This window comes from Afipia felis ATCC 53690, assembly GCF_000314735.2.
GTDB lineage: Bacteria > Pseudomonadota > Alphaproteobacteria > Rhizobiales > Xanthobacteraceae > Afipia > Afipia felis.
Genome location: NZ_KB375270.1, coordinates 776,767 through 834,437 on the forward strand (window position 1 = coordinate 776,767; position 57,671 = coordinate 834,437).

The 57,671-nt window shown below is 57.2% G+C and carries 47 protein-coding genes (2 of these 47 only partly in view); 23 read left to right on the forward strand and 24 right to left on the reverse strand.

Features of this window, described 5'->3' with window-relative positions; translation table 11 throughout:
• The 5 genes from HMPREF9697_RS20790 to HMPREF9697_RS03890 all read right to left on the reverse strand — a co-directional run.
• Positions 1-75 carry the 5' portion of a hypothetical protein gene (locus tag HMPREF9697_RS20790; RefSeq protein ID WP_002715844.1) on the reverse strand. It extends 120 nt beyond the left edge of the window, so only the first 75 of its 195 coding nucleotides appear in the window; it begins with the start codon at positions 73-75; the stop codon falls past the left edge of the window.
• Positions 72-1,019: a GAF domain-containing protein gene (locus tag HMPREF9697_RS20795; protein WP_157223240.1), complete on the reverse strand. Its 948-nt coding sequence runs from the start codon at positions 1,017-1,019 to the stop codon at positions 72-74. Before HMPREF9697_RS20795 ends, HMPREF9697_RS20790 begins: the two co-directional genes overlap by 4 nt.
• A 32-nt stretch (positions 1,020-1,051) precedes the next feature.
• The gene (locus HMPREF9697_RS20285; RefSeq protein ID WP_002715846.1) at positions 1,052-1,258 is read right to left on the reverse strand and encodes a hypothetical protein; all 207 of its coding nucleotides are present in this window, start codon (positions 1,256-1,258) and stop codon (positions 1,052-1,054) included.
• An 84-nt stretch (positions 1,259-1,342) separates the two neighbouring features.
• The gene (locus HMPREF9697_RS03885; RefSeq protein ID WP_002715847.1) at positions 1,343-2,068 is read right to left on the reverse strand and encodes a hypothetical protein; all 726 of its coding nucleotides are present in this window, start codon (positions 2,066-2,068) and stop codon (positions 1,343-1,345) included.
• A gap of 253 nt (positions 2,069-2,321) precedes the next feature.
• A complete protein-coding gene (locus HMPREF9697_RS03890; protein WP_002715848.1) occupies positions 2,322-2,852 on the reverse strand; it encodes a DUF2478 domain-containing protein in 531 nt (176 codons plus the stop codon).
• A gap of 236 nt (positions 2,853-3,088) precedes the next feature.
• Between HMPREF9697_RS03890 and HMPREF9697_RS03895 the strand changes: the two genes are divergently transcribed.
• From HMPREF9697_RS03895 to HMPREF9697_RS03925, 7 genes are all read left to right on the forward strand, one after another.
• Entirely contained in the window at positions 3,089-3,913 is an 825-nt protein-coding gene (locus HMPREF9697_RS03895) for a septal ring lytic transglycosylase RlpA family protein (protein ID WP_051053900.1), read from the forward strand.
• 119 nt (positions 3,914-4,032) lie between these two features.
• Positions 4,033-5,259 carry a D-alanyl-D-alanine carboxypeptidase family protein gene (locus HMPREF9697_RS03900; protein WP_002715850.1) on the forward strand — a complete coding sequence of 409 codons (1,227 nt, stop codon included), beginning with the start codon at positions 4,033-4,035 and terminating at the stop codon, positions 5,257-5,259.
• A 3-nt stretch (positions 5,260-5,262) separates the two neighbouring features.
• The gene (gene tmk, locus HMPREF9697_RS03905) at positions 5,263-5,961 is read left to right on the forward strand and encodes a dTMP kinase (RefSeq protein ID WP_002715851.1); all 699 of its coding nucleotides are present in this window, start codon (positions 5,263-5,265) and stop codon (positions 5,959-5,961) included.
• Positions 5,958-7,001 (forward strand): DNA polymerase III subunit delta', encoded by a 1,044-nt coding sequence (locus tag HMPREF9697_RS03910; protein WP_002715852.1) that lies wholly within the window; start codon positions 5,958-5,960, stop codon positions 6,999-7,001. The genes tmk and HMPREF9697_RS03910 overlap by 4 nt, the downstream gene beginning before the upstream one ends.
• A gap of 47 nt (positions 7,002-7,048) precedes the next feature.
• A complete protein-coding gene (metG, locus tag HMPREF9697_RS03915; RefSeq protein ID WP_002715853.1) occupies positions 7,049-8,620 on the forward strand; it encodes a methionine--tRNA ligase in 1,572 nt (523 codons plus the stop codon).
• Positions 8,620-9,414, forward strand: a complete 795-nt coding sequence (locus tag HMPREF9697_RS03920; protein ID WP_002715854.1) for a TatD family hydrolase — start codon at positions 8,620-8,622, stop codon at positions 9,412-9,414. Before metG ends, HMPREF9697_RS03920 begins: the two co-directional genes overlap by 1 nt.
• Positions 9,411-10,211 carry an MBL fold metallo-hydrolase gene (locus tag HMPREF9697_RS03925; protein ID WP_002715855.1) on the forward strand — a complete coding sequence of 267 codons (801 nt, stop codon included), beginning with the start codon at positions 9,411-9,413 and terminating at the stop codon, positions 10,209-10,211. The genes HMPREF9697_RS03920 and HMPREF9697_RS03925 overlap by 4 nt, the downstream gene beginning before the upstream one ends.
• Before the next feature lie 12 nt (positions 10,212-10,223).
• On the opposite strand, the gene HMPREF9697_RS03930 is transcribed toward HMPREF9697_RS03925, so the two are convergent.
• The 8 genes from HMPREF9697_RS03930 to HMPREF9697_RS03965 form a co-directional block, all read right to left on the reverse strand.
• Positions 10,224-11,570 (reverse strand): MATE family efflux transporter, encoded by a 1,347-nt coding sequence (locus tag HMPREF9697_RS03930; protein ID WP_002715856.1) that lies wholly within the window; start codon positions 11,568-11,570, stop codon positions 10,224-10,226.
• Entirely contained in the window at positions 11,563-12,369 is an 807-nt protein-coding gene (locus tag HMPREF9697_RS03935; RefSeq protein WP_002715857.1) for a nucleoside/nucleotide kinase family protein, read from the reverse strand. Before HMPREF9697_RS03935 ends, HMPREF9697_RS03930 begins: the two co-directional genes overlap by 8 nt.
• A gap of 20 nt (positions 12,370-12,389) precedes the next feature.
• Complete coding sequence (locus HMPREF9697_RS03940; protein WP_002715858.1) at positions 12,390-13,922, reverse strand: nucleoside/nucleotide kinase family protein; 1,533 nt, start codon at positions 13,920-13,922, stop codon at positions 12,390-12,392.
• A 74-nt stretch (positions 13,923-13,996) separates the two neighbouring features.
• Positions 13,997-15,928 (reverse strand): polysaccharide biosynthesis tyrosine autokinase, encoded by a 1,932-nt coding sequence (locus tag HMPREF9697_RS03945; protein ID WP_002715859.1) that lies wholly within the window; start codon positions 15,926-15,928, stop codon positions 13,997-13,999.
• Positions 15,925-17,931 (reverse strand): asparagine synthase (glutamine-hydrolyzing), encoded by a 2,007-nt coding sequence (gene asnB, locus HMPREF9697_RS03950; protein WP_002715860.1) that lies wholly within the window; start codon positions 17,929-17,931, stop codon positions 15,925-15,927. Before asnB ends, HMPREF9697_RS03945 begins: the two co-directional genes overlap by 4 nt.
• A gap of 1 nt (position 17,932) precedes the next feature.
• Positions 17,933-19,231: an O-antigen ligase family protein gene (locus HMPREF9697_RS03955; protein WP_002715861.1), complete on the reverse strand. Its 1,299-nt coding sequence runs from the start codon at positions 19,229-19,231 to the stop codon at positions 17,933-17,935.
• A complete protein-coding gene (locus HMPREF9697_RS03960) occupies positions 19,228-20,553 on the reverse strand; it encodes a glycosyltransferase family 4 protein (RefSeq protein WP_002715862.1) in 1,326 nt (441 codons plus the stop codon). The genes HMPREF9697_RS03955 and HMPREF9697_RS03960 overlap by 4 nt, the downstream gene beginning before the upstream one ends.
• Positions 20,554-20,881: 328 nt before the next feature.
• Positions 20,882-21,532 (reverse strand): response regulator transcription factor, encoded by a 651-nt coding sequence (locus HMPREF9697_RS03965; RefSeq protein ID WP_002715863.1) that lies wholly within the window; start codon positions 21,530-21,532, stop codon positions 20,882-20,884.
• 499 nt (positions 21,533-22,031) lie between these two features.
• Here HMPREF9697_RS03965 and HMPREF9697_RS03970 point away from each other — a divergent pair, with 499 nt between their 5' ends.
• The 4 genes from HMPREF9697_RS03970 to HMPREF9697_RS20095 all read left to right on the forward strand — a co-directional run bounded on the left by HMPREF9697_RS03970 (position 22,032) and on the right by HMPREF9697_RS20095 (position 25,930).
• Positions 22,032-22,823 (forward strand): LuxR C-terminal-related transcriptional regulator, encoded by a 792-nt coding sequence (locus HMPREF9697_RS03970; RefSeq protein ID WP_002715864.1) that lies wholly within the window; start codon positions 22,032-22,034, stop codon positions 22,821-22,823.
• Between the two features lie 122 nt (positions 22,824-22,945).
• The gene (locus HMPREF9697_RS03975; protein ID WP_002715865.1) at positions 22,946-24,214 is read left to right on the forward strand and encodes a YncE family protein; all 1,269 of its coding nucleotides are present in this window, start codon (positions 22,946-22,948) and stop codon (positions 24,212-24,214) included.
• A gap of 22 nt (positions 24,215-24,236) precedes the next feature.
• Positions 24,237-25,535 carry a polysaccharide biosynthesis/export family protein gene (locus HMPREF9697_RS03980; protein ID WP_002715866.1) on the forward strand — a complete coding sequence of 433 codons (1,299 nt, stop codon included), beginning with the start codon at positions 24,237-24,239 and terminating at the stop codon, positions 25,533-25,535.
• Between the two features lie 47 nt (positions 25,536-25,582).
• Entirely contained in the window at positions 25,583-25,930 is a 348-nt protein-coding gene (locus tag HMPREF9697_RS20095; RefSeq protein ID WP_157223241.1) for a VanZ family protein, read from the forward strand.
• A 33-nt stretch (positions 25,931-25,963) separates the two neighbouring features.
• On the opposite strand, the gene HMPREF9697_RS03990 is transcribed toward HMPREF9697_RS20095, so the two are convergent.
• The 10 genes from HMPREF9697_RS03990 to HMPREF9697_RS04035 all read right to left on the reverse strand — a co-directional run bounded on the left by HMPREF9697_RS03990 (position 25,964) and on the right by HMPREF9697_RS04035 (position 42,975).
• A complete protein-coding gene (locus HMPREF9697_RS03990) occupies positions 25,964-27,403 on the reverse strand; it encodes an HlyD family type I secretion periplasmic adaptor subunit (protein WP_347329431.1) in 1,440 nt (479 codons plus the stop codon).
• A complete protein-coding gene (locus HMPREF9697_RS03995) occupies positions 27,294-29,492 on the reverse strand; it encodes a type I secretion system permease/ATPase (protein WP_002715869.1) in 2,199 nt (732 codons plus the stop codon). The genes HMPREF9697_RS03990 and HMPREF9697_RS03995 overlap by 110 nt, the downstream gene beginning before the upstream one ends.
• A gap of 85 nt (positions 29,493-29,577) precedes the next feature.
• Complete coding sequence (locus HMPREF9697_RS04000) at positions 29,578-33,708, reverse strand: beta strand repeat-containing protein (protein ID WP_002715870.1); 4,131 nt, start codon at positions 33,706-33,708, stop codon at positions 29,578-29,580.
• Between the two features lie 67 nt (positions 33,709-33,775).
• Positions 33,776-34,498 carry a sugar transferase gene (locus HMPREF9697_RS04005; RefSeq protein WP_002715871.1) on the reverse strand — a complete coding sequence of 241 codons (723 nt, stop codon included), beginning with the start codon at positions 34,496-34,498 and terminating at the stop codon, positions 33,776-33,778.
• A gap of 6 nt (positions 34,499-34,504) precedes the next feature.
• Positions 34,505-35,746, reverse strand: coding sequence for a DegT/DnrJ/EryC1/StrS family aminotransferase (locus tag HMPREF9697_RS04010; protein ID WP_002715872.1), 1,242 nt, complete (start codon positions 35,744-35,746; stop codon positions 34,505-34,507).
• 11 nt (positions 35,747-35,757) lie between these two features.
• Positions 35,758-37,332 (reverse strand): NAD-dependent epimerase/dehydratase family protein, encoded by a 1,575-nt coding sequence (locus HMPREF9697_RS04015; protein WP_002715873.1) that lies wholly within the window; start codon positions 37,330-37,332, stop codon positions 35,758-35,760.
• Between the two features lie 1,207 nt (positions 37,333-38,539).
• Complete coding sequence (locus HMPREF9697_RS04020) at positions 38,540-39,859, reverse strand: UDP-glucose dehydrogenase family protein (protein WP_002715874.1); 1,320 nt, start codon at positions 39,857-39,859, stop codon at positions 38,540-38,542.
• A 51-nt stretch (positions 39,860-39,910) separates the two neighbouring features.
• Complete coding sequence (locus HMPREF9697_RS04025) at positions 39,911-40,717, reverse strand: FkbM family methyltransferase (protein WP_002715875.1); 807 nt, start codon at positions 40,715-40,717, stop codon at positions 39,911-39,913.
• A 20-nt stretch (positions 40,718-40,737) separates the two neighbouring features.
• Positions 40,738-42,171, reverse strand: coding sequence for a mannose-1-phosphate guanylyltransferase/mannose-6-phosphate isomerase (locus HMPREF9697_RS04030; protein ID WP_002715876.1), 1,434 nt, complete (start codon positions 42,169-42,171; stop codon positions 40,738-40,740).
• A 45-nt stretch (positions 42,172-42,216) separates the two neighbouring features.
• Positions 42,217-42,975, reverse strand: a complete 759-nt coding sequence (locus tag HMPREF9697_RS04035; protein WP_002715877.1) for a sugar transferase — start codon at positions 42,973-42,975, stop codon at positions 42,217-42,219.
• 429 nt (positions 42,976-43,404) lie between these two features.
• Between HMPREF9697_RS04035 and HMPREF9697_RS04040 the strand changes: the two genes are divergently transcribed.
• The 9 genes from HMPREF9697_RS04040 (at position 43,405) to HMPREF9697_RS04080 (ending at position 54,049) form a co-directional block, all read left to right on the forward strand.
• Positions 43,405-43,608 carry a hypothetical protein gene (locus tag HMPREF9697_RS04040; RefSeq protein WP_244597863.1) on the forward strand — a complete coding sequence of 68 codons (204 nt, stop codon included), beginning with the start codon at positions 43,405-43,407 and terminating at the stop codon, positions 43,606-43,608.
• Positions 43,609-43,665: 57 nt separating this feature from the next.
• Positions 43,666-44,403 (forward strand): metallophosphoesterase family protein, encoded by a 738-nt coding sequence (locus HMPREF9697_RS04045; protein WP_040308111.1) that lies wholly within the window; start codon positions 43,666-43,668, stop codon positions 44,401-44,403.
• Between the two features lie 83 nt (positions 44,404-44,486).
• Entirely contained in the window at positions 44,487-45,059 is a 573-nt protein-coding gene (locus HMPREF9697_RS04050; RefSeq protein WP_002715882.1) for a polysaccharide biosynthesis/export family protein, read from the forward strand.
• 518 nt (positions 45,060-45,577) lie between these two features.
• Positions 45,578-46,729, forward strand: a complete 1,152-nt coding sequence (locus tag HMPREF9697_RS04055; protein ID WP_244598001.1) for an outer membrane beta-barrel protein — start codon at positions 45,578-45,580, stop codon at positions 46,727-46,729.
• 34 nt (positions 46,730-46,763) lie between these two features.
• Positions 46,764-49,031: a polysaccharide biosynthesis tyrosine autokinase gene (locus HMPREF9697_RS04060; protein ID WP_002715884.1), complete on the forward strand. Its 2,268-nt coding sequence runs from the start codon at positions 46,764-46,766 to the stop codon at positions 49,029-49,031.
• A 20-nt stretch (positions 49,032-49,051) separates the two neighbouring features.
• Positions 49,052-50,431 (forward strand): VpsF family polysaccharide biosynthesis protein, encoded by a 1,380-nt coding sequence (locus HMPREF9697_RS04065; RefSeq protein WP_430642232.1) that lies wholly within the window; start codon positions 49,052-49,054, stop codon positions 50,429-50,431.
• Positions 50,432-50,441: 10 nt separating this feature from the next.
• Positions 50,442-51,527 (forward strand): glycosyltransferase, encoded by a 1,086-nt coding sequence (locus HMPREF9697_RS04070; protein WP_002715886.1) that lies wholly within the window; start codon positions 50,442-50,444, stop codon positions 51,525-51,527.
• 114 nt (positions 51,528-51,641) lie between these two features.
• Positions 51,642-52,604, forward strand: coding sequence for an acyltransferase family protein (locus HMPREF9697_RS04075; protein WP_002715887.1), 963 nt, complete (start codon positions 51,642-51,644; stop codon positions 52,602-52,604).
• Between the two features lie 2 nt (positions 52,605-52,606).
• Entirely contained in the window at positions 52,607-54,049 is a 1,443-nt protein-coding gene (locus HMPREF9697_RS04080) for a lipopolysaccharide biosynthesis protein (protein ID WP_002715888.1), read from the forward strand.
• On the opposite strand, the gene HMPREF9697_RS04085 is transcribed toward HMPREF9697_RS04080, so the two are convergent.
• Positions 54,050-55,150 carry an endo-1,4-beta-xylanase gene (locus HMPREF9697_RS04085; RefSeq protein WP_002715889.1) on the reverse strand — a complete coding sequence of 367 codons (1,101 nt, stop codon included), beginning with the start codon at positions 55,148-55,150 and terminating at the stop codon, positions 54,050-54,052.
• A 183-nt stretch (positions 55,151-55,333) separates the two neighbouring features.
• Here HMPREF9697_RS04085 and HMPREF9697_RS04090 point away from each other — a divergent pair, with 183 nt between their 5' ends.
• The 3 genes in view from HMPREF9697_RS04090 to HMPREF9697_RS04100 are tightly spaced (at most 17 nt apart) and all read left to right on the forward strand, a layout consistent with a single transcriptional unit that may run on beyond the window.
• Positions 55,334-56,131, forward strand: coding sequence for a WecB/TagA/CpsF family glycosyltransferase (locus HMPREF9697_RS04090; protein WP_002715890.1), 798 nt, complete (start codon positions 55,334-55,336; stop codon positions 56,129-56,131).
• The gene (locus HMPREF9697_RS04095; RefSeq protein ID WP_002715891.1) at positions 56,128-57,387 is read left to right on the forward strand and encodes a glycosyltransferase family 4 protein; all 1,260 of its coding nucleotides are present in this window, start codon (positions 56,128-56,130) and stop codon (positions 57,385-57,387) included. Before HMPREF9697_RS04090 ends, HMPREF9697_RS04095 begins: the two co-directional genes overlap by 4 nt.
• Positions 57,388-57,404: 17 nt before the next feature.
• Positions 57,405-57,671 carry the beginning of a glycosyltransferase family 4 protein gene (locus HMPREF9697_RS04100; protein WP_002715892.1) on the forward strand. It continues 957 nt past the right edge of the window, so only the first 267 of its 1,224 coding nucleotides appear in the window; the start codon lies at positions 57,405-57,407; its stop codon lies off the right edge, out of view.

Here is a 57,671-nt window from a genome sequence, read left to right on the forward strand (position 1 = left end):
ACTAACAATATCCGGTTCTCGCTCTTCTGCATCCTGGCTGGATAATTGCTTGTTGACGGATGAACGTTTGTTCATGACCCAATCCTCATGCAGGGGGCCTCTTTTTCGACGAGTAACGCAAGAACGCTCGTAAAAGGCATAAGTTGCGCTGTGATCACGTCGCCAACGGGACCAGTGAACTCGTATGGGCGCGAGCTGTCAATTGTAACAACGCCGCAACATTCCGTGCTGGCGTTCCGATGGACGATCGGTATCAGAAGAATGCTTCTATATTTCAATGTCTTCTGGGATAGTCCTGTTTGCGCAAAATGCTTCTGTGCCTTCATGTCGTCGACAACGAAGGATGTGCCAGACTTAGCGACGTAGTATGCGATCGTCTCACGCGAATCGATGGGTATGTTGGTGGCACGGTTCGCTTTTGCGCGAGCAATCACCTTTATCGAGTCACAGTTCTCATTTCCAAAGGTCAGTAAGCTTACTTGGAAATAATCACCACCGCTGCTGAGCGTGTGAAACTTCGCAATGTAAAGCATGCATGCGAGAATCTTCTCGCATAACTGAACTCTCGATGGAAATGGGAGAGATAATTTGGACGGCAGCGCTTCAAAGAGCTCGCGATTTATTACTTGATGCCGTGTTGCGCATTGCTCCATTAGATCTCGTTGATGGGATCTCAGCTGCCGATCTGATCCGAAAACATCAAATAGATGTTTGGCGACCAATAAGCCAGCGACAACCAAGCTCATCCATCCGGCCTTCGGAGCATCCACCTCTCCTTTGGTCCACCAATCAACCCAGTATGGCGTGAGAGCAACTGCAGTAACCAAGAGGATGCGCGCAATTGTTCTGAGAAAACTCAGGGTATCTGAGAATGCTCCGAAGACTCTCGGCAAGTCGTGATAAAAAACGCGCCAAGCAAAACGCTTGAAACTGCGCCATCTGGTAGGCGATGATGTTACCCATGACAATCGACGAGCATACGACTCATCAGTCGGCGAATCTGCCGTTGGTTTAGACACCGCGTCCCCCATGTCTTACTTTGCGGTGCCGTCTACGGCTTGCGTCGATTATATGGTGATTGGTTGGTGGGCTTCAGTGAGATGTTTTCCGTTTGCGCCTTGGCTCGGATAGCCGCTTCCGTTCGCCCGTGCGTCAGACCGATGACGCGAGTCGGCATGTTGCCTTTCGCTTCCTTTCGAAGTTGTTGCACTTCAGCAGGAGTCCATGGTTTGCCGGTATTGCGGGTTGATTTCGCCATCTGCCTCGTCCCCTGTTTCCCTAGGGCAATCTACCGCTGGTTGCGGTGCACTGGGAACTATCTTTTTGACTTAGCGCTGCCGCATCATCTGCTGTCAGTCGCATCGGGATGCGAGGACGTACCGGACCTCCGGTCGCGCCACCAAAGAAAGACGAATGCAATCCAGAGCAACATAGACAAACTGGCGGAGATCGCGAAGATCATCCGATTACGCCGCTCATTCTCTTTAGCTCTGACGAGAACCTCGAGCATATGTTGTGGCGTAACGTCTGGCTGCAAATTCTGTGTAGGAGGCAAAATGCGGCGCGTAACCAGTATGTTTTCAATTGTGTCGTTCTGATCGGCCATTCGGACTCGAGCCAGGAACATTAACTCCAGATCGGGTGTAAATTGTTCGTACTTGCCATCAGTCACTCCAGCCAAGATTGCTTTCACCGTCCGCGTCTGGCCAGGAGGAATTGTCCCCAAGGATGAGAGGCTAATCGTTGCGCTGAGCTTATCGATGCCTTTGGAGTCGTAGCCGAGGTAGAGCGATCCGGCCTCGAACGAGTGGAGGGCGGTGAAGTCGAGAGGAGTGATGTTCACAACGCCACGGTTTGAAATTGAGACGGTAATCGACTGAGTGCTCACCCCGATAGATCGGAGCTGAACATCGACCGCCGGCTTTTTGTCCTCAAGCTGCTGTTCATATTGCGTGACGCCGAGGTTAAAGGCTTGCTGTGCCGTGCAATAACTGAGAACCGAAACACCCAGCGCTAGTACCGATACAATCCCTGCGTAGTGGGCTGAGACGAGCCGATTCAGTTGCATTTGCGCTCTATCGGGTTGGCACCGAAATTGGCACCCAACTCATTTGAACGAGTTGTTATCAACGAGTACTGCGTGTGGGACGGAAGCTCAAAATACCAATAGAATAGGGCGTTCTGGTGCCAAGCGGGACTATCCGCATGGCCATTACTGTATTTCAAGACCGGTTCCTTAAACCACTCGGACACCTCTCCAGAATATCCCGCAGGAACGGCGTCTGTTTAGGGCACCTTCCAAGGCGGCGTCAACGCGCGGCTCAGGCTACCGCGGGATTGCCTGCCTGCAGGCTGGCCCACCATGCGCGAATGGCGGCTGGATTGTCGGGGATCATGGTCGTGCCGCCGGTAAATTCCGCCCATGCGTCCCGATGTTTCTCCGACACTGTGGTCAGGATTGGTTTTCCGGCGGAAGCCGCGGCCTCAAAAGCGGGACGCAGCCCGCGGCCCATGCCCTCCAGCTTGCCGAACTTGCTCAGCACGACGACATCGCTTGCCTCGATCTGCCCCAGCAGTGCCATACAGGCGGCATCGACGCCGCTGCCGTCAAGGTGGCACGAGGTGTCGCTTGGCGGCGTTTCCAGATACATCGAAAATCGCGCTTCGCTCGCAAGGTCGCGCAGAAAGCCGGCAGCGCAACTCCGGTCGGGCAGGGCATGCGCCTCGCCAATCAGCCCGACGACATTCACGCCTTCGCTGCGCCATTCCTTGACTTGCGCCTTGAACAACGACTGGATGGCCTGACTGTCAGAGCCGATTACAGTGGCGATGGATGCGGAGAGAGGCGTCATGGTCATGGCTCGCAAGGCTAGTGCCCCAGCATGCGTCATGGCTTGACATGGCTCAAGAGCCCATGGCGACGGGAATAGATTCGGCCGATTGCAAGCCGGATTTGGCAAGGATCGGTTTACCACACGCCATGGCCTCGATTTGGCCCCCATTTCGCTTGAGGCTGCTATGGTTTATGCTGCGTTGCAGCCGATGGTGCCGGGTGGGGGCGCCGCAGGATTTACGGACGTCTATGGGGATGATCAATCAACACGCGGCACGCCGTGCCTGCCAGCTTTTGCTGGGTGCCTGTGCTTGCCTGCTGCTCGCCAATTGCGCGCCCGGCAAATTCGCCAATCGATTCGATCCCAAATACGGCGTTTCCTCCAGCCCGCGCGTGGTCGATTTTGACAAGCCGGTGCCGAAGGGCGGTGGAACCTACCGCATCGGCAAGCCCTATCAGGTCGCGGGCCGGACCTATGTGCCCGAAGAAAACACCCGTTACCGCGCCGAAGGGCTGGCCTCCTGGTATGGGGACGATTTCCACGGACGCCTCACGGCCAATGGCGAAGTGTTCGATATGACCTCGATCACCGCGGCGCATCCGACCCTGCCGATGCCGTGCTATGTCCGCGTCACCAATACCGCCAACGGCAAGTCGCTGATCGTGCGCGTCAACGATCGCGGCCCATATCACGGCAACCGGATCATTGACGTTTCCCACCGGGCCGCGACACTGCTCGGTTTCCGCGGCAATGGCGTTGCGCGGGTGAGGGTGGAATATGTCGGCCGAGCCCCGCTTGAGGGCTCGGACGATGCGCTTCTCGTCGCGACGCTGCGGACCAACGAACCGGCGCCTGCGCCGTCCAGCATCATGGTGGCGTCGGCGGCGCCGTTTGTGCCGCAGATGCCCGCCGCACCGCAGGGGGGCATCCGATCGGATGTACCGCTCCCTGCCGAGCGGCCATATACCCTTGGCGCTACCGATGTTGCCGACAGCGCCGAATTGCGGTCGAGCTATCAGGCGGCAGGTTATGCAACGGCCGCGAATAGCGATCCCGGGGCCGGACGCGGGCTCTATTGATACCTTCCTGAGTATCCGGCTGGGGGAACAGACCGTAGCCTCCGTTGTTTGGCTCCGTCTCACCTGATACAAGCCGGGCCATGGCCTTTCGATCCGAAATTGCGGGAATCACAGGACAAATGAGCCGTTTTGCGGCTTGGGGAGCGCGCGTTGCCGCGGCCGTCCTGCTGACCGCCGGCCTTGTCCTTGCGCCGGTTCATGCGGCCAATCACAGCGTTCAGGGCGCGGTGAAAAAGGAAGAGGGGGGCATCGACACCGAGGCACCCACCGCGATCCTGATCGAAGCCAAGACCGGCAGCGTCTTGTTTGAGAAGAACGCCGACGAGTTGCGCGCACCCTCGAGCATGATGAAACTGATGACGGCGGAGGTCATCTTTCATGCGCTTGCGAAGGGCGAGATCAAGCTGACCGACGAGTATCGCATCAGCGAGAATGCGTGGCGCAAGGGCGGTGCGCCGTCGGGCTCGTCGACAATGTTTGCCGCGATCCACAGCCAGGTCAGCATCGACAATCTGCTGCATGGCCTCGCCATCCAGAGCGGCAACGATTCCTGCATCGCGCTTGCGGAAGGCTATGCCGGCAGTGAGGATGCGTTCGTCAACAGGATGCAGGCGCGCGCGAGAGAGCTCGGTCTTACGCGCTCTACCTTCGGCAACACCAATGGCCTGCCCAACCCGGACAACAAGATGTCGGTGCGCGAGCTTGCCCAACTGTCGCGCCATATCATCCTGACCTATCCGGAATTCTATAAGCTGTTCGGCGAGCGCGAATTCACCTGGAACAAGATCCGTCAGATGAATCGCAATCCGTTGCTGGGTTCACTCGACGGCGCGGACGGCTTGAAGACCGGCTACACCAAAGAGGGTGGCTACGGCATGGTGGGTTCCGCCATGCAGAATGGCACGCGGCTCGTCGTTGTGGTCAACGGCCTCGAGGATTCCGCCGATCGAGCTACAGCAGCCAAGAAGCTTCTGGAGTGGGGTTTCAAGAATTTCGAATCACGCACGCTGTTCGATGCAGGGCAGACGATCGCTTACGGCAAGGTGTTCGGCGGCGAGACCGGCTCGGTCGAGCTTCATGCCGACGAGCCCGTGAGCGTGATGGTGCAGAAGAACGGCAACGACAAGCTGATCGCCCGTATCGTCTATACCGGTCCAATCCGTGCGCCAGTGCAAAGCGGCCAGCGGGTCGGCATGTTCCGGCTCTGGCGTAACGGCAATCTCGCACTGGAGGTGCCGGTGCATGCCGGTCAATCCATCAGCACCGGTTCGATGACAAGCCGCGCGCTCGATGGCGTGAGCGAGCTCGCGATCGGCCTGTTTCGCTCCGGCATCCAGAAGCTGTGACGCATGGCGAAACGCGCCAAAAAATCCGCACCTCGCAAAGGGCACGTCATCGGCCGCTTCATCACATTTGAAGGTGGCGAAGGCTCTGGCAAGTCTACCCAGATCCAGATGCTGGCGGACCACTTGAAATCCGAAGGCATCGAAACTCTCGTGACGCGCGAACCGGGCGGGTCGCCGGGCGCGGAGATCATCCGTCATCTTCTACTGTCGGGCGTCGGTAAATTGCTTGGCGCGGATGCCGAGACGTTGCTGTTTGCGGCTGCGCGTGACGATCACGTGCATCAGGTCATCAAGCCCGCGCTGGAAAAGGGCGCGTGGGTGCTGTGCGACCGATTCACCGATTCCACGGCGGCTTATCAGGGAGCGGCCGGGAAGGTCGATGCCGCCTTCATCCGGGCGCTGACGCATGCCACCATCGGCAAATTGGAGCCCGATCTGACGTTCATTCTGGACGTGCCCGTCGCCGTGGGCTTACAGCGGGCGATTAAGCGGCGCGGCAGAGCGGTGGCCGACAGGTTTGAGGGAGAGAGCCTCTCTTTCCACGAGAGCTTGCGTGACGCTTATCGAAAGATTGCGGAGGAAAATTCCGCGCGCTGCGTTGTGATCGACGCCAACAATGAGCCGGCCGAAGTGGCGGAGCGCATCTGGCGGGCGCTGCAAGACCGGCTTCCGACCTGTGTATCGGTTGGAGCAGGCGCATGAGCACGCGAGCTTCGCAGGCAGACGTGCTTTCCGTTCCGCATCCGCGCGAGACGACATCTTTGCACGGTCATGTGGCGGCGGAGGCTGCGCTGCTGACCGCCTACAAGAGCGGTCAGATTCCGCATGCCTGGCTGATCGGTGGTGGGCAGGGCATCGGTAAGGCGACGCTGGCCTATCGCATGGCGCGCTTTGTACTCGCGCATCCAGATCCGTCGTCGCAGGATGTGCAGCAGGTGGCCAATCTGCAGGTCGACACCCCGCACCCAGTTGCGCGGCAGGTTGCGGCAGGTAGTCATGGAGGCCTACTGACGCTAGAGCGCAGCACGAATGACAAGGGTGTGATGCGCAGCGTCATCACGGTTGATGAATCGCGCGAGACGATTTCGTTTTTCGGTTCGACGGCGGCAGTAGCCGGATGGCGCGTCTGCGTCGTGGACACTGTCGACGAGTTGAACGCCAACGCCTCCAACGCACTCCTCAAGATTCTGGAAGAGCCACCGTCTCGTTCGCTATTTCTGCTCGTCAGCAACATGCCCTCGCGTGTGCTGGCGACGATCCAGTCGCGTTGCCGCAAGCTGGTGCTGCGGCCACTGGCCGTGGAGGAGGTTGTCGCCGCAGCGGCGGAAGCGCTGCGGCTCGACGTGACCGATCCGCAATTGCGTGAAGCGGCGGAGGCCGCCGACGGCAGCGTGGCGCATACGCTGACACTGATGGGCGGCGAGGCACTGGGATTGCAGCAGCGCACCTCGGCCCTGCTCGATACGCTGCCACGGCTCGATCACCGCGCGCTGCATGCACTTGGGGACGCGCTGCCGCTGAACGACCGTGTGGCGCTGCGAACTTTCGTGGAAACGGTCGAAAGATGGTTGTCGGAGCGGCTGCGCGCAGACGAATTACAGTCGAATTTACCGCGCCTTGCACGGTTTGCCGAGGTATGGGAAAAGATAGGCAAGGCCGCCCGCGAAACGGAATCATTCAATCTGGAACGAAAACCGCTGGTGTTTTCTGTGTTTGGATGGCTCGCCGAAGCGTCCGCATGAACCCGCCGGATCATCCCGACCGCACTTAATGAAAGGCCTTCGCACGCATGGCGAATGCAGAGACTTCATCCCGCTCTCGCTTCTACATCACGACCGCGATTGCCTATCCGAACGGCGCTCCGCACATCGGCCATGCCTATGAGGCGATTGCGACCGATGCACTTGCGCGCTTCCAGCGGCTCGATGGCAAGGATGTGTTCTTCCTGACCGGCACCGACGAGCACGGGCTGAAGATGATTCAGACCGCGCAGAAGGAAGGCATGACGCCGGCCGAACTCGCCACACGCAATGCGGAGCGGTTCAAGGAGATGGACCAGCGGCTGAACATCTCCTTCGACCGTTTCATCCGCACATCCGAACCAGCGCACCATACCTCGACGCAGGAAATCTGGCGGAGAATGGCGGCGAACGGCGACATCTATATCGACAGCTACGCGGGTTGGTACTCGGTGCGCGATGAGGCCTATTACGCCGAGGACGAAACCGTCGTCGGCGAAGACAAGGTGCGCCGCGGGCCGCAGGGCACACCGGTGGAGTGGGTGGAAGAGAAAAGTTACTTCTTCAAGCTCTCCGCCTATCAGGACAAGCTCTTGAAACTCTACGAAAGCCAGCCCGATTTCATCGGGCCGGACTCGCGTCGCAACGAGATCGTCAGCTTCGTCAAAGGCGGGCTGAAGGATCTGTCGATTTCGCGCACTACCTTCGATTGGGGCGTCAAGGTACCGAACGATCCCGAGCACGTGATGTATGTGTGGGTCGATGCGCTGACCAACTACATCACTGGCATCGGCTTTCCCGATGAGAACGACGCCAACTGGAAATACTGGCCGGCCGACGTGCACGTCATTGGCAAGGATATCATCCGCTTCCATGCGGTATACTGGCCTGCGTTCCTGATGGCGGCGGGCATTCCGGTGCCGAAGCGCGTGTATGCTCACGGCTTCCTGTTCAACCGCGGCGAGAAGATGTCGAAGTCCGTCGGCAACGTCGTCGATCCGTTCGTGCTGGCGGATCAATACGGCGTCGACCAGATGCGCTATTTCTTCCTGCGTGAGGTACCGTTTGGGCAGGATGGCAATTACAATCACGAAGCCATCGTCGCACGCACCAATGCCGACCTCGCCAACGATCTCGGAAATCTCGCGCAGCGCTCGCTGTCGATGATCGGCAAGCAGCATGGCGGCATCGTGCCGGAGCCGGGCGCGTTCAGCGATAATGACAAGACCATCATGGGGCAGGCCGACGCCATGCTCGCGCAGGCGCGCGAGGCAATGGTGACGCAGCAAATTCATGTCGCGCTGAATGCGATCTGGGCCGTGGTGGCCGAGGCCAACCGCTACTTCGCGGGCGAAGCGCCTTGGGCTCTGGCCAAGACCGATCCGGCGCGGCAGAAAACGGTGCTTTACGTGACCGCCGAAGTCGTGCGCCAGATAGCCATTCTGGCTCAACCCGTGATGCCAGGTGCGATGGCGAAGATGCTCGATATCCTTGCTGTTCCGACCGATGCCCGCGATTTCGCGGCGCTTGCAAATCGCCTTACACCTGGCACGCAACTTCCGCCGCCTGCGCCGGTTTTCCCTCGGTACATTGAACCCACCGATCCCGCGGCCAAAAGCTGATGCTCGTCGACAGTCACTGCCACCTCGATTTCCCCGATTATGCCAATGAGCTCGATGCCGTGGTGGCGCGCGCGGAGTCGGCCGACGTCAAGCGTATCATTACCATCTCGACACGGGTGAAGCGCGTCGATGGGTTGCGCGCGATCGCCGAGCGCTATCCGAGCGTCTATTTTTCGGTCGGCACTCATCCGCATCAGGCTGACGAGGAAGATGGGATACCGGCCGAGGAATTAATCGCGCTGTCGCATCATCCCAAGGCTGTGGCATTCGGTGAGGCGGGGCTCGATTATTTCTACAAGAACTCATCGCCCGAAGCGCAGGCGCGCGGCTTCCGCACCCATATCGCGGCGGCGCGCGCAACCGGCTTGCCGCTCGTGATTCACACCCGCGAGGCCGACGAGGACTGCGGCCGTATTCTCGACGAGGAAATGGAGAAGGGGGCCTTCCGCGCCGTTCTTCATTGCTACACGGGCGGATTGGCGCTGGCGCAAAAGGCTGTTGCTCACGGCCTCTACGTCTCGTTCACCGGTATTCTCACCTTCAAGAACTCACAGAATGTGCGCGACGTCGCGGCGGAAATCCCACTCGACCGCATCATGATTGAGACCGACGCGCCCTTCCTTGCGCCGGGAAAATATCGCGGAAAGCGCAATGAGCCATCTTTCGTCACGGAGACGGCAAAGGCGCTGGCTGAATTGCGGGGTCTGTCGTTTGATGAAATCTCCCGCCAGACCACGGAAAACTTTTTTCGGTTCTTCAATAAAGTTCCGCGCTTGGATAACGCCACCGCATGAGCCTCATCTTCACCATTCTTGGCTGCGGATCGTCGGCCGGTGTGCCGCGTCCTGCGCTTGGCTGGGGCGCGTGCGATCCTTTGAATCCGAAGAACCGCCGTCGCCGCTGTTCGGCGATGGTCGAGCGTGTCAGCGCGGACGGCCTCACGCGTGTGGTGATCGACACGTCGCCTGATCTGCGTGAGCAGCTCATCGACGCCAATGTCGATCATATCGACGCCGTGTTCCTGACCCATGAGCATGCCGACCAGACCCACGGCATCGACGATTTGCGCTCCGTCGTGCTGCACCAGAAACGGCGCATTCCGACCTACTTCAATCAGTCCACTGCCAAGGACATCGACCAGAGATTCTCCTATTGTTTCCAGTCGCCGCCCGGCAGCGACTATCCGCCGATCCTGGATCGCTGCTCAATCGAGGCCGGCGAAAGCCATATGATCCACGGAAAGGGCGGTCCGATCACCCTGACCGCTTTCTGGGTCGAGCACGGCAATATTCCGGCGCTGGGCTATCGCATTGGCAACACCGCCTACACACCCGACCTCAACGGCATCCCGCCCGATAGTTTTGCCGCGCTCGAGAACCTCGATCTGTGGGTTGTCGACGGCCTGCGCTACACACCGCATCCTAGCCATTTCTGTATCGACGATGCGCTGCACTGGATCGAGCGATTCAAGCCGCGGCGCGCCGTTATCACCAATATGCACGCAGACGTCGATTACGAGGCCGTGTGGGCCAGACTGCCGGCCGGTGTGGTGCCGGGCTATGACGGGATGCGGCTTGAGCTCGGGTTGTAAACAGCGGCAGCATCATGCTGGTGCTCCTTTCGCCCTGAAGGCGGATTGAAGCATGAAGATAGGACTCGGCAGAAGTCCCAGGCGGCGCCAGATAAAGGCTGCCATTGCGATATTCCAGATCACGAGTGTGATCGTTGCTGAGATCGCTGCGCCGATGAGCCCTAGCTGGCTGACAAGAGCTGCGCTCAGAAGAAGATTGAAGAGGGCACTCAGGATCAGAAGGAGGGCTGCGATCCGCTCGCATCCGGTCATGGTCAGGATCGATAACTGCGATCCACAACTCGCGGCGAGGACTTGACCCAGGAGAAGAATATGTAATGCAGGTACGCCCGCGTCATAGGCTCGACCGAACCAGGCTAGAAGCGGCTCTGCAATAACGGAAAGCGCAAGCGCGCTGAGAGCAGCGCCGCAGAGCGTCCATAAGGCGATCCTGGCAGTCAGGACTTGCAGCGCATGATGCTGCTTTCTGACAAAGAGGTCGGAAATCGTAGGTGCGAGCAAAGTGTTGGCTGCAGTTCGTGGCAGAGCGACTAGGAACGAAATGCTGAACGCGATCGCGTAGATGCCGGCCTCCTTGGTCAGGCCGACCCAGCCGAGCACAAGCACACCGCAACGGTTCAGCATCGCTTCGGTGGCTGCAATCGCCACGAGCGGCAGGATGGTTTTTCGCCAGATCGGGATATCGTAGCTTGGCGCGATCCCATCGATCTCTTGCGGATGTAGCCGCCGGACCGCGAGGCTTGCAAGGATGAGGGCCGCCGTTGTGCTGGCAAGAGTCGCCATCATGATGAGGGGGGCATCAAGGTGCCATTTTAACACCTGGCTCAAGAGCACGACGATACAGATCAGTGCGCCGTCGCGTATCATGCGATCCGGCACCACGGCCGATAGGACGCCGCCGAATGCGCGTACGATCGAGCTTCGAATCCATAAAAGCGCCCAGATCGGAACAAGAATGAATCCCGCAAGAAAGGTGTCTCTCAGTTCTGGAGATATCTCGCCGCTCGGAATCATGACCGCGATCGCGCCGACCAAAACGATGAGCGTGCCAGCAACCGCCATGCGTTGTTCCGAATATCGGATAACACCGCGTAGCAGGCTCCATGCCTGATTGGCACGATAAGCGGACACGAAGCGCAAGAGTGCGATGTCAAAGCCAAGCGCGGAGAAGTAGGCCAGCACAGTGACCCAAGCGAGAACGTAAGCGTAGACACCAAAGGTCTCAGCGCCGACGATCCGCGCGATCAGGAGTTGTGAGCATGCGGTCAGCCCGGCGCCTGCGACGTAGACCGTAAGTGCGGCGATGCCGCCAAGGGTCACGCGCCGGATCGATCCGCTGCCAAGCACCTTGTCAAACATGCGGGAGGCTTTCGCTTGAGAGGTTTCCCCAAAGTGCATGGGGTGTTTGATATGGCGCGTGGGCTTTGATTCTGATCTGTTCGGCAATCTTTCTCACCGCATCGTCAAGCGAGCGCGGATCTGATGAATTAACGCAAGTGACTGCCTGACCTCGCTTTCGAATAAGGCTGAGGAGCTGCTCAAAAACCGGATTCTCTTCGGTGTTCGTGTCCGGGTCGACCTCGAGCATGCGCTCAATGAGACCCTGGAAGCGTTGCCGATTGTGCAGCCGTGCGGCCAAAATATCGGGAGATGCATCGAGTTTGATAAGCAGATCAGGTTTCGGAATCTCGTCGAGTGCGCGTGCAATCAGCGTTTCATCAGCCGAAGGGTGAGACAGTGCAAGCGAGCATACGGCTTGGATGAAAGCCTGATCAAACAATGTGATGTGGTTAGATCGAGAAGCCATGTGCCAGGAATGGGACAGACGAAGAATGTATTGGCTCAGTCTGATTGACGAAAAAAAATTTTTGGGTGGCAGCGCCTTTAACAGACTCGATGCCGTGCTAAGATCGTTACGATAGGCGAGCGGATGAAACGTCATTGTCAGAAGTTCTATGACAGGCCTCGCCAGGCGGATCGCGACGGCCGCAGTTGGCGCGAATATCGGATGCTTGTGGGAATTCGGCGGTAGTCGCTCAGCCGGCCGGTAACTGAGAACAAGATCTACCGTCTGATGCTGGTTCTGAAGTTCAGCGGCAAGTGCGCGGGCAAAGGTTGTTTTGCCAACGCCTTGTGGGCCAAAGATCTCGACAATCATGCGCGATCTCCGTGAAAGGCCTACAGTAGATCCCATATCTCGGACTTGATCCGACGTATGACGTCGGGTAGCGGCCGCTCGGCGTCGATGGTCACGACATGCCTTGCCTCGAAGGTAAGGTGTCGCAACGTCTCGATGCGATCCCGAACAATCGACGGGTCCATATCCGGCTCGCGTGATAGCGCCGTTTCGGGCGTGACCTGCAGCTTGATGACGAGATCCGGTGGTAGGCGTCGCGCGAGAAAATACGCGGATGCTTCAAGGCGGCGTAGCCAGCGTGGTGCGCGAGGAATGCGATTGAGAAGAGGGCCATCGTTGTAGCTGAGCGTTTGGCTTTGGGGGTAGCGGTCTGTCAGAACGACCAGCCCACGGTCGGCCCCGCGCCGTGCGGACATCAGCTTATTTCGCTTCTCCCTTGCGACAACCAGCGCCCAGACTGTGAGAAACGTAGCATAGAAAAGGCCAGGCCTCTGGTTTGATATCTTGCCGTGGGAGGCCCCCTTCGGCCGCGTTTTGAGGGCACCTACGATGAGCGGCAGCATCATCTTGAATGGACGTAGAAGAAGCGATGGTCGGCCATCTCCCGTGCCGAAATACATCGGAATGGTGTCGATTTCCGATCCTAGCCATTCATGGATCTTGGCCACAACGGTCGATTTTCCGCTGCCATCGACGCCGACGATGGCGACGATAATGCCTCCGCCCGGCGCACGACGATTCCATGGCCGAGGCAGATAAAGAAAGTTCTTGTTAAGGCCACCGATAGTCCAATGAGCTGCCCGGATGGCTGTCCGCAGACGGGCCTCGATCGCACTGTACATCCGATAAGGCGTCAGGAATTTCTCAAGATGGCGTCCCAGTACTCGTTGATTCTCGAGTGGCGCCTTATCGTGAAACGCTTCGACGAGTTCGCCTGCAAGGCGTTCGTTCGTAAGGCTGATGGCAAGGTTGCAAAGTGCGTCGTTGTCGAGGCGGGAAGCAAGAGCGGCTCGGTCCAGGGAGAATTTCTGCGTCGTGGAGGCCCAGTGCCGCCACGTGACCGGATCGCGACGTCGTAACTCCAGGCAACCACGGACGATCAGCAAGAACGCTTCGCTGGCGGGATCGAGTATCCTGATGGGGAAAGCCGAGTGCTGGATCGAGCGTGCAAGGATCACGTCCTCCCAAGGAAGGCGATAATTCTTGAGGAGCCGCTCGCCTGATACCAGACGGAAATGCAGGTGAACGTGCATCAGTCGCCCGATGGCGTTATCGTGGCCAAGGAAACTGAGAATGGCGGGGTCATCCCGACCGGGAACCGACGGAAAGAGCTTCAGGCCGCATTCGAGCAGGATAGCTTCGCAGCGGTGCTGATCTTTACGCGCGACAAGAAGATCGAGGTCACCTTCGCCGGTCAAAACGGAATAAATGCTTCTGCTGCTTTTCCAGAAACAGTAGGAGATACTGGCTTTCTGAAAACACTCGAGGACCGCCAGAAAGACAAGGGAGATTGCGCCATCCGCGGGCGGTTGCGCCGTCAATTCAAGTTCTCTCTGGATGTTGATCAGCCTCATGATGAAATCGCTCCGATTTCAAGAGCATTACTGATGGTGACTGGTTTCGCCGCAAAACGTGCCTTTTGTTGCGATCATGATTGAGCCGAGCGTGAGTAATAGTTTTCGTATGTCACCAGCGCCTCGCCTGCGTCGCCATAGCGATAAGTCGCGTGCATTTTTAGATCGACCTGCGTCAGCAGGGCGAGAGGAATGTCGATTCCATCACCGCGACGATTGGGGGCTCGCAGCAAGCTGATCGCATTCTGTGCGACCTCGCGTCGTGTACTTCCCCATTTGACGACAAAGACGACTTTGTCGGCCATCGGTGCAAGCAGTCGCGATTCGATAATTCCGAGAAGGGGGGGGCCGTCGATGATAATGCTATCGTAAGTCTTGCTCAGTTCGTTCAGCAGAAGCGGAAGACGCTGGTCGGACAGAATCGGCAAGGCATCCAACGGAGACGTTGGCATCGCAAGATAGTCGATTCCGAGATCAGGAATATGCGTGGTGATGTCCGCCGCAGATTGATTGCGCAGGAGAACATCGAAGATTTCTCCGGCAGTGCTGTTGCCAAGCTCGCGCGAGACGGACGGTCGCTTGAAGTCAAGGTCGATCATCAGTACCCGTCGGCCAAGCGATGCGGCGCAGACGGCAATACTGACGGCTGCCGTTGTCTTTCCTTCTCCAGGAACGCTTGAGCTGATTAAAACGGTTCGCGGTGCACGTTGCGGCGTTGTGAGCCACAATTCGCCGACAACCGAGCGGATGGATTCAGTGTAGGCGGAGAAAGGTTCGGTCAGCATATGCTGATGTGGTTTCACATTTCGAATATCGGACAATCTGGGGATGAAGCCGACGCAAGGGATTCCAAGTGTATCCTTGACGTCTTGCTCGCTGCGCAAACCTCTGTCGCTTTGCTCCTTGATAACGGCAATGAAACTTCCGCCTATGAGAAGGATGATCAAGGTTGGGAGGATGAACAAAATCGGATTGTGAGAACTAGGCTGGTTCGGCGGAGTGGCGAGAGAAACAATTCTAGCGATCGATCCGATGTCCCCTCGCTGGTCGAGAATTTCCCTCTCTCGCCTCCGTAAGTTGGAGTATATCAATGCGCTTGCGGCTGCTTCACGTTCAAGTTCGCGGATTCGCGTGTTGGAATCCTGCGCTGCCTGGCTGCTTTGATCCTGCGAAGCCGTGGTCGGCCCCCGGGCTTCTTTCTGGACAGCTGTCGCACTCTGCGTAGCAGCGTTACGTGCTTCAGCAATTCGATCACGAAGTAGCGCGAGTTCACGCGATGTATACTTCGATTTCTGGTCGTTCTGACTGTCGATGTATAATTGCACAGCCTTATTGACGACGATTGCCGATTCCTCAGGGCTTCGGGACGTATAGCGAACAACAATGATTCGAGAGCGGTCTTCCTGCGCGACCCGCAGATACCGCTCAAGATCTTCGATATCGATGATCGCTCCGTGGCGATCTCTAAAGAGGGTTCCGATCCAGATGTGAAGGCGGCGATTGAGTTCGCCAACCCACGACGTTTCTGCCTCGATCACTGGTGACGCAGGAGGTGGTTTCATGACCGCGGGGGCGACGGCCGCGCCGGACCGTTTCGCGACCGCGATGAATTCCGGATCAGCCAGCAAACTCTTAACGACACGCTGAAGATGGTCGTGCGATGTCAGGAGCTTGACGTGCGTATCGATGGCCGAATCATCCGAGGCGGGCGAAGAAGAGGGGCTATTGGCTCCCTGAGTAGGTTCGACAATGATCTGGGCCGCGGCTGTATACTTCGGTGCGATCATCAACGCCGCTGCTGATGCCAGAAGGGTTCCGCAGAACGCGACGGTGAGGATAAGCCTTCGGCGCCGTCGTAACGTGTCGAGTAGTTCAATCAGGTAAGGCCCGGGAGCGGCTTGCGCGTCGCCGGGCTGGCCGTATTTGGCGTTATAAATGTTGCGGATCGGTTGAATGTCAGAGGCGATCCTGTAGGCAATATCCCTATCGATATGCGTCCAGTTCATGACTCAGCCTCCACATGACATTTCAACTCAGGTGGATCCACCACAGGCAGTGACGGACACGCATAGCGGTTCGCATCAAGCCAGGATTGAACCATGAGGACAGACCATAGATAGCGCGAGCGGTCGCGTTGACCGGTCAGGTGCTCTTGCCAGGATGCCTGGACGCTTCTGGAATCGATGAAGCCATCGTCACGGATGCGGCGTATATCGAGCAATCCTTGAGCCCAGTCGCGCAGAGGTCCACGGAGCCACAGGCCGATTGGCACGTTGAAGCCCTGTTTGGGTCGTTCGAAGAGATATTCTGGCAGGTAGCGACGCAGGGCCTGTCGTAACAGCCACTTGCCTTGCCCGTTACGAATCTTCATGGCGGTCGGCAGCCGCCACGCGAATTCGACCACGCGGTGATCGAGGAACGGGCTACGTGCCTCAAGACTCGCTGCCATGGTTGCTCTGTCGAGCTTCACAAGAACATCGCCGACGAGATAACTGGCTGTATCGCAGTACATGATACGTGATGCTGCGTCAGGCAGATTCGGGATGTCTTCATTCTCAATTAGTCCAAATGGCGTTATTTGACTTGCGCGGGAGAAACTCATGAGCCGGTGATAGAGTTCGCGACTATCCGTGACATTGAGTACCTGCGCGAGCTTTTCCAGATTTTCCTCGACGAGAAGCTCATGCATGTCCTCTGAGACAGGCAGTTTTCCTAGCCATCTTTCCCATTTCTCGGGCCTCTGTATGTGAAACGCTGAAGCCGCCATGTGGCGCAGTTTTGCTGGAATTTTGAAGAGAAGCGCCAGACGTGCCATCGCGATATGGCGGGAGTACCCACCAAAGCATTCATCCCCGCCGTCGCCCGATAGTGCGACCGTGACGTGCTGCCTTGCCAATCGGGACAGAAGTAATGTCGGTATTTGCGATTCGTCCGCGAATGGTTCGTCCCACACTTGTGGAATGTCCGGAATGACGGCGAGGGCTTCGCTTGGTGTGACCCTGAATTCAGTGTGCTCCGTGCCGAAATGCCGTGCCACCATCGCGGCGTGGTGTGCTTCGTCGTAGCTGGATTCAGAAAATCCGATCGTGAATGAACGAATAGGCTGCTGCGATTGTGCCTGCATCAGCGCAGCAATCATCGAGCTGTCGATCCCGCCGGATAGAAATACACCGAACGGAACGTCCGCTTTCATGCGTTGCTGAACAGCCTCGCGCAGCAATTGATCGAGTTCGGACTCAAGATCCGCCAGACTTGCGGTAAGGAGGTTCTGCTGACCTTCCTCCGCCATTGTAGCGAGTTGCCACCAGCGCCGGACTTGGTGACGCAGATGGGACACGGAGCCGTTCTTCAGGTCGTCGGCGGTTACCGAGAGGATAGAGCCGGGGGGAAGCTTGAAAACCCCTTCCCAGATGCAACTATGATCGGGGATGAAGCCGTGTCGCAGAACCATGGCAATCGCATTGCGATCGATTCTCGGGTTAAATCCGGGGTAGGATCGGATGGCCTTGAGTTCGGACGCAAATACAATGCCGCCTGGGACGATGGCAACGTACAGAGGCTTCTTTCCCATGCGATCGCGCGTGAGGTGCAGAGTACGAGCTCGCCGATCCCAGACACCAAGGGCAAACATTCCGGAAAATTGCGGCAGAGACGCTTCAATGCCGAAGCTCTCGAACGCCGCCAGCATCACTTCGCTGTCGCTGTGGCCTCGGAAACGATGCCCGGTCGCCTCCAATTTTCGTCGCAACTCCTCGAAGTTGTAGACCTCGCCGTTAAAGCTCATGACGAGATTCTTGCTACTAGACAGCATCGGCTGCTTTCCGGCCTCCGAAAGATCCACGATCGAGAGCCGTCGATGGCCCAGGGCGATGCCGCCTTCTGTATCGATCCAGGTGCCGCTAGCGTCGGGGCCCCGATGCTGCAGAGTTGCAGTCATCTGCGCGATCACTCCGAGTTTGCGCGGGTCGGCTTTTTGGGAATGAAGGAAGATGCCGGCAACTCCACACATGTCATTCGCTCCGGTTGAACAGGAGAGACGAAGCGCGGGAATCTGCGCCAGCCATCAGTGCAAAGGCCATCGCAAACCAGAATAACGGTTGGCGAATAATAAGGTGGAACATGCTGAGGACAATGATGCTCCACACTACAGCCGTTAATGCATCGAGATGCGTGTGATAGGCTGATTTGAAGGCCGTTCCCACAAGCCAGGTGAACGACAGAACTGCGATCAGACCACCCTGCGTGAAAAGATCCAGAAACGTATTATGTGCTTCGAAGTTTGGCGTACCATTGACCTGAGGGTGCTCAATATATTTTGGCTCGGTATCTTCCCGTCTCGCGGCAACGAGGACAGGCGGGATCTCGATATGAGGTCCAGGTCCCAGTCCCAGCATGCTGGATTCGATTCCGCGATCGATCGCGCTGCTCCATGCATTCAAACGTATATTCGCCGTTTGCGATGTCTCCTGGCGCGTGCCCTTTGCCATTTTCATCATGAGGTCGAATGTTTCGGCCTCGACCAGATTGGCAAACAGGAACGCCGTGGCTGCGATGATCGGAAGTGAGATAATGGCGATACCCGCGAATGCTCTTCCGACCGAGGCTTTCTGCATCATCAGCGACGTCCTGAGCTTTAACAGCGCAAAAAGCAGAATCCCGGTAACCAGGATGACTGCGTACGTATCGCTCTTGGTAAGCCGTCCGACATAGATAGAGAGCGCGGTGCATATGGCGGCGACGACTTTTCTACCGAACCCTGCGATGTGCTCGATAAAATGAATCGAGAGAAACGTGATGATCGCGCAGAAGATGGCGAGCTGGTTCGGATTGTCTGATAAGCCGCGGAATCGTTCCCAGTACCAGGGATCCGTATGCGGGATAGTGATAAGGCCCCAAGCGGGAAGAAGTTGAACGCCCAGGAATGCGGTGCTGAACAGTGTCAAAAGCCATGCGACACGATGAATGTGGCAACCTGCATCCGGCCCGACGGCGCAGAGAAGGCTTACAGCGAGGAGGATCGCGTATGCGAGAATATCGTGGATGAACAGGTTCGGGTCATGAATGTCGCTAATCACGAACGCCGTTGCCGAGCCAAGACATAACGAAATGACGAAGAGCATCCAGAATACGAGCATTCGGGAGAGTGCAGGCGTCATCTTTGAATGCAGGAGATTTCTCATGCTGCCAAGCATGAGAACGACCCAGATGACCAGGCTGACTTCGCCCGGCCCGACCGGTAGCCCCGCGGGCCGCAACTGCGATGCAGTTGTCAGCATCAGACCAAGAGCGAGCAAGGCATCACGGATCATGGGCCAACCTGCTGCAATGAAATTCCGCTTTCGCCGTTTCGGCTCCTGTACACAGGCGCCTGATTTATCGTCGCAACGTATGCTTCGGCGTATCGATCGGCCGTGAGCTGAAGACCAAACTCTCGTCGCACCAACTGCCCGGCGCGCGCGGCCATCACACGCGCAATCTCTCGCCCCCGCAACATCTCCAGGATTCGTTCGGCGAGTGCGCGCGGATCTCGTGGCGGCACCAGAAATCCGCTCCATCGATCCATGACCACATCGGTGCATCCCGGCATCGTTGTCGTAACGATGGGCAGGTTTGCGAGTGCCGCCTCAAGCAGGACGCGCGGGACGCCTTCGCGATACTCTGTCGGGAATGCGAAAACGTCGGATAGCCGGAGCAGGGCGGGAATGTCCGATCTCTGGCCGGTTGAGATCACATAAGGTATGTGGCGATCGAGGTCGGCCTGTGTGATGGCCGACGATCCCTCGCTGGCGCGGGGGCCGACAAGCAGGAAACGGACGCTGGGACGCTCTTTGTTCACCAATGCCGCGGCAGCAAGAAGGGTGGGGATTCCCTTTTGACGAGTCATTCGGGAAACTGTGATGACGATCTCAGATCGATCCAGCTTCAGTTGCCGACGAATCTTGGCTGATGATGGGCTGTCGAGAAGAGCCCCATCGAAAGCCTCGACATCGACGCCTGATCCCGGAATCAGCCGGCGTTGACCTTGCCCGATCATGCGATGTCTTTCGAAGAAAGCTTGGTCGTCTCGATTCTGAAATATCGTCATCGCGGTGAAGCGCGCCGCGATACGATGCAGCATTGGAAATACCTGGCGGAGCGTCAGGGCCGTCGCAGAGCGCGACGAATATATTTGGCCAAGTCCGTTGATCGTGCGGATGGCGTGAACGTCCGGCAGATTGCGGACTGCGATGGGCACCAGAAGGTTTGGCTTTGTGTCGAAGCTTTGAGCAATATCTGGCTTAACCTCCGCGATGAGCTTTGACAGCGCATGGATCGCAGATCTGTCGGCGAGCGGATTGATAAACCTGTCGAACCGAAATGGATGAAAATCGATCTCATGTTTGGCGAAGGGAGTAGGGTCGCCGGTCCCTGCCGCAGTGACAGCAAAACCTCGGTCCCGGAGCGCGAGCAGGAATGGAATGCGCAAATTGTGATCTTCGCCTCCGATGCAGAGGAGGTGTGGCTTTGTGTATCGGCGGCTGGAAGATCGGGCGTTATCTTTTTTGCAATTCGTCGCTTTCAAATGGATGTTCGGCCGGTACGTATGGTCACGGGCCTGGCTCTCGGTATAAGAGGAAAATCCATCGGTCATCGGAGCGCACCTGCAACGCGTGGCTACATCTCGCTGTCGCTACAGCCTTCGCTTCATCCGTATATGGCGGGGTTGCCGATCAGATAAATGACTGCTGTTAGATAGAGATGGGACAATGCTATCAGCAGGAGGGTATGCCGATCTGGTGCATTACGGAGTACCTATATCGGGGTATGCAATGCAGCTTCGACTGTGTGTTGATCGCAGGGTTTGCAGCGACACTTGCTATTCGCGCGATGCTTGCTTTCGCAAGCAAAAGATCGCCAGTCTGGCGCTGGTGACTCGGGTGCCAGATCTGGAATTCAGTGTGTGTCGTTCTGGATTCGTATCAAACCAAGAGCCAAGCGGGTCCGGAATAAGTGACTGCCATTGCTACGAGCTCGGCGCGGTTCTTGATGGAAAGCTTGTGGTAGATGTGGTGAAGGTGAAGCTTGATGGTACCTTCAGAAACGTTCAACCGGCGAGCGGCTTCCTTGTTCGAAATCCCTGCGGATATCTGATGCATGATCTCGCGTTCGCGCTCGGTCAGACACGCGTGGGGCTGGTTTGGGGTGTCGACAGGCGCTGCCTTGCTTTGATGTCGCAATGGAGGCTTGTGGTGCGATGTGGAATTCGCTGGCTCATGACTACCGGCGATCTGTGCCAGGCATCGCGCCAATGTTGATCCCTTGAGGGGTAAGTCGTAAGTGGCGTTGACGGATGTGTCGTCCGGCTCGGATAATGCCGCGAGGAAGACTACACGTGTGAAGGAGCAGGCTGAGGCGATCTTCGCTAGAATGTCGTGCCCCGGAATTTTGCTGTACGTCAGGCGTTCGATGATCGCGATGTCGGGGGATTTGGCTTGGACGAGCCGGACGCATTCGGAAATCGTGGCACAGCTTGAGATGACTTCGAAATTGCCTTCAGCACTTAGAAAATTGGCGAGGCTCTGCGAAACCAAAGGGTTGCGATTCGCAATAACGACCCTAACGCAACGCATGACACACCTCTGAAATGGGTGCCCCCCACTCAGTACAAATGTGGCCTAAGAGGCATATCCTCAGGCGCAATAGCGTAACAGGAAACGCTCCCACATCTGTGCCCAGCCGGCAAATCAAAAATCTGTAACAGAACAGGAGAAAGCCTAACTCTTTCGGGGTAGGGCCGGCTGTCCGATCACAGTCCTAAGCATGACCGGGCAGGGGTTGGCAGGGGGCGGGCCGTTTCGGAAGCCCTCGCGCGCATAACGAACGATATATATCGATGCCGCGAATTGTCATTTACATTTCATAAAAGGATTACGGTCTGATCCATTTCGGACGTTTGATCAGTGGCTGGGTTTTCAGAAGAAAATAATCGCTCAGGCAGGAACGGAGGGATTAGGAGGCTGTACCAAGACTAGGATTTATATCCTTGGATCGCTTGGTTGATGTTGGCCAATGACGGCTTCGACGCGGGAACGAAGTCAGTCAGAAGTTGGCGTAGTTATGGAGTCGAACATGCGTGCGACCGTCATTGTCGGATCGAATAATCTTTTCCGCGAAGGTCTTAGTCGTATTCTTGGAGCCGCTGATTTTAATGTTCTGGATGCAATCACGGGTGTCGACGATATCGTTCTGGAGTCCGTGGCCCTACATGATTGCGTTCTGTTCATTCTCGATGCCGGCGATGGCTCGAATGCCGTGCTCGATCAGATCAAGCTCATCAAGGCGCGAAATCCGATGTGGCGCGTCGTGGTGCTGGATAACACCAATCAATTGATCAATATCCCGTCTGTTTATCGCGCAGGTGTCAGCGCCTACCTGGCCAATGTAGCAACGTCGGTTGCTTTCATCAAATTTCTAGAGCTTGTGATGCTGGGCGAAACAATCCTGCCGGCCGCGTTTCTTCCATTCGTTCTTGATCAGGCCAACGATGGAAACGGTGCGAATTCTCACGTCGATGCAAGCGAATGCAAGGGAGATCTGGAGCAGCAGCTGATCGCAGCGGCTGGCGGATCCCCGATGCCGCAATTGTCGTTGCGGGAAAAAGTGGTCCTGCGCTGCATTATTGAAGGTGGATCGAACAAGATGATCGCGCGGAAAATTGCCATCTCGGAGGCAACCGTAAAAGTTCACGTCAAGTCGATCCTTCGTAAGATACGCGTCCATAGCCGCACACAGGCAGCCATTTGGGGCATGAACAGCGGATTCTCCCTTTGCCAAATCGAGAGCGGCTCGACGCTCTCCCCTCCGATCGTGGTGAACCGGCCAGAGTCTAAGGGCATGGCGGCATTGCCTCCCGCGCGATGAGAAAGAAGCCTCTGCCGCTCATGGTAGATGCACGTCAGGAAAGAAGCCAAAGGTACGTTCTGGACGTCGATTGAGAAGAGACGAGGCATCTTCGATTTTCCGAATTCGCTGATCGGATAAACATGGGCGAGATGTGCGCGCTGACGGCAAGAGGAATGTTCTATGTGGCGTTGCTATGGAGCGCGTCGCACGTCTCGGCGTTCGCCATTGATGATCTGAAGACGGCGCAGGCTCTTCCGACGCTTTCCGCGCCGAATGTCGCCTATCTGCAGGAGGCGAGGGACCCGGCGTTTGGCACGCCCGTGACTCGCGTGACAGACCCAGGCGCGAGGATGCCCGGCGGTGTTGTCTGTAAGCCCGCGTACTGCACGCACAGGTACTCTAGCTCTCAGGCATGGAATGCCGATCAGAGCTTGCTGGTGATCACGAACGGCTGCCTCGGGCTATGTTTCCTGGATGGACAGACCTACGTTCCTCTTTTCCATCGTTCGACGCCAGATGAATGCGAGTGGCATCCAACGGATTCGCGGCTGATGATATGTGTCAGCAGCCGCGCAATTTATACTTGGAATCCCCGGAGCGATATCAAGACAATCGTTTTCGCTGGAGATGGCTACCGCAATCTCCAATTCGGGCCTTACAAAGGTAACCCATCACGAGACGGTAGAAGACTGGCCGTTCGCGCAACGACAGCCGACGGGACCCTTGTAGTCTTTGCCTATGACATTCAAGACAAGACGAAATTTTCGGATATCGATCTTACGAAACTGCCGGGAAAGAACGGCTATTGTTCGATCTCTCCATCTGGGCGTTACATTTTCTGCTCTCAGAAAATGCCCGGGGATATTGACCACGGATATGTGTTTGCGGTTGATGGCACGCAGCTCCAGTACTGGAGCGATCATCATCGTCCAGGTCATGGCGACATGACGATCGATGCTGATGGCAGTGACGTCTACGTCGGCATCAGCAAAGACTATCCGGACAAGTTTCACATCATCAAGCGTCGGCTGATTGACGGCAAGGTTACGGACCTCGCGCCTTACGGAGAGGGGCAGCACGCGTCGCTTCGGAACATCAATCTGCCGGGATGGGTCTTCCTGAGCTATGGCGGCAATTATGCCGAGATTGCCGCCCATCCAAACTGGGCGCCCTTCTACCAGGAGGTGGTTGCTCTCCGCATTGATGGGAGTGGAGAGGTCCGGCGGATCGCCCAGACCCGCAATCCCAGGCATGACTATTGGAGCGAGACCCACGCATCGCCATCGCCCGACGGGTCGCAGGTGATCTGGTCCAGCAATTGGGGGCAGCCTGGTGGCCCAGTCGCGGATTACGTCACGCGATTGTCCTGGCCGAAAGAGTTCTCGAAGCAGTCCTCAATGCGTCAATGACCGCCAACACAGGAGTGGCATCATGTCGACGGCTCGATTGTCAATGGAACCCGGCTTCTTTGGATGTCGCAAGGTTGCACGCCTCTTCTGTTTCGAGTTCCTGCTGTTTGCAGCAGCAATGTTATGTGCAGCGTCTCCGGCGAAGGCCGAGTATAAGTTGCATGTCGGCGATGTGATCGAGATTTCGGTCGCAAGAGCGCCAGAGCTCAAACAACGCGTTCCCGTGCAATTGGACGGCTCGATCTCATTTCCGATGTTGGGAAATCTTCCGGTCGCAGGCCTCACGCCTTCGGAGGCCCAATCCAGAATTCAGGCGATCCTCGCCACCAAGGTCTTCCGTCAGCGGCTCTCCGATGGGCGCGACAACGAGATTATGATCGACCATGACGAGGTGACGGCAACTGTCGTGGAATATCGGCCTATATACGTCAATGGGGATGTTTCCAAGCCCGGTGAGTATGCTTACAGGCCGTTGATGACGGTTCGTCAGGCGGTCGCTCTATCGGGCGGCTATGAGCTGATGCGTTATCGCATGCAGAACCCTGTTCTCGAAGCCGCGGATCTGAGAGCCGAGTATGAGTCCTTATGGGCGGAGTTCGCCAAGGAGCAGGCGCATGTCTGGCGTCTGAAGACGGAGCTCGGAGAGGATAAGAGCCTCGATCAGAGCAGCCTCAAGAATTTGCCGTTAAGTCAATCGACTATCTCCGAAATCGTACATGTCGAGGCGGAGCAATTGAAAGCCCGTCAGGCGGATTACGATAATCAAAAGGCCTCCTTGCAACATGCGGTCGCACTGGGAGAAAAAGAGATCGGGGTTCTGACAGAGCAGCAGAAGCAGGATGACGAAGGGGCTCAGGCCGATATAGATGAGTTGCAGAGGACCCTGGATTTCTATGGTAAAGGCGCGCTTCCAAGTCCGCGCGTTGCGGATTCCCGTCGCGCGGTGCTGATGTCGTCGACCCGCAAGTTGCAGACATCAGCTCAACTAATGCAGATCAAACAGCAACAGGGTGATTTCGAGCGCCAGCTTGGGAAGCTCGACGATCAACGTAGGATGGACCTGCTCCGCGAGTTGCAGGATGCCAATTTGAAGCTTGCAGAGGTTCGGGCGAAGCTGCAAAGCACATCGGAAAAACTGCAGTATGCGACACTTGTTCGATCGCAATTCGTTCGGGGCGGCAGCCAACCCGAGATTGTTGTCATAAGGATGGGTGAAAAAGGTCAGATGCGCATTCGGACGAATGAAGAATCCGAACTTCAGCCTGGAGATGTTGTGGAGGTGACTCTACGACCGGGCCAGTCCAGCGATCAGAATGAGTAATAAGGTAGAACGGAAAGTATATGCTAAGGAATAGTAGAGAACTTGCGTTGAGGGCTATTGGTTTGATTTCGGTGTTGTCGGTGGTGGTGTTGTCGTTGGTACCTGGCCGTTTCCGTCCCCACGTTCTGCCGAGTAACCACGAGGAACACTTTATAGCCTATGCTGTGGTGGGCTTCCTTCTTGGCACAAGCTATCCTGCACCCAGGCAGCGGCTCATTCTTGCCGTTCTATTGGCTATCGGTGCAGCCTCGCTCGAAACGGCGCAAATTTTCATCGTGGGGCGAACTGCAAGTATTGAGGATCTCTTGGCCAGCATTCTCGGGGCATGGACAGGTCTTATTCTGTCGCCCCTCGCACAGCGGCTGCTTGACCTGATGTTCAAAGCGGCATCTTGATCGGAACGCCTTCTTCCACATTCAGCAAAGACCTCACCGTTCGCGTAAGATATCGTGTCTGTATCGGGCGAGCGGGGAAAGCAGGTAGCTTATGATGCGCCGCGATCCGGTCTTGATTTCCGCCGTCACGGCCATGCCGGGAGAGAGTGGGAGAAGCTTGCCGTCGATCTGCATCTGAGTGCGGTCGAGCGCGATCCGGGCTGCGTAGGTAAGTTCCTGCGTTTTGGGCTCATCTGTCGAATTTTCCGGTAGCATTGGCTGCGTGCGCGATTTCTCGGGGGCAATGGCGTCGCGCGAAACGCTGATGATGTGTCCATGAAGCAGGCCGTAGCGTGTGAAGTTGAAGGTATCGACCTTGATTTCGGCTGTTTGTCCGGGGACTACGAAGCCGATATCCCGATTGGACACCATGGCCTCGACCTCCACGCCGCCATCTGTCGCCACGATCACAGCGAGTGATTGTGCCGGTGTAACGACGCCACCGATGGTATGGACCGCTAATTGCTGCACGACGCCGTCAATCGGGGCTGTAAGAATCTGAAGCTTAGCCTTCTGCTTCGCTTTGATGACGTCCTGTCTGAGGCCGCCTGCTTTCTGTTCTGCTTTTGCAAGATCGTCGAGCAGGGTGCGACGGTACTCGGCCTTGGCCCGCGCTTGCGTCTCGTTGAGCGCGGCAATCGCCGCATTCGTCTCTTGTTCTCTGCTTTTCTGAACGAGCGTCTCGTGCTGTTGACCGACGAGGTCTTGCAACTCCGACAGATAGGTAATCTTCGAGCCAAGCTTGTTCTCATAGAGATACTCGCGCATCTTTGTACGCTCCTCAAGCAAGGGCGTGGTGGCTTCGAGTTTGGCGACGTTGGCGGTGATGGTGTCCCGTTCCGCCCGTTTTTGTGCGATCTGTCGGTCGATCTCGGCGATTTTTGCGCGATGCTCCTGGGTCTGCGTTATCAGATATTGACGCTGCGTTTCGACGAGATCCTTGGCGGCGTCCTGAGGTGGTGCGAAGCCATCGACCGGATTGTCGTGGTTTGCGAGAGCGGCTTGAAGACGCGCGACATCGAGCTCCGCGGCGATGAAGTCGATTTCCATATGCTTGACATCGGCCGTATTGATTGTCGGGTCGAGTTCGATCAGCACATCCCCGGCCTTAACCGTTGAACCATCATGAATGTGAATGGCGCGGACCACGCCAGCCTCGAACGGCTGGATAATTTTGGTGCGGCCATTGGGAATGACCTTGCCGGGTGCAACCGCCACGATATCGACAGTGCCGAGCGATGCCCATATCAGTGCTATTCCGAAAAGCGCGATGATTGTCGCGCCGAGCGCGCGTGCCGTGGGGGAGGCGGGAGTCTCGATGATTTCAAGCGCTGCCGGTAGGAACGCCGTCTCGTAACGGCGAGAGGATGTCCGTCGTCCCGGGAACGGTATAATTTTTCTGACGGAGGTCATGGAGTCCCGCCTGTATGTCATGGAGGCTGGCATAGCGTCCATTGGTTCGCATCAGTTCGTCATGCGTTCCATCTTCGATCAGACGTCCCCGCTCGAGCGTGAGGATGCGGTCGGCACGACGGACCGTCGAAAGGCGGTGAGCGATAACGATGGCCGTGCGACGCTCGCAGATGCGGCGCATGTTGTATTGGATGATCCGCTCGCTCTCGTAGTCGAGCGCGCTTGTCGCTTCGTCGAAGATCAGGATGCGCGGGTCGGTGACGAGAGCACGGGCAATCGCGATCCGCTGCCGTTGCCCGCCAGACAGGCTACAGCCGCGTTCGCCGACCAGCGTGTCGTAGCCTTCGGGAAGCTGGAGAATGAATTCATGTGCGCCGGCAAGTGTTGCCGCGTGAATAACCTGATCCATTGGCATGGCCGGATCCGCGAGCGCTATATTTTCGCGGACGGAGCGATTGAACAGCATGTCTTCCTGTAGAACGACGCCAACCTGGCGGCGTAACCAGGCCGTGTCGACCATGGTGAGGTCGACGCCGTCCACGAGCACGCGTCCGCTTTCCGGCACGTATAGGCGCTGGATCAGCTTGGCGAGTGTGCTCTTGCCTGATCCGGAAGGTCCGACGATTCCGACGACCTGACCGGCGGGTATGTGGAACTGCACGTCGTGCAGGATCGTCGGTCCGTCGATGCGATAATGGAAGTCGACATGCTCGAAGGTGATCTCACCGCGGATTGGCGGGAGCGCGGCCCGATGGGGTGTGCCCGACGTTTCCGGGCGAGTATTCAGAATGTCGCCCAGCCGTTCGATCGAGAGGCGGGCCTGATGGAAGTCCTGCCAGACCTGGGCGAGGCGGAGCACGGGTACGTTGACCCGGCTCGCAAGCATGTTGAAGGCCACAAGCTCGCCGACGGTCAGATTGCCTTCGATGACAAGCTTGGCGCCCAGAAACAGGACAGCGGCTGTGACGAGCTTGCTAATGCACTGAACTGCCTGGCTCGCCATATTGCCGAGGTTCAGCACGCGAAAGCTTGCAGAGACGTAACTTGCGAGTTGCTCCTCCCAATGGCGCTGCATCTGGGGTTCAACGGCCATCGCCTTCAGCGTTTCCATGCCGACGATGCTTTCCACCAGAAAAGCCTGGTTCTCGGCACCGCGCTTGAATTTTTCGTCGAGTTCGCGGCGAAATAGCGGTGTCGCAGCGGCCGAGATCGCGAGGTAGAACGGAAAAGCGCCGAGCACGATCCAAGTCAGCAGCGGAGAATAGACGAACATCACGATTAGAAAGATGCACGTGAAAGCGAGATCGATAATCAGGGAGAGCGCCGAGCCCGTGAGGAAGTTACGGATATTCTCGAGCTCGCGAACGCGCGCGACAGAATCGCCGGCTCGGCGATTCTGGAAATAGGCGAGTGGCAGAGAGATCAGGTGCCGGAACAGCCGGGCGCCGAGTTCGACATCGATTCTGTTGGTGGTGTGGGCAAACAGATAAGTGCGTAGCGTGCCGAGGATTCCTTCAAACATTGCGATCGTCACAAGGCCGATGACGAGGACCTCGAGTGTGTCGATACCGCGGTGAACCAGTACCTTATCAATCACGACTTGGAAGAATAGCGGCGTGACGAGGGAGAATATTTGCAGGAAGAATGAGGCGACGAGCACTTCGCCCAGAAGGCCGCGATATTTCCGGACGGCGCCGAGAAACCAAGTGATGTCGAAGCGCCTCGACAGATCGGACAGTGTCGCGCGGCGCGCCATCAAAACCAGGCGGCCATCCCAGAGTTCTTCGAATACAGCCTTGCTCATGACCTCCGGCCGTAGCCCTGGCGGACGTTGGACAAGGACCTTGTCATCGCAAGCGCTGCCGACGATCAGGAAGCTGCCGTCGGCGAGCGACGCGATGGCGGGAAGGGGTGTTCGTGCCAAGCGTGTCCAGTTCGTCTTGATGCTCCGTGTTTTGAGGCCAAGATTTCGGGCGCAGCGCAGCATCTCCGTGATGCCGACGTCATCTGTTCCGATACGATGCCGAATTTGTTCGGCCTCGGCGGCAACGCCGTTCATCCGAAGCAGCAGAACGAGAGCTAGAATTCCTGAATCGTTTTGTGGGGTCATTCGCAGACATCCCGGTTTCAGGCTAGGAAATTCAAACTGGCCATCTCATGTCGTCGGATGCGGTTTGTCTGTTCTTTCTGCAGCGTCAAGCATGGTGGGAGGTGGCCAGAAATGGAAATCCTTCAAACTCGAAATGACTTGATGGCGAATGGCCGGCCGAGCCGAATCCATTGCTGTTAGTTTCGTGAAATCCGGTGGCCATGTACTGCTCCATCAGGGCCGTGAGATGCTGGAATGAAGAACTGTGCTGATTCCAGTTATTCCAGATCATAGCGGGGGTCGCCGGAGGGTCTGTAACGGTGATCGTCTGAGGCGCCGACGTCGCGGATTCTCCGGCTGTCGTATTGCTCGCGGTGATGGTCAGCGTATTCACCGGATGGTCTGTGCCACCGTAGGTGGATTGCAGTGACAGGCCACTATTGACCTCCGCTGCCGTCAACGTGACAGAGCTGCCGCTGAAAGTTTTCTTATCGAGCGTGTCGGTGATTGTCTCATAGCTTGCCAGCCCGCCGATCGCGACGGTGACCGTGTCGTCGGCATCGAACCCAGTGACGTTCACTGGGAGTGCCACCGATCCCCCGGCATTCACCGTCAAAGCGGTGCTGCCGAGCGTAAGCGTAGGGGTCTCCAGCGATGGCTGGATGCTGATTTCGGTGACGGACGTTTGCCACCAGCCATTCGCGATATACTCGTTCGAAACCCAGAATCCATGGGCGTTGTTCGGATCGGCGATTGTGGTCGAATTAATGCCCCAGCGCTGAACGCTGGATCCGTTACCCGAGTTGAAGAAGCCGGAACTCGCCTGATACAGGATCGGCGCGCTGAAGGCGCCCGCGCTGTTGCCCGCCGACTGGTAGACATAGTAATCCGAGGGATACATGTTCGGACCGCTGGCGGTGAAGTTGATGAGGACATCACCGGCGCCATCCACGGCGATTGAGCCGTTGAAGGTGGCGACATTGGTGCCAAGTGAAGCGCCCGAGATGTCGCCTTGCGCCACCAGCGTCGGACTGTTTGGATTGCTGACGTCGATCTTGAACCAGTGAACCAGCGGGACACTCGACCCGACCGGCTTTTCTTCGGTGATGCCGTAGAGAAAGCCGTTGGAATAGGCGAGATTCTGAACGCGTTTGTCCGTCGCATCCAAAAGCAGGCTCGTTCCAAGCTGCTGTGCGGTGTAAGAGCCACCTTGATCGATGTTGCCAAGTCCAATCGTGCTCACCGGTCCGAACGTCTTGGTCGCCACGTTGTAGACCTGCAGGGTCACGACGATCTGGCCGCCGGTGGAATAGCTGCTTGCGTAATAGGTGTTGCCGTTGTCGCCGGCCACGACGCGATAGATGCCCTGGTTCGGGGAGGTCACTTCACTCGCCGTAACCGTCATCGTTCCGCCGTTGTAGATGCCGCCGCCTGCGCCTGCGATATCGCCGATGACCCACACGGCAGTTCCCTGCCAGCCGCCACCACTGACATTATACTGCGGCGCGGTGATATAGATGTTGGAGCCGTCGACGGAAACCACGGGTGTATCCGAACTTGTCAAACTTCCATTGAGGGTGAGCGAGGTGTTCAGCGAGGCAAAATACCAGCCATCGTTCGGGTTGGAGTCCTTTGAAACCGCTATATCGATATTGCTGACCGTGCCATTGGAGCCGATGTTGTCCATGGTGACGATGTAGCGGCCGTTCACGCTGTCGTAGACGGCGCGCGGGTCGAACAGGGCATTCGTCGCCGTTGATCCGAGGGACTTGAAGAACTGGTAGACCGATTGTGTCGTCGAAGCACCGCCGGTCAGGTTGCTCCATTCGATCTTTGAGCCTTCCGCCATCAAGATATAGTTTGATCCCACGGCGAGTGCATTGTGCGGCGGATAGCTGGATGGGTCGGAAATACCGGAGAACTGCGTCTCGATCTCCGGTGTCGCGGGGGGCGGGGCTGCGGTCTCGGTCACCACGAAAGGTGCCGAGAGGGAGCTGGTGTTGCCTGCAACATCCGTTGCTTTGGCTGTGATACTGTGGGTTCCGACGGAGAGCGGCGAAGTCGTGATGCTGAATGCACCCGTCGTGGCATTAGCCGTTCCCGTGCCGAGTACGGTGGTGCCGTTGGTGTCGTACAAGGTCACGCTGCTGCCGGGGGCTGCCGTGCCATCGATCTCCACCTGGCTGAAATCGGTAATTCCATCACCTTTCGTGCCGCTGTCGGTGGTCGGATCGAGAGTGAGGCCCGTGGGAGCCGCCGGTGGCGTGGTGTCGATGGTGATCGAATCAGCCGCCGAAAATGCGCTGATATTTCCGGCGGCGTCCGTTGCGGTTGCGGTGATGTCGTGAACGCCGTTCGACAGCGCGGTCGTGGTGATGGCAAAGGCGCCCGTGGTGGCATTGGCCGTTCCTGTACCGAGCACGGTGGTGTCATTGGTGTCGTACAAGGTCACGGTACTGCCGGGCTCGGCCGTGCCGTCGATAGTCACTTGCGTGACATTGGTGATTCCATCGCCTTTCATTCCGCTGTCGGTGGCCGGATCGAGGGCGAGGCCCGTGGGGGCGGCCGGTGGCGTGGTGTCGATCTGCAGTGTTCCGGCCGGGTTGTAATTCACTGCGCCGGATAAGTCGGCATTGTTGCCGAGCGAATCCTGAATTGTTGCGCCATTCAGGGCTGCGGACGAGATCGTGAGATCGGGTGTGTTCTGGCCCGGCGCAACGACGTAACTGAAGACGAGGGCGCTGCTGCCTGAGCCGCCGACATAGCTTGCGGTGCCGCCGTCGCTGAGTGTCAGGGTCGGTGATCCGCCTGCGATGTTGACGGTAACCGCGCTGCTGAAATTGACGGTCAGTGTCACGGTCTTGCCGGCATTCAGATCACCATTGCCGTTGGTGATGCCTATGCCGGATGTTGCGATCGACGAAACCGTCGGATTGGCGGAGTTGGTGACTTCAACCTGTGAGACGGCGGTCTGCCACCATCCGCTCGCGACGTATTCGTTGGATATCCAGAACGCGTTCGGATTGTTGGGGTCGGGGATCGCTGTCGAGTAGGCGCCCCAGCGCTGCACGCTCGAACCATTGCCGGAGTTGAAGAAGCCCGTGCTCCCCTGATAGAGAATTGGCGAGCTGAAGCTACCCGTCGGCGCCGAGGCGGCTTCGTAAACATAGTAGTCGGAGGGATACATATTCGGGCCGCTGGCGGTGAAGTTGATGAGGACATCACCGGCCCCGTCCACGGCAAGAGAACCGTTGAAGGTTGATACATTGGCCCCGAGCGATGCGCCGGATATGTCTCCCTGGGCAACGAGTGCCGGACTGTTCGGATTGCTGACGTCAATTTTGAACCAATGAACGAGCGGTACGCTGGAGCCAATCGGCTTCAGCTCACAGACGCCCCAAAGAAAGCCGTTGGCGTACTGAAGGCTCTGGATACGCTTGTCGCCGGCGTCGAGCAGTAAGCTGGTGCCCTGCTGTTGAGCTGTGTAGGTGCCGCCCTGGTCGATATTACCGAGCGCAATGGTCGTTGCGGGGCCGAATGTGTTGGTGGTGGCGTTATAGGCCTGCACGACCGCGACGATCTGGCTGCCCGTCGAATAGTCGCACGCGTAATAAGTCGTTCCGTTGCTGCCTGTGGCGACGGTGAAAACACCCTGGTTCGAGGGGGTAATCTGGTTGGCGACGACCGTCATTGTGCCGCCGTTATAGAGGCCGCCCCCGGCGCCGGCCGTCTTTCCGATCACCCACGTCTCGGTTCCTGCGTATCCCGAAACGTTGACGTTATATTGCGGAGCCGTGATGTAGATGTTGCTGCCATCGACGGTGATTGAGGGGCGATCGGACGAGGTCAGTTGTCCGTTGATGGTCAGTGATGTGTTGAGCGATGCGAAATACCAGCCGTCATTCGGATTGGAGTCTTTCGAAACTGCGACGTCGATATTGCTGATGGCTCCGTTAGAGCCGATGTTCTCCATAATGATGATGAAGCGGCCGCTGGCGCTGTCGTAAATGCAGCGCGGATCGTAGAGCGAATTGGTTGCCGTCGCTCCGAGCGATGAGAAGAAGCTATAGACAGACTGAACTGTGGCGGCCCCACCCGTGAGATTCGTCCATTCGATCCGAGAGCCTTCCGCCATCACGATGTTGTTAGGCCCGACGGCGAGGCCATTGTGCGGCGGATAGCTCGATGTGTTCGAGATTCCGGAGAAGAGCGTGTCTATTTTTGAGGTCGTGCTCATGTGACGCTCCCGCGTTCAGCCCGTCAGCGAGTCTCCGGTGGTGTCGTCGGTTGCCGAAAGTATGCAGCTATGTGGCGGCGTGCCCTTCCTGCGCGATGGGGTCTTGGAGTTCGGAGGCAATTCCCAGTATCTTTGGGATGTGGCCGATGGCGAGCAGGGAGATCGTCGCCAGAATGATGCGCAGGTCATTGGTTGCGCTGATCTCGTGGCTGTAGCGCTCGTAATAGCCGAACTTGATCGGGAGGATTTTGTATCGGTAGATCGCCACCGGGTCCTTGTCCTGATCGAGCAGGTCGCTCTCGTTGCGAAACAGGATCGCGGCATAATCTGTCATGCCTGGGCGCATCGAAAGGAGAACGGCGCGTTGAGCGGGAGAGAAAAATTCCATGAACTCCGGAACCTCGGGGCGGGGGCCAACCAACGACATGTCGCCCGCGAGGACGTTGATGAGTTGCGGTAGTTCGTCGATCTTCGTTCTTCGCAAGAATGCGCCGATTCGGGTCACCCGCTTGTCCGCACGCACGGTCAGGGGTGCGCAACGCGGCGCTTTTGCCACCTTCATCGAGCGGAATTTATAAATTTTAAACGGGTGGCCGTTCAGTCCGACCCGCGTCTGCCGGAAGAAGGCCGGCCCCGGCGTTTCCATCCGGATCGCGATCGCGAGGAGGAGGAACAACGGAGATAGCAAAACCAGTCCAAGCATCGAACCGGCGACATCGATAGCGCGTTTAATTTTGAGTGTTGTGATGGGTGGCATCGTTACCGCGGGAGGGCTGTCGCAAGCGAGCATGGCGGGTTACTCCAGCAGTTCCTGCAATGCATCGGCGACCCGGTCGACCTCTTCGTCGGCCATGGCGGGAAACAGCGGCAATGACACCGAGCCAGCGAAATAGCGGTCGGCCTCTGGAAACTCGTTCGGCTTGAAGTCGTAACGCTGCCGCCAGTAGGTCATCTGGTGAAGTGGCCGATAGTGAACCGATGTGCCGATGCCCCGTGCGGTCAGAGCCGCGATCAGGTCGTCGCGGCTGATGCGTGCGGTCTCGTGGAGTCGAACAGGAAACAGATGCCATGAATGAAGGCTGTCCGAAGGAGCCGGGGTGGGGCAATCGAGCGGCAGGCCGGTGAGCCTTTTCAGATAACGTTTGGCGGCGCGCTGACGTCCGGATTGCAGGGTGTTGGCGCGGCCGAGCTGAACCACGCCGATGGCGGCGGCGACGTCGGTGAGATTGTATTTGAACCCCGGCGACACCACGTCGTATGCCCAGGAGGCTCCGACCTTGCTGAAGCGATCGAACGCATCGCGGTTGAGACCATGGGTCCGCATGACGCGCGCGCGGGCGGCGATGTCCGGGTTGCGGGTTACGATCATGCCGCCTTCGCCCGTCGTGATCGGCTTGTTAGCGTAAAAGCTGAACACACTGGCGTCCGTTTCCCAGGAGCCGACCGGGCGGCCTGATCGATGCGCAGGCAAGGCGTGCGCGGCATCCTCAATGACCTGGAGATGATGGCGGCGGGCGAAGTCGAGCACGGCAGCCGTATCGCAAGGAAAGCCTCCGAAATGGACCGGAATAATCGCCTTGCAGCGTGGCGTAATGCGACGTGCAGCGTCTTCGAGATTGATCGTGCGCGTTTTCTGATCGACATCGACAAGAACAACTTCTGCGCCGAGGTAGCGTATCACTGAGGCGGTGGCAGTGAATGTCAGGGTTGGCACTAGCACTTCATCTCCGGGGCCGATCCCACAAGCTTCCGCGGTGAGATGAAGTCCGGCGGTTGCCGAGTTAACGGCCACAGCCTCTACGCCGTCTCCGAGGAAGGCTGCGAATTTCTGTTCGAACTCGTGCGCCTTGGCGCCGGTAGTCAACCATCCAGAGCGAAGCACGGCTGTTACGGCCTCAATCTCGTCTTCAGAAATGACGGGACGGAAGAACGGAATATTGGCCGGAGGTGCATAGACCTTCGATTGAACGGGTGGAGCGACGAGCGGGGGGCTGCCAAGCTTTGAAGTACGGATGTGCTGAGCGTCCTGGTAGCGCATGGCAACATCCCTTAAGCTGCAGCGGCTGGCCTCGGCCCGTGGCTGGGCGCGAGATGATCGATGCTCATATATTCGGTTTCCCAACCGGTGATCTTGAAGCTGCCGAAGCTCTGGCTACCGCATTCCTTCAAATAGAGGACGTTGCTGTAGGTCGGCAGGGAGTAATGCCCAACCTGGTTCGAACGCACGACCGCGATGACCTGCGCGATGCCACGTTCCAGCGTCCATGCCGGTTCGAAGCCGAGCTGGCTGCGGATCTTCTCAAACGACACGTGGTAGTTGCGCTTGTCGACCGCACCGTCATCGGAAACGATCGTGGCATCCGGCACCTGCGCCTTGATGAATGCCGCGAGCTGGCCGAGCGTATAGTTCTGAGCATCGCTGCCGACGTTGAAGACCTCGCCTGCAACGACTTCCACCGGAGCCATGAGCGTCGTCACAATAGCTCTTGCCACGTCGTCGACATGTACGAAGGGCCGCCACTGGTCTGGCCCGAAGACGGTGATAACGCCGTCGCGGATAGCCTTTGCACAAAGAAGGTTGGCTACGAGATCAAATCGCGTGCGACCGGAAATGCCATAAACCGTGGCGAAGCGTAGGCAGGTCACGGCGAAATCGTCGCTATGAAGTGAGCCGAGCAGAGCTTCGGAGGCGACCTTGCTACGGGCATAGAGCGACTGCGGATTGAAGTGAGACGTTTCGTCCACTGTCTCATCGCAGGCGCCGTAGACCGAACACGAACTCGCGAAGATGAAACGTTTCGCGCCGCATGCCTTGGCGATCTCGCCGACCAGTTTGGTCGCAGTCACATTGATGTCGACGGTGAGTTCCGGATCAACGGCACACGCCGGATCACCGACGAGACCGCCAAGGTGGATCACCACGCCCATGCCGCTCATCGCCCGCGTAAGGGCTTCAATGTGCCGAAAATCCTCCCGGATGACCGTCAGCCCTGGATGTCCGGCAACGCGTGCGAGTGGTTCATCGCCGTAATGCAGCGCGTCGAGAACGGTGACGTGTTTGCCAAGGCTCAGCAGCTTTTCAACGAGCGCGGAGCCAATATAGCCAGCGCCGCCGATCACCAAGATGCGCGACTCATCGGGATGTCGGAGCTCGGCAGGCAGAATGATTTCGTGGTCTTCCGAGCGCAGGACGAATGAGATGACGCGCGCAAGGCAGGCGAAGAGCGCTGCACCCGAGAAGGATGTCAACAAGAGCCGTGGGGTGAGACCCGAGGAGGACGGTGCGAATACATGAGCGATGATCGCAAGGATCAGCAGCACGAGATTGATCCGGATGATGCGGCTGATTTTTGTCGCAAGAGAATAGTCGTGCGGGCAGGTGTAGAGGCCCGAATCCGCATAAGCGATAAAGGTAAGAAGCGAGAAAATGCCAAGGAACGGGAAGATATGTTTTGATTGCTGGGTGAGAAGAGCGGCGTAACTGCGGTCTTCTATGAAGAGCCAGCCAATTAGAAATGCCGTCCATAATGAACCGGCGTCAGCTGCAATGCGTAGGACAGATCCGGTGGTAGGACGCAATGCGAGCAAAGGCTTGAAAGAAATCAATCGCTGCAACAAAGCCATACGCGTTACTCCAGACAAATGAACCGCTGGCGTTTACTCGAGACAGTCAGGCACTGGACATTGCGAGAGAACGAGTGGCCGGTGCGGATCACGATGAACGCAGCCGTTGTTCCTCTCCCAGCTGATTTTTTGTTGTTCTGATGTCTCTCTGCTGTTCCTGATGGGCCAGACAACCGGCTGGATAGGACTATAGCGCAGCCGCAAATGCTGACTCAGGACTAAACCGGATTACCACCGTGAGCGGCGTGCTCGGGCAACGAACGCGTGCGGGGTACTTACAAGTAGGTAGCTCGCGAGATGGCACTTGCGTGCGGCCCCTGATCGGGTGATCCGCGCTACTTCCACCGGAGCATGTTTGTTATTTACAAGAATCGAGAATCTCAGACAGGGAGGATTTTCGTCAGGTACGCCCCGACATTGATCTATACGACGGTGTTACCAGTCTCCGGGTCGATATCGCCCCTGATTGCATCCGCTGCCGAGAGCGCCGCTCGCCGCGTCATTGGGGATCGAAGATCGCATAGAACGGCCGGCAGAAGAGTTCATTTTGGAGGAGAGACCCAAGGAGTCGTGGCGAAGCTTGTCTGGCCTGTACGGCGCGGTTCGAGCAAGGGCGACGCACATGAATAGCCCTCTACCCGAAGACCTCCACCGGTCTCGAACCGCATTAAGTCCTCTACGAGCGTCAGCGCTGTGTTCCAGGTTTAGCGGATTGATCTGTGCTATCCCATGGGCAGACTTATTGTGAAGTTGAGCCAGAATGCCGTTTTAGACAGAACGCCGTCAAAGCAATCGAAGTCAGCTTGTCGGAACTGGGCGGCCGTCTCATCCAGTCTGCCGATCAAACGCAAATGTCGTTGTTATGCCGATGCTTGCAGCGATTTCTTGAGCACATCAATCCAGATTAAGGCCTAGACCTTATGGGATATTGGATTGAACCAAGCAAAATATCCTACATCATGACCGAGGCTGCCGATGCGGCTAGCGTCATACCCACGCGGTGGAAGCGCAACGCGCAACAGCGAAAGCCGCTTTAAAGGGCTTATCCAGAACGCTGGCTGCTGCTTCCAGAGAATGCCAAAAGCAAAGAAACGAAGCTATATTTATATTCCATAATATACCTTATGCGAATTATAGATGTGCTGCAGCGGGCGCGTTTGATGGTCACTCACGCTGCTCTGCCTGCTTCGTTGTCTGCCTAAGCGCTCTAATAACCTGCCGGCTGCGGCCGTCCGACGCCGCAATACAGAAGCCCGCTTTTGGTCACTTCATCCGGCGAATAGATGTTTCGTAGATCAACCACGACCGGCGTCGCCATGGTCGCCGACAGCGCCTTCAGATCGAGTGCCCGGAATTGCTCCCATTCCGTCACGATGACCAGCGCGTGGCACGCCTTGGCGCATTCGTATGGGCTGTCGCAGAACGTAACGTTGTCGAAGACCTTCCGTGCCTGGTCCATGCCGACCGGATCGAAAACGCGGATCTCGGCGCCCATGTCCTGCAAGGCTGTGATCAAGGGAATCGACGGCGCGTCGCGCATATCGTCGGTATTCGGCTTGAACGTGACGCCAAGTACCGCGACGGCTTTGCCACGTAGATTGCCGCCAAATGCATTGGCCACCTTGCGGGCCATTGCGCGTTTGCGCTGATCGTTAACGGTCACGACCGTCTCGATGATGCGGAGCGGCGCCTCATTGTCCTGCGCCGTCTTGATGAGCGCCATCGTATCCTTTGGAAAACACGATCCGCCGAAGCCCGGGCCAGCGTGGAGGAACTTCATGCCGATGCGATTGTCGAGCCCTATTCCGCGCGCCACATCTTGAACATTAGCTCCAACTTTTTCCGCCAAGTCAGCGATTTCATTGATAAAAGTGACCTTTGTGGCAAGGAAGGAATTCGCCGCGTATTTGGTGAGTTCGGCGGTACGCCGGTCAGTATAGAGAATCGGCGAGGTATTGAGGTGAAGCGGGCGGTAAACCTCGCCCATGACCTTCTTGGCGCGCTCATCGCTGGTGCCGATGACGATGCGATCCGGGTGCTTGAAATCGCGGATGGCGGCCCCTTCCCGCAGGAATTCCGGGTTTGAGACCACGGCGAATTCCGCATCGGGGCGCGCTTCGCGGATGATGGTTTCGACCTCATCGCCCGTCCCGACCGGCACCGTGGATTTCGTCACGATCACGGTGAATTTGTTTAGCGATGCTGCGATGTCTTTTGCCGCTGTATAGACGTAACTCAGGTCCGCGTGGCCGTCGCCCCGGCGCGACGGCGTGCCGACGGCGATAAAGATAACGTCCGCGTCCTTCGCAGCTTGCCCTATATCGCTGACGAAGCTCAGCCGGCCCTGCTTCCGGTTCTGCGCGACGAGTGCGTCGAGACCCGGCTCGAAGATGGGAATTTGACCGCTGTTGAGAGCGTCGACCTTGGCCGTGTCGGTATCGACGCACACGACCTGATGGCCGAAGTCGGAAAAGCACGCGCCGGACACCAGGCCGACATAGCCGGCGCCGATCATTGCGATACGCATTGAGAATTGCCCCGATATGATGGCCGCCCATGAGAGACGGCCTTGATGCTGTTAACGAATGGCGTTTTGCAGGATGGCCTGGCCGTTCATGCGGGAGGGAAAAAAGAAGAAGTTGTTGACGTAAGAACGTCCGTCCTTGCGGCCGCCGTCTGACAGAAGCGCCGAAGCGTTCTGGAGCCGAGTGGGATCGAACTCCTCGACGGGATGTATACGGTCGTCTTCGAGATAGAAGCCGTGATAGGCGCGCTCCTTGAAAAAATCGAAGACAGAGCTGGTAGCCATGTCGCGATGGCGATCCTCTGCCTCGACCAGGAAGATGGGCTGGCAGCGGTCGATCAGTCCGGACGCGCCGTAAAGGACGCGCAACTCATGACCTTCGACATCGACTTTGACGAATGCGACGTCGTCTTCGACCATTGAATCGAGCCGGGCCGTTCTGACGGGTCTTGAATGGCAGGAGGCCTCAGGCGTGTCCGTATTGCCATGTCGCTCGAGCGAGGCAAGACCATAGACCGGCCCATGATCGCCGTCCGGGATGAACAGCGCGGTATGCCCCGCCCGATCTGAGCATGCCATCTCGTGCACGACTGTATTCGATGCCGAGGTCCGCCGCAGCAGCGAAGCCATTTCGTGCGAGGGCTCGAACGCGTGAACGCGGTTGGATATTTTGGCGAGCTCACGCGTATAAAGCCCGCAGTTTGCGCCGACATCGACCGTGATTGAATTCGCTCCAATTATCTTGTGCAAATAAAGCAACTCGCGCTCGGCCGATTTCGGCCGCCGCGAGAAATGCCAGCGCAGCCATAGTTGCGGAAATGCGTCCTTGACGGCCCGCTTGGTTGCCTGAGTGACTTGCATGTTCGGCTTCCTTCACTGCCTCAGACACGCGCGTAAATATCTTGAACGCGCACGATGTCGTCTTCGCCGAGATAAGCGCCGGACTGCACCTCGATGAGGTTGAGCGGTACCTTCCCCGGATTTTCGAGCCGATGCATGCAGCCGAGCGGCACGAAAACCGACTCATTTTCCCGCAGCAGGATTTCCTCGTCGTCACGCGTCACGATCGCCGTGCCGTTGACGACGACCCAATGCTCGGCGCGATGATAGTGCTTCTGCAGTGAGAGCTTCGCGCCCGGATTGACGGTGATGCGCTTTACCTGAAACCGCTCACCGGCATGGATCGATTGATAATAACCCCACGGGCGATGTACGTTCGGTGTCTGCGTTGCCGATTGATGTCCGTTCGCCTTGAGTCGTTGGACGAGTTTTCCAACGTCCTGATCCCGGCCACGCGTGGTGACCAGCACCACATCCGGCGTCGCGGTGACAACGAGATTTTCGACGCCGAGTGCCGCGACGAGCGGCCCCTCCCCCCGCAGATAACACCCCTTGGAATCTTCCGAGACGACATCGCCGATTTCGACATTTTCGGCCGGGTTCTTCGCGGCGACGCTCCAGAGCGCCGACCAGCTTCCGATGTCGTTCCACTCGAAATCCGCGGCGACGACGGCACCCTGCTCCGTGTGTTCCATCACCGCATAGTCGATGGAGATTGAAGGCGCGCGGCCAAAGGCTGTTGCATCGAGGCGAAGGAAATCGAAGTCGGTCGTCGCGTCCGAGATCGCGTCACGGGCCGCGGCCAGAACTTCCGGTGCATGCGCTTGTAGTTCTTCAATCAACTGTTTTACCGGCAACAGGAAAATGCCGCTGTTCCATAGATACCTGTCATCCGCCAGATAGGCCTCGGCTGTTGCAGCGTCAGGCTTTTCAACGAAGCCTGATACCGCGTGAATCGCAGTGTCCCCTGAAAGTTCGTTGCCCGCACGGATGTATCCGAATCCGGTTGCCGGATGGGTCGGGCGCATCCCGAACAGCACGAGCTTGCCGGATTGCGCAGCCTGCCGTCCGGTCTGGACAGCCTGAAGAAAAGCTGCGCGATTGCCGATCCAGTGATCGACGGGAGTCGCAAGAATGATCGCATCTGGATTGCGCTCCATCGCGATCAACGCGGCGACGGCGACGGCCGGGGCGGTATTCCGTCCGACCGGCTCGAGAATGATTTTGGCGTTATCCACGCCGGCCTCGCGGAGCTGCTCGCCGATGACGAAACGATGCTCGGCGTTGGCAACCACGATGGGGCTTGCGAATACCGTGTTGTCCGAGGTCCGCAGCGCCGTCTGCTGCAGCAACGTCTTTTCGCCGAGCAGCGACAGAAGCTGCTTCGGATAAGCCTCTCGGGAGAGCGGCCATAGCCGTGAACCTGTGCCCCCCGACAAAAGTACAGGCACGATAAGTTTGTCTGTTGGCGTCATCGTCCGCCCCCCTTCTTGTTGCAACTGAGAATGTGAAAGGTTCGATCAGTAGCCGTTGCCGGAAATGAACTCGCGGCGCACCGTGCGCAGGATGATGGCTATGTCCATACGCAAAGACCATTTCTCGATGTATTCGAGGTCGTAATCGATCCGAGAGATCGCGTTATTCGCTTCCGCCGTGCTGCCGCGACACCCGCTGACCTGTGCAAGGCCGGTGATTCCGGGACGCGCGATATGGCGCTGGAAATAATAAGGCACCAGATCCTCATAGAGGACATTGGCGGCTAGCATGCCGGGCACATGCGGACGCGGGCCGACAAGCGACATGTCGCCCTTGATCACGTTGATGAGCTGGGGAATCTCGTCGAGGCTTGTTTTGCGCAGGATGCGCCCTACCCGTGTAACGCGTGGATCACCCTGCACGGTTTGTCTTATGCCTGTGCGATCCCCCGTATCCGTCCGCATCGAGCGGAACTTGTAAATCTTGAAGCGCCGGTTGCGGAAGCCGTAGCGGTACTGATGAAACAGGATCGGCCCCGGAGAGCTGACTTTGATTGCGATCGAGATCACAAGCAGCATCGGCGCGAAGAACAGCAATGCAAGGCCTGCCGCTGTAATGTCGAACGCACGTTTCGAAAGCGCCGCGGCAGGCTCTCTCCGCCATAATCTTGCCGAGTGTTTCTTCCGGTAGGCACCGTGGCCGACATACTCGACCGGGCGCGCAGAGATGTATCGTCTGTTCTTCCACAACGAAGCGACATTACTGTCTTGATCGTCGTAGCGGGCCGTGGCGGTCGAGACCATCGCTTTGGTTCTCCGTGGCTCTCATGGTTGCTCGCAGCTGCGAAGGTACGACAGTGCAAACGATCCGAAGCATCAACTTGGATTAAAAGTTTTCGTAACTTCTTGAGTAAATTACGGCGAACGATGTGATCGATCGTGACATCGTTGCGTCGCGACATAGGCAGCACCATGCATTGCGAAAATTTTGGTTTGATGAGAGCGCGTTACGCCAAATCCGAAATCGTTCCGTTGCAAAATTGGGCAGACGGCTATGCGCGCAGCGAAGCGCTGAAGATATTTTAAGATATTTTAAAGAACTCGCGCTGCGTGCAGCATCAACGCACGAACCGAAAGCACTTCGATGTCGAATGTTCTCGTTCACTGAAAGCTAATGAGCGCGATTTATCGTCGGATACGAGTGTCAAGCCCTTGAAAGCGACATCGAAAACGATGACAGGACTTCCAAAAGAGAAAGAAGCGGACGATTCGCTTTCATTTCCATCGGCAGCACGAGAGCCTGCGATGCTTTCTCACGAGATGGATGGGCCGCCTTTGAGCGAAGGGCGCGATCGAAGACTGCGCAATCAGTTGATCCTGGCGAACATCGCCGCCTGGATTGTGATTATTATTGCGGTTCGCTATTTCTTTTTCTGACTGCCGTTCGATGTGGCAGGCGATCTGCCTCTTTCGTATGCGCATTGGAACTCGTCAGTGATTCGTCAGCACGACCTGGTCGAGCCAAGATTTTCAAAACCCGCTCTTCCGCCCGGTACCCGAATTTATGCCGTTGGGGATATTCATGGTCGGGCCGATCTCCTGCACGATGTGATACAGCGGATCGAGAATGATGTTGCACGCCGCCCGATCGCACATGTTGTTGAGGTTTATATCGGCGATTACATCGATCGTGGTCCTCAATCGAAAAACGTGATCGAGACGTTGGCGTGGCGCGTTGCCCAAAGACGCGCCGTGTGTCTGCGTGGCAACCACGAAGCACTGCTGGAAGCATTTCTTGCGGATCCTGCCGGTCTTCATCCCTGGCTGTATGTTGGGGCGCGCTCGACGCTCGTATCATATGGGTTGTCAGACGTCGATCTGAATGCATCGGAGTTCCACGTTCATCGTCGTCTGCACGAGAATTTTCCGGAAGCGCATTATCTCTTTCTCGATTGTCTTCAAAACAGCTTCGCTTGCGGTGACTTTCTGTTCGTGCACGCGGGATTGCGACCCGGCATTCCGCTGGAGCAGCAATCCTCGCAAGACCTTTTCTGGATTCGTGAGGAATTTCTCAACTTCAGGCAAAGTCACGGTCCGCTTGTCGTCCACGGGCACACGCCTGTCCCTCATCCGGAATTGTTGCCAAACAGAATCAATATCGATACCGGCGCCTGGATGTCTGGTGTTCTCACCTGCATTGCCATCGAAGGCGCGAAGGTCATCGTGCTTTAGCGGAACAAAGCCTCACATGGTTTTGCCAAAATTTGCCCGATAAGTTGTCGACGTTCATTTCCTCAATGCTTCGGAGACAGATAATGAAGTTCCGCGTTTTGCTGCCGCGAATGACGTTGTTCGTGTTCGTCGCATTCGTGATTTCCGTTTTTGCGCTGAATAACGTCGTGAAAGCAGAAACATCATTCTCGCCATCAGGCCCCTATATCCTTGGCCCGAATGATAAAGTCCGCCTCAAGGTTTATGGCGAGCCGGATATCACCGGAGAATATGAAGTCGACGGTAACGGCAGAGTGTCGATTCCATTGGCAGGACGTGTTCAAGCCGCAGGCAAAACCACGAAGCAACTGGAAGGTGCCATTCGTGCAGCCCTCTCGAAGGGCATCGTGCGCGATCCGCGAGTCAATGTCGACGTTGCGACCTATCGTCCCTACTACATTTTGGGTGAAGTGAAGAACAGCGGCGAATATCCCTACAAGGTAGGCCTTACCATCATGGATGCAGTTGCCGCTGCCGGTGGATTCACCTATCGCGCCAACGAACAAAAAGTCTATCTGCGTCGTGCGGGTGTTGGCAGAGAAGAAGAGTATACGCTCAACGCACCGGTTCTTGTTTATCCCGGTGACAACATTCGTATCCCGGAGCGATATTTTTAACGCCCGCGTTGTCGTCGCAGGTATTGCCACGCGAGTTTCGTCGTGCGGCCATACTCTCGTCCCTTTGCCGTAATCTTCTTCCGCGCTGCGAAACTTTTCTGGCGTGGTGCGTTAGATACCGGATTGTCAAAGAGAGGACCTTTCTCATGACAAGTGGGGCTCTGACACAAACTCTTCACCAGTGACTGTATGATGACGTAGCGCCGCCCATAAGCATGGACGGTGATGTGTAGCGTGTTTCCCGCAAGGGATGAGTAATGAAATGTATCCAGCTAGGTTCGGTTTCAAATGCCTTTGGTGTTCGCGCATTGTTGGCGATCTCGGAAGATCGCACTATCTGCTTCGTCGCGACGGCAACGGCATTCTTTTTGCTGTTCGTTTCGCATGCGCATGCACAGGCCGTCCCACTCAACTTTGACGATGTGGCGCCGCCGTGGAATGCGCTTCAGGTATTCGAGTCGTCACCACTTCCGGATTTTCGCGATCCAAACAGCACCGATCCTATTCCGCCAGAGGATATGCCGGTGAAAAAGAGACAGCAGCCAGGCTATGAGCCTGTCGGCATCCGCTATGGCTCCTGGATGTTCAATCCAGCGATCATCAGCGGCGGGTTCTTCGACAGCAACGTATTTTCGTCAAACACGACCAAGAATTCGGATTTCGCGGCTGTCGTCGAGCCAACGCTGCGTGCCCATACGTTATGGGAACGGCATGGCATCGACCTCAAACTCGATGCGCAGTCGCTGATCTACAGCCAGTTCTCGAGCCTTAACCAAAATAATATCAGCTTGAAGGGGAACGGGTGGTATGATGTCGCCCGCGACCTCAAGGTGCTGGGGAGCTTTCAGATCGCCCATCTGAACGAAGGCGTCGGAACGCTCAGCTCGCCGGTCAACGCGGTCGCGCCAACGCCATACGATTTGTTCTCAGGCGACGTCGCTGTTCGCAAGGAATTCAACCGGCTGGCGGCCTCAATCGGCATGGGCGTCAAATCCTACGACTATCAGTCGACACGCGCGCAGGACGGCAGCATCATCAATCAGGATGGACGCGACGGTCAGATTTACACTGTTCACGGCCGACTCGATTATGCGTTCTCGCCATTTCTCGGCTGGTTTGCCGCGGTCGAAGGCAACGAGCGTCAGATCCGCGGCACGCCCGGCCATACACTTGATTCCGATGGCTATCGTGCGCTCTCTGGCATCACGCTTGGACGCGCGAATTTGCTGAGCGGTGAGATCGGCGGTGGCTATGTCAGCCAGCGGTTCGACGACCCCACCATTGGCACCATCTCCGGGCCGTCTTATCACGCAAGCCTGCTTTGGCGCCCCACTCGCTTGCTCGACATCCATGCGAAGGCTGAACAACTCGTCACGGAAACGTCCGACACCAGCTCCAGTGGTGTTCTGGCCAATGCGTTTCAGGTCGGCGCCGATTACGAGCTAATGCGAAATGTCGTGATATCGCTGGCCGGAGGATATGAGAACGATCGATTCTTCGGTCAGGTACGAAAAGACAAAGTCATGTCGACCGATGCGCGTGTGAAATACATGCTGAACCGCTTCGCTTCGGTGTCGATCTATCATCGTTACACCGACCGAAAAAGCGACATTCCGGCGTTCAGCTACGAGAAACATCTGGTGGGGATCAATGTTACAGCGCAATTCTGAAGAGCTCGTAGCTCCCCGGATGGAGCAAATCGGAATGACTGTCGAGGACGCGGCAGGCCCAACGGTCGATATTCGCGAGATCGGGCGCATTCTTCGCCGGCGTGGACGCGTCATTGGTTATGTTGCGGTGTCGGTTATAGCTGTTGCCCTACTTTACATATTGCTCGCGACCACGCGTTATACCGCGACGTCCACGGTTGTCATCGATCCGCGTCATGCGAACGTCACAGACACGACGCAGCCCGTTCTTTCGAGTTATGGAACTGACGACGCGACGATCGAGAGTCAGGCGTTGCTTATTCAGTCGGTTGCTACGCTCCAACGTGTGGTCGACAGGCTTAAATTGACCGAGGATGATGAATTCTTTCCCCAGCCGGGATTTCTCGATCCGATCAAGCGCATCATCAGCAGTCTGTTTAGCAGCGAAAGTAGCGAAGCGGCGCCGGACGACGCTGCGCAGACTGTTTCTGTTGGCCTCGTGCAAAAGCAGCTTAAGGTTGTGCGCCAGGGAACGACATTTCTCGTCGATATCAATATGAGTTCGAAGTCGCCCCGCAAGGCGGCCATGATCGCGAATGCCATTGCGGATACCTATCTGGAGGAACAAGTTCGCGCAAAGTTCGACGTCACCCGAACCGCTGCGAAGTGGTTGAACGGGCAATTGGATTCATTGAAGGCCCGCGTTGTCGCGTCTGAGAAGGCAGTCGAAGATTTCCGTGCTGCCAACAACCTTGCCGTCTCCCAAGGCGTTACCCTCAACGATCAGCAGATCACCGATCTGAACAACAAGCTGATCTCGGCGCGCGCCGAGACGGCCGAGGCGCGTGCGAAATTCGAGCAGGTGCAGCAGCTTGCCAAATCTGGCGGCGATCCCGGCGGTATCAATGCCGCGATCTCGTCCGACATCATCACCAAGCTGCGAACGCAGTATGCCGATATCGCCAAGAACGAAGCAGATCTGACGAGTAAGTATGGCCCGCGTCATCCGCTGGTGGCAAGCGTGCATGCGCAGCTCAAGGACACCCAGCGCCTCATCGATCAAGAGATCAAACGCATCCTGCAAAGCACTGCGCATGATTACGATGTGGCGAAATCGCGCGAGAAGTCGCTGCAGAACAGCCTCGATCAACTACAGAACGTCTCGAGCGAATCCGGTCAGGCTCAGGTTCGCCTTCATGAGTTGCAGCGCGAGGCCGAGGCCAACCGCACGCTTTATGAATCCTATCTGGCCCGTGCGAAAGAGACGTCTTCTCAGGAAAGCCTGGAGATGCCGGATTCGCGGATTGTCACGAAGGCTTCCATCCCGCTCAAGCCTTCGTCGCCTAAGACGCTGCTGATTCTGGGGCTCGCCATCGTTCTCGGAGGTGGCGGCGGGTTGGTGCTGGCGCTGTTACTTGACTACCTCGATAGCCGCATCAAGACGCTGGAACAAGCTGAGGCGATATCCGGCGTGCCGGCGCTGGCTGCTCTGCCACGCATCGGTGCACGCGAACTTGCAAGCCGCGCCAAGCGAGGGCGTTTCGACCTTCAGGGATACGACCCGAAGATTATGCGGCTTTTGCCACCTTCCCTCCAGCCTCCCTTGATGCGCTATGCCATCGAGGAACCAGGAACGTTCTTTGCCGAAGCCATCCGCGCGGCACGGCTATCCATTCAGCGCGTGCTGCGGACACAATCCGCGAAAGTCGTTCTCGTCAGCTCCGCACTCGATAGCGAAGGTAAGACGACATTTGCCTCGAATCTCGCTCTGTCGTTCGCATCCCTCGGTGTCAAAACGCTTCTGATCGATGGAGACCTGCGCAACCCCGGATTGACACGCGCCGTGAGCCCACGAGCGAACGCCGGCCTGATGCAGGTTGCGACTGGCGAAATACCGCTTGAGCGGGCGATCCTGTTCGATCGCAGCTCAGGGCTGTCGATTTTGCCCGCCACTGTTTGCGACAACGACAACATCATCACCGAACTGATGTTTTCCGAAGAGATCGCGTCGGTAATCGACCGGCTGCGTGTCCACTACGAACTTATCATCATCGACTCGCCGCCGCTGATTCCGCTTGTCGATGGGCGCGCTCTTGCGGAGCTGGCTGATCGAATCGTGTTGGCGCTGGCGTGGGACCAGACGCCAAAAGAAATTCTCACTCACATGATGGAGCTCCTTGAGCCGGTCTCGGATCGAATTCTTGGAACGGTTCTCACGCAGGTTGATCTCAGCCGCCTGCGTTTCTACGATTACTATCGAAGCTCGGCCTATCTGAAGCCCTATGTCGCATCCGCGGCGGCTGCCGGAAGGGCGGTCCGTTGAAGCCGCGCGCCACGGCATTTGTGCAGCCGGGGCATACGAGGACAGTCCTCCCTCATCCTCGGCGCACCTCTTTTCAGAAATCGAAAATTGATCAGTCCTCCACGGTTCACGCACTGATCGATGCCGCAATCGTTGGGTTGATGGTGCTGGCCATAATGGCCCTGCTCGGCTTGTCGTCCTCCATGCTGACCAATCTGAAGGTGCATTACGTCACCAGCGGCGGCATTTTTCTCGAAAAGGTGCACGTGGCGACTTATTGCGTTTTTGCGGCCTTCTTTCTTTGTCTGATCCGTCACGGCAGGCCGATCAACGATCTGCTGTCAAGTCTTGCGAATGCACGGCTGACGCTTGTTCTGTTCCTGTGCTGGATTGCGCTGTTCTTTCAGATCGTCGCTCTCAAGCGGCCCTTTACAACAATCATCGACTCCTTCCTGCTGCCGCCGATGATTTGTCTCGTTGTGTGGCAACTGACGGAGCAGCAGCGGCGTGTGCTCGCCTGGGCCTTTCATGCCGGTATTCTGCTTAACGTCGTGCTCGGATACTACGAGTACTTTTCTGGCCATCGGCTGATCCCGCTGACTGTCGGAAATATCATCGTGTTTGGCGAATGGCGATCGGCTGCTCTGCTCGGCCACCCGCTGACCGCATCCGGCCTGATCGCGGCTTACGTCATGGCGCTGCTGGTGCGCCCGACGATTCTTCCTACCGTGATCAGATTACCGGTCATGGCGTTTTGCTTTGTGTCGTTGATGGTGTTTGGCGGCCGCACAGCTTTAATGACAGCGTTGGTTGTCATGGGATTCCTTGTCGGATGGAAAAGCTTCCGCTTCGCTCTCGGCGGGCGGATGTCGCTGCTCGGAATCATCGCGGCCATGTGCATTGCTTCGCTGCTTGTGGGTGCTGCGTTCGCAGCTTTGAGTTCCGGAATCTTCGACAAGATGTTGCTGCGATTTTCATCGGATAACGGCAGCGCGATGGCACGGTTTGCAACGTTGAATTTGTTGCATTACCTCGACTGGACGGAACTTATTCTCGGCGCCGATCCGGACCGAATCACGGGACTGCAATCGCAGCTTGGACTGAATTACGGCATCGAGAATTTCTGGATCTCGTGCGTCGCCCAATTCGGACTCGTTCATACCATTCTGATGTCAATCGGGTTATTTTGCTTCTTCATCGACCTCACTCGCAGGTCGGATCGCGGTGTGTGGGCAATCTACCTTTTGATGTTGATGATCGCGGCAAGCTCGGTCAGTTTTTCATCGAAGAACATTCAATTGGCTCAATTCATCGCTCTCATCACGCTGCTTCTGCCGAAGCAGTGGCGGCTGATCGAGGGTCGCCCGGTTCGGCGAAGTGGACCGGCGCCACGTCTTGCGTTGGCACATGCAACGCGATGAGGTGTGTGGAATGACCATCTATGTCGATCATACCCACCTTGGACGGCACGTGACCGGCCTTGAACGGATCACACTTGAATTGTTCTCGCGGGAAGCTCTTTCACCCTTGCCGGTTGTTCCGGTAACGGCGAAAGGAACGCGTCAGATGGTCATACGGCAGACGCTGGGGCTTCCGGCGAAGCTCGCGCTTTCAAACGCTATTCTGCTTTGCCCAGGCTTCCCTCCAAGTCCTCTCCTGCGCTCTTTCGCGTCGCGTGTTCTGCCATATTTTCACGATGACTTTCTCATCTCTCGCCGTGCCGATCTCAATCGGCGCGCGCGGCTCTATATGGCAATGCCCTTCAAGTTGGCGCTGCAAAGCTACCCGCGTTGTCTGACAAATTCGGAAACGACGCGTGGGCGCTTGAGACGATATAGCCGTACGGACGCAGATATCATGCTCTACCGTCCGTCCGTACGGAACGTGTTCAACGTTTCGGATGACATGCGTGCGGAGCGCGTATCGAACGTCTCGTCCATTCGCTTGATTGCGCTCGGTACAGTCGAGCCGCGGAAGAATCTCGTTGCGGCGGGCCGAATTCTAATTGCACTCCGTGCGCAAGGCTTTGCCGACGCGACGCTGGACATCATCGGCAGACGCGGCTGGGGACCAGATTGGGAACAACTCGAACAGATTCCGGGTGTGACTTTGCATGGATATCAATCAGCCTTCGGCGCGGCCGATCTTTTCGACAAGGCCGATGTGTATATCTGCACGTCTCACGATGAAGGGTTGGGGCTTCCCCTGCTCGAAGCTCAATACAGCGGGCTGCCGATTGTGGCGCCGGATGCCGATGTGTTCCGGGAGGTTCTGGGACACTCTGGGCTTTTTATTGACCCCACGGACCCGAACACTTCTGCCGGAAGCATCGCTCGCCTTGTTGCGACGAATGGCTGGAGGCGGATTCACGTGCAACAGGCGCGAAAGAACCTTGCGCGGTGGAATGGCCTTGCGGCGTCCGACCGTAATGCCGTCCTCGACCTGATCGCACGCATGGCGCGGAGGTCATTGCGTGATCCGACGGCCATCAATAACCGTTCGATTGCCGCGCGCTGATCGCTTGGAGATTTTCTGCAGGTGCAAATAACGACTGCGACAGACGATCCGGCAACTTGGGCTGACGCGACAGCGGTTCCCGCCGCAAAGCCGCGCGATATCACGATCGACAGCATGCGCGGTCTCGCGATCCTGATGGTAATCGGCATTCACTCCCTGCCCCAACCATTGACCGCGAACTGGAGCATTGCGCTGGATGCGGCGTTACGGCCGTGTGTCCCCATTTTCCTTTTCGCGTCAGGTGTGATGTCTGCAGGCAAAGCTGACATTCCGTTGGGGCGTCGTCTGGCGACGGCCATCGTGCCCTACATGATCGCGTTCGTTGCGGCCTATGCGTACATGGCGCTTCACAATGCGAGCATGGATCATCGGCCTCACGTGGCACTGGCGCGATTTGGATTGGCTTATGTGTTCGTGTACTATTATGTGTTCGTCTATATTGGCTGCACCGTGGCTCTCTGGCTGCTTCTCAAGCTCGTCAGGGCATCGGGAGGTGGGCACGACAATCTGTTGACATTCCTGGTCGTTGCTATCGGATTTGGCCTTCTGACAGGCGCTTATCTCGATCCGTTGCTTGCGAAGCTGGATGTCTCGCCGTCTCTGATCGAAGAGGTGCGGATGCGGGATATTCCCTTTTGGTTCGCGTTTCTCGCAGTCGGGCTTCTCATCGGAACATTCCAGCTGAACGAATTCCTGAAAGGTCGAAGGTCGGTATTGCTGCTCGGCGTTATGGTTTCCTATGCGATCTATGCCAGTGTCCGCCTGTGGCAGATCGGCGACGCGGCCGATTATGATTCTTTGGCATTTTTTGCCTACTCCTCTCTCGCAACCTTGGCGCTGTTTACGGTGCGCGTCGCATCGCCTGCGCTGGCGGTGCTCGGATCGGGAAGTTATTTCATTTACCTCTGGCACATTTTTATCGTCATGGCCCTGCGCGATCACGGTGTCTTCGATCGCTTTACACCCGCGGTCGGATTCGTCATCTCGTTCACAGCGACGACTTTTATGATCGTTCTTGTGCTCGCCTGCGTCCGGCACGTTGCTCCTGCAAAAATGCTGCGCTGGATCGGAGCCTGACGATGCTGCTGAGGCACACCCTTCTTTATATGCCGGCACAGGTGATCGGTCCGGTATTCCAGCTTCTGGCGATGATCGTGTGGACGCATGTCGTCAGCGATCACACGCTTGGCATCATTACGTTGATTACCGCCACACACGAGCTGCTGCAGATCGGATTTCTGTCCTGGTGGTCGCAATATGCGCTTCGCTTTTTGGGACGTCATGAAAGCGCGGGCGACGTACAGCGATTCTATGCGACGGAAACCTTCGTTATTCTCGTGTCCGTTGTCTTGCAGAGCTTCGCAATCGTCGGTGTCGTGCTGGTGGTAATTGCGCCGGACGCAAGCCCCTTGCTTCTCACCGCGAGTGTTGGTTACGTCATTTCCAGAACGTTGAATCTTTATATCGGTGAGCGGGCCCGCGCCCGCCATCAGATCGGAATCTATTCCATTCAGCAGATTGTCGGTCCCTCGGCCGGGCTTTTGCTTGGACTTCTTCTCATTCATTTGTTTGGTCCAATGCCGGAGTGGCCGCTGGCCGGCTATTGCGTTATGCAGCTTCTCGCAGCGCTGGTGGTGTTGCCCTTCATGGGATACAGCCACCGCCTATGGCCGATTGATCGCGAGATTTTTCGGCATGCCCTACATTATGGTGTGCCGATCATTATCGGTGGTGGACTGGGCTGGGTCGGCCTGAATGCATCGCGCTTTATTCTCAATGACATGATGGGCGTCGCTGCGGCGGGTTTGTTCGCCGTTGGTTATGGACTGGGTCAGCGCGCCGCGGCGGTCGCCGCAATGCTGGTAACGGCGGCTGCCTTCCCCCTCGCCGTGAAGCACATGGAGCAAGGTGGCAGTCAAGCCGCGATGAGCCAGCTCGTCGACAACAGCGCGCTTCTGTTTGCAATCCTTGTTCCGAGCATCGCCGGAATCTATTCGCTTCGTGCGGAGATCGTTCACCTGATGATCGCGGCTCCTTTTCAGGCGGCGACGCTGGCGATTCTGCCGCTGTCTGCGCTAGCGGGCTCAATCCGGAATCTGCGCGCCCATTTCGGCGATCAGGTATTCCTGCTGCATAACCGAACACGGCTAATTGTGGTGGTGTCCTCGATCGATGCGATCGTCACCGTCGTTCTGAGTGTCATTTTCATCCATCGTTGGGGACTCGTCGGGGCTGCAGCAGCAACGGTCGCGTCGGCCTGCGCTGCCGCCACGGTCAGCTTTGCCATCGGCTTTACGAAATTTGGTCTAACGCTGCCAGTTTCACATCTCCTGCGGTCAGGTATTGCGACTGCCCTGATGATGGTGGTTTTACACCGGCTGCCAGAGGCGACGAGTTTCGCGGGCCTTGCACTCCACATCGCGACCGGTGCCGGCGTCTACGCGGTAACGCTCACCGTATTTTATGCGCGAAGCTTGTTTCAGTTTTGGATCGTTCGCGCGCACCAGCCTCTTCGAGGTTAGTTACGCTTTGCGCACGCTGGTGAATGCGCGATGCATCGCGTACCAGAGAGGTTTCTTTTTAAGGTTCGCATCATATGGCAATGGGCGCGGCAATCGCACAGCGGACGGATCCTTCTTTTTGGCCATATCTGTATAGAACGAATAATTGTCGGCCAGTTCCCATGCGATGACTGCCTTGACTCTGGGAATGTTAAGAACGTTGTCGAGAAACGTCTCCGCGGTTTTTGCCACCATGGCGTCCCGGGTGGCCGTGTCGTCGGGATAGGTATCATCTCGCACGTCGAATTCCGTGATGTAGATATCGACGTCAAGTTCACCAAGTTGGTGGACGAAATCGACAAATCGCGCGGGATCGTGCGGATATTTCGGCTGCAGATGGCCTTGCAGGCCGACAACGTCGAGACGAACGCCGGAATCTTTCAATCTCTTCACGAGATCGAGCAACCCCGCGCGGACAGCGAGTCCGAGAGTATCGTCACGCTCCGTCTGCGCTTCGTTGAGAGCGAATTTGGTCGTCTTGTCGACTGAGCCGGCGCGCTCGTAGGCGCGACGAATATAGTCCGTTCCGAACGCGTCGTACCACGGACCTAAGCGATATCCTCCCGGAGCCTTGTGTCCAGGCCAGAAGGGTTCGTTCACGATATCCCATGATTGCAGCTTTCCGACATATCGCCCGACGACATCTTCGATATAGCCGTCAAAGAATGAGCGTCGCTCGGCAGTCGTCATACTGCGTATCCACTGCGGAACCCATTCGTTCCAGATAACGCAGTGACCGCGCATGGCAATTCTGTTTGTCGTGCAGAACTGCAACAGCTTGTCCGCTGCTTCGAAATGCTTGGTGCCAGGCTGCGGTGCGACGCTGCCCATCTTCAAGGCAGTATCTGTCGTCACGATGCGTGTCTGCGATGTATAGAGGTCGCGGTAGCCGATATCGTGATCGATTGCGCCGCTTGCGGCGGCACCAAACATCACATTCTTGCTTGCTGCAACATCACCGAGACTGTCTGCGATAGCCGCGTGCGAGTTCGTTTTGCACAACGAGGCAATCATTGTTCCGGAGAGTGTTGCAATCATATCGCGTCGCGTGATGTGTGGCATGAATGTATCTCCTGACGTGACGAGAAAAATTATTCATGTGTTGTGAGTCCGATGCCATGCTTGCGTCGCAATAGTCCATTTTGATGACGATCGAACATCGAAATGAGTCATCGATGTTGCTCACGCAATGCTTGGCGTGTTCGTGCGCGAGTACCGACGACAAACTGTCATCAGGGGATCGACATGTTGGACACGTCTTTGGCGCGCTCGCGCCATAATCTCACGGTCGATGGAGTTTCCATCAATGTTCCATCAATACCGGAGGCTATTTCATCGGTAATTGATGCGACCCAGCGCGGAGAAAAATTTTCCGTTTGCACACTCAACCTCGATCACGTTGTTCAGCTTGAACGGCGCGCCGATTTTCGAAATGCCTATCGTCGTGCGAAATTCGTGACGGCGGACGGGTTTCCGATCGTCATCTTGAGCAGGCTCCTGGGGACGCGCATCCAGCGCACTACTGGCGCCGATTTGGTTGAGCCGCTATGTGCGGAAGCGCAAAAGCGAAACCTGTCGATCTTTCTGCTTGGCTCGAACAACATCACGCTCGCAGAAACCGCGAAGGCTCTCTCGCAGCGTTATAAGGGCATTCGTTTCGCAGGATTCTTTTCACCGGGGCCGAATTTCGATCCCTACTCCTCAGAGGCAGATTTCGCCATCGAAAGCATCCGCCGCTCGGGGGCGCGATTGTGTTTTCTGGCGCTTGGCGCGCCGAAGCAGGAAGTGTTTGCCGCGCGCTGCCTCGACCGGCTGGAGAGCACGGGTTTTCTTTGTATTGGCGCTGGCCTCGATTTCATCGCAGGCACGCAAAAGCGTGCGCCGACGATCACCCAGAAGATCGGGCTCGAGTGGGCCTGGCGGATGCTGAAAAATCCAAGACGCCTTGGGCCACGTTACGTGAAGTGCATGGTCCTGGTGCCGAGACTGGTCTTGAAAACGCTTCCCCAAATCATCAATGCCCGCACGAGGACCATCGCATGACATCAACCGTGACCCTTGCCCAGCGTGCGCGCAACCTCCATCGCCGTTATCAGATCTGCCTGATCCATCCGTTTGATCCGCGCGGAGAAAAAGTCGGCGGTTTGGAAACCTATATCCGCGATTTCATTACTTTCCATCCGCCGGATACGGATCTTTTGTTTATCGGCGTTGATTCCATCGGCGATCTTGAGATCGGAAAGGTGCGCCGCCTTTCCTTCCGCGGGCGGCAGTTCGATTTTATGCCGATCTTGCACTATTCCGATGAGCAGGCACGTGAGGCGGCGAAGACTATCCGCTCATCCCTGACCGGCCAGTTCTTCATGGCTCTGCTGCGGAATTTTCGGGCGATCGCCCGCCTGATCCGCACGCGGAAGTGCAGCATCGATCTGCGGCGCGTGGAATTCGCGTGGCTACCGGTCATTCTACGCCTTCCCTTCGTTCAGATGCTGCATGGAGAAGGTGCACCAAAACTGAAGATGGATTCGCTGCTGCGCAAATATTCGTTCGTACATAATGCTGGCGAACGGTTTGCGATTGCCACAAGCGAGAAATTCCTGTGCGTCAATCCGTTCATCACGGAGCGGTTGCAGAAAACCTATCCTAACCAGAAGGGAAAGATCGATACCCTGTGGACATGGGTGAACACTGATATATTCCGTCCACAGCCGTTCCCTTCGATAGATCTGCCGTTTCGCGTAATCTTCGCCGGCCGTCTCGACGAATTCAAACAGCCGCCATTGATGTTCAGAACGATCGCGCGGCTGCGTGACAGGCTCGAAGGGAAACTGGAATTTCATTATGTTGGAACCAGCGATCCGACGCGCTTCGCTGAGTTCGAGGACATCGCGGGCATCACCATTCGTCACGGGTTCAAGGACGCGACCGGCATGGCGGCGACTATCGCATCGGCTCATGCCGGGATTCTGACGTCGGAATTCGAAGGCATGCCGCGCTGCGTGCTCGAGACGCTCGCCATCGGCCGCCCGGTCGTCGCGATGCACCTGCCTCAACTCGAGTCAGTCATTCACGACGATGTCAGCGGCTATCTGGTGCCACGGGAAGGTTCGTTGGACGATATGGCGGAGATGCTGACGGAGCGCTTTCTGGCGGTTCGGATGGATATCGCCAATGGCCGGATGCAGCCGGAGGCGGTAGCCGCTTCGATCGAAAGCTTTACGCCAGGCACCCAGCTGGCGCGCGTGTACCACTATCACCAGGAAATCCAGAATGCGCGCCGTCCGCTTGTCATGGCGTAACGTCACGAGGATTTGCCGTGAAAATTTTGCTACTGACCAGTGAGTTTACGCCGGCGAATGGCGGAATTGGAACGTATGCGCGCGGAGTCGCGACCGCGGCGTGGGAGCTTGGTGCGGAAGTCACCGTCGTTGCACCGGATTATGGCAACTCGACGGATGACAGAGACTTTCCATTCAAGGTGTCGCGTTTCAGGGGCGGCTTACACTCCATGCGCGATCTTCCGGCCAAGATCCGGCTGGTTCGCGGCGAAACCGCCAAAGCTTATTACGATATCGTCCATGCG

Excerpts from the sequence above, each read along its gene's own strand:
- HMPREF9697_RS04090 (WP_002715890.1), top strand. The coding sequence starts at position 55,334 with ATGTTGGACACGTCTTTGGCGCGCTCGCGCCATAATCTCACGGTCGAT.
- HMPREF9697_RS03925 (WP_002715855.1), top strand. The coding sequence starts at position 9,411 with ATGAGCCTCATCTTCACCATTCTTGGCTGCGGATCGTCGGCCGGTGTG.
- HMPREF9697_RS03970 (WP_002715864.1), top strand. The coding sequence starts at position 22,032 with ATGCGTGCGACCGTCATTGTCGGATCGAATAATCTTTTCCGCGAAGGT.
- HMPREF9697_RS03945 (WP_002715859.1), bottom strand. The coding sequence starts at position 15,928 with ATGAACTGGACGCATATCGATAGGGATATTGCCTACAGGATCGCCTCT.
- HMPREF9697_RS03960 (WP_002715862.1), bottom strand. The coding sequence starts at position 20,553 with ATGACCGATGGATTTTCCTCTTATACCGAGAGCCAGGCCCGTGACCAT.
- HMPREF9697_RS04070 (WP_002715886.1), top strand. The coding sequence starts at position 50,442 with ATGACCATCTATGTCGATCATACCCACCTTGGACGGCACGTGACCGGC.
- HMPREF9697_RS04080 (WP_002715888.1), top strand. The coding sequence starts at position 52,607 with ATGCTGCTGAGGCACACCCTTCTTTATATGCCGGCACAGGTGATCGGT.
- HMPREF9697_RS04010 (WP_002715872.1), bottom strand. The coding sequence starts at position 35,746 with ATGCGCTACCAGGACGCTCAGCACATCCGTACTTCAAAGCTTGGCAGC.
- HMPREF9697_RS03955 (WP_002715861.1), bottom strand. The coding sequence starts at position 19,231 with ATGATCCGTGATGCCTTGCTCGCTCTTGGTCTGATGCTGACAACTGCA.
- HMPREF9697_RS03920 (WP_002715854.1), top strand. The coding sequence starts at position 8,620 with ATGCTCGTCGACAGTCACTGCCACCTCGATTTCCCCGATTATGCCAAT.
- HMPREF9697_RS03885 (WP_002715847.1), bottom strand. The coding sequence starts at position 2,068 with ATGCAACTGAATCGGCTCGTCTCAGCCCACTACGCAGGGATTGTATCG.
- HMPREF9697_RS04085 (WP_002715889.1), bottom strand. The coding sequence starts at position 55,150 with ATGCCACACATCACGCGACGCGATATGATTGCAACACTCTCCGGAACA.
- HMPREF9697_RS04025 (WP_002715875.1), bottom strand. The coding sequence starts at position 40,717 with ATGCAAGTCACTCAGGCAACCAAGCGGGCCGTCAAGGACGCATTTCCG.
- HMPREF9697_RS04015 (WP_002715873.1), bottom strand. The coding sequence starts at position 37,332 with ATGGCTTTGTTGCAGCGATTGATTTCTTTCAAGCCTTTGCTCGCATTG.
- HMPREF9697_RS04000 (WP_002715870.1), bottom strand. The coding sequence starts at position 33,708 with ATGAGCACGACCTCAAAAATAGACACGCTCTTCTCCGGAATCTCGAAC.
- HMPREF9697_RS03910 (WP_002715852.1), top strand. The coding sequence starts at position 5,958 with ATGAGCACGCGAGCTTCGCAGGCAGACGTGCTTTCCGTTCCGCATCCG.
- HMPREF9697_RS04055 (WP_244598001.1), top strand. The coding sequence starts at position 45,578 with ATGCCGGTGAAAAAGAGACAGCAGCCAGGCTATGAGCCTGTCGGCATC.
- HMPREF9697_RS03980 (WP_002715866.1), top strand. The coding sequence starts at position 24,237 with ATGTCGACGGCTCGATTGTCAATGGAACCCGGCTTCTTTGGATGTCGC.
- HMPREF9697_RS03940 (WP_002715858.1), bottom strand. The coding sequence starts at position 13,922 with ATGAGGCTGATCAACATCCAGAGAGAACTTGAATTGACGGCGCAACCG.
- HMPREF9697_RS04035 (WP_002715877.1), bottom strand. The coding sequence starts at position 42,975 with ATGGTCTCGACCGCCACGGCCCGCTACGACGATCAAGACAGTAATGTC.
- HMPREF9697_RS04040 (WP_244597863.1), top strand. The coding sequence starts at position 43,405 with ATGACAGGACTTCCAAAAGAGAAAGAAGCGGACGATTCGCTTTCATTT.
- HMPREF9697_RS03935 (WP_002715857.1), bottom strand. The coding sequence starts at position 12,369 with ATGATTGTCGAGATCTTTGGCCCACAAGGCGTTGGCAAAACAACCTTT.
- HMPREF9697_RS03975 (WP_002715865.1), top strand. The coding sequence starts at position 22,946 with ATGGGCGAGATGTGCGCGCTGACGGCAAGAGGAATGTTCTATGTGGCG.
- HMPREF9697_RS04030 (WP_002715876.1), bottom strand. The coding sequence starts at position 42,171 with ATGACGCCAACAGACAAACTTATCGTGCCTGTACTTTTGTCGGGGGGC.
- asnB (WP_002715860.1), bottom strand. The coding sequence starts at position 17,931 with ATGTGTGGAGTTGCCGGCATCTTCCTTCATTCCCAAAAAGCCGACCCG.
- HMPREF9697_RS03995 (WP_002715869.1), bottom strand. The coding sequence starts at position 29,492 with ATGACCCCACAAAACGATTCAGGAATTCTAGCTCTCGTTCTGCTGCTT.
- HMPREF9697_RS03965 (WP_002715863.1), bottom strand. The coding sequence starts at position 21,532 with ATGCGTTGCGTTAGGGTCGTTATTGCGAATCGCAACCCTTTGGTTTCG.
- HMPREF9697_RS03930 (WP_002715856.1), bottom strand. The coding sequence starts at position 11,570 with ATGTTTGACAAGGTGCTTGGCAGCGGATCGATCCGGCGCGTGACCCTT.
- HMPREF9697_RS04050 (WP_002715882.1), top strand. The coding sequence starts at position 44,487 with ATGAAGTTCCGCGTTTTGCTGCCGCGAATGACGTTGTTCGTGTTCGTC.
- HMPREF9697_RS03890 (WP_002715848.1), bottom strand. The coding sequence starts at position 2,852 with ATGACGCCTCTCTCCGCATCCATCGCCACTGTAATCGGCTCTGACAGT.
- HMPREF9697_RS04060 (WP_002715884.1), top strand. The coding sequence starts at position 46,764 with ATGACTGTCGAGGACGCGGCAGGCCCAACGGTCGATATTCGCGAGATC.
- HMPREF9697_RS20285 (WP_002715846.1), bottom strand. The coding sequence starts at position 1,258 with ATGGCGAAATCAACCCGCAATACCGGCAAACCATGGACTCCTGCTGAA.
- HMPREF9697_RS03990 (WP_347329431.1), bottom strand. The coding sequence starts at position 27,403 with ATGACATACAGGCGGGACTCCATGACCTCCGTCAGAAAAATTATACCG.
- HMPREF9697_RS04075 (WP_002715887.1), top strand. The coding sequence starts at position 51,642 with ATGCGCGGTCTCGCGATCCTGATGGTAATCGGCATTCACTCCCTGCCC.
- HMPREF9697_RS04005 (WP_002715871.1), bottom strand. The coding sequence starts at position 34,498 with ATGCTCGCTTGCGACAGCCCTCCCGCGGTAACGATGCCACCCATCACA.
- HMPREF9697_RS04020 (WP_002715874.1), bottom strand. The coding sequence starts at position 39,859 with ATGCGTATCGCAATGATCGGCGCCGGCTATGTCGGCCTGGTGTCCGGC.
- HMPREF9697_RS04095 (WP_002715891.1), top strand. The coding sequence starts at position 56,128 with ATGACATCAACCGTGACCCTTGCCCAGCGTGCGCGCAACCTCCATCGC.
- metG (WP_002715853.1), top strand. The coding sequence starts at position 7,049 with ATGGCGAATGCAGAGACTTCATCCCGCTCTCGCTTCTACATCACGACC.
- tmk (WP_002715851.1), top strand. The coding sequence starts at position 5,263 with ATGGCGAAACGCGCCAAAAAATCCGCACCTCGCAAAGGGCACGTCATC.
- HMPREF9697_RS03900 (WP_002715850.1), top strand. The coding sequence starts at position 4,033 with ATGAGCCGTTTTGCGGCTTGGGGAGCGCGCGTTGCCGCGGCCGTCCTG.
- HMPREF9697_RS03895 (WP_051053900.1), top strand. The coding sequence starts at position 3,089 with ATGATCAATCAACACGCGGCACGCCGTGCCTGCCAGCTTTTGCTGGGT.